At 62.2% G+C, this 54,799-nt stretch carries 59 protein-coding genes and 1 riboswitch (1 of these 60 cut by a window edge); of the genes, 21 read left to right on the top strand and 38 right to left on the bottom strand.

What is annotated here, in order from left to right:
• A protein-coding gene (locus VFO93_RS15510) for a PD-(D/E)XK nuclease family protein (RefSeq protein WP_198173001.1) crosses the window boundary here: on the top strand, positions 1-890 show its 3' portion. The gene continues 328 nt to the left of window position 1, outside the view; 890 of the gene's 1,218 nt are visible here — the last part of the coding sequence; its start codon lies off the left edge, out of view; it ends in the stop codon at positions 888-890.
• A 117-nt stretch (positions 891-1,007) separates the two neighbouring features.
• On the opposite strand, the gene VFO93_RS15505 is transcribed toward VFO93_RS15510, so the two are convergent.
• From VFO93_RS15505 to VFO93_RS15450, 12 genes are all read right to left on the bottom strand, one after another.
• Positions 1,008-2,891, bottom strand: a complete 1,884-nt coding sequence (locus VFO93_RS15505; RefSeq protein WP_325135276.1) for a cytochrome c oxidase subunit I — start codon at positions 2,889-2,891, stop codon at positions 1,008-1,010.
• Positions 2,892-3,099: 208 nt separating this feature from the next.
• Positions 3,100-3,837: a helix-turn-helix domain-containing protein gene (locus tag VFO93_RS15500; protein ID WP_325135275.1), complete on the bottom strand. Its 738-nt coding sequence runs from the start codon at positions 3,835-3,837 to the stop codon at positions 3,100-3,102.
• A 126-nt stretch (positions 3,838-3,963) separates the two neighbouring features.
• Entirely contained in the window at positions 3,964-5,166 is a 1,203-nt protein-coding gene (locus VFO93_RS15495) for a hypothetical protein (protein WP_325135274.1), read from the bottom strand.
• 61 nt (positions 5,167-5,227) lie between these two features.
• Positions 5,228-6,013: a substrate-binding domain-containing protein gene (locus VFO93_RS15490; protein WP_325135273.1), complete on the bottom strand. Its 786-nt coding sequence runs from the start codon at positions 6,011-6,013 to the stop codon at positions 5,228-5,230.
• A gap of 14 nt (positions 6,014-6,027) precedes the next feature.
• On the bottom strand, positions 6,028-6,990 hold the full coding sequence (locus VFO93_RS15485) for a substrate-binding domain-containing protein (RefSeq protein ID WP_325135272.1): 963 nt from the start codon (positions 6,988-6,990) through the stop codon (positions 6,028-6,030).
• Between the two features lie 27 nt (positions 6,991-7,017).
• Complete coding sequence (locus VFO93_RS15480; protein WP_325135271.1) at positions 7,018-7,497, bottom strand: DsrE family protein; 480 nt, start codon at positions 7,495-7,497, stop codon at positions 7,018-7,020.
• Between the two features lie 38 nt (positions 7,498-7,535).
• On the bottom strand, positions 7,536-8,627 hold the full coding sequence (locus VFO93_RS15475) for a c-type cytochrome (protein ID WP_325135270.1): 1,092 nt from the start codon (positions 8,625-8,627) through the stop codon (positions 7,536-7,538).
• Positions 8,628-8,721: 94 nt separating this feature from the next.
• Positions 8,722-9,819: a YeiH family protein gene (locus VFO93_RS15470; RefSeq protein ID WP_233636203.1), complete on the bottom strand. Its 1,098-nt coding sequence runs from the start codon at positions 9,817-9,819 to the stop codon at positions 8,722-8,724.
• A gap of 85 nt (positions 9,820-9,904) precedes the next feature.
• Positions 9,905-10,558, bottom strand: coding sequence for a LysR substrate-binding domain-containing protein (locus tag VFO93_RS15465; RefSeq protein WP_325135269.1), 654 nt, complete (start codon positions 10,556-10,558; stop codon positions 9,905-9,907).
• Positions 10,559-10,839: 281 nt separating this feature from the next.
• Positions 10,840-11,226 carry a hypothetical protein gene (locus tag VFO93_RS15460; RefSeq protein WP_325135268.1) on the bottom strand — a complete coding sequence of 129 codons (387 nt, stop codon included), beginning with the start codon at positions 11,224-11,226 and terminating at the stop codon, positions 10,840-10,842.
• A 278-nt stretch (positions 11,227-11,504) separates the two neighbouring features.
• Positions 11,505-11,885, bottom strand: a complete 381-nt coding sequence (locus VFO93_RS15455) for a hypothetical protein (protein ID WP_325135267.1) — start codon at positions 11,883-11,885, stop codon at positions 11,505-11,507.
• A 96-nt stretch (positions 11,886-11,981) separates the two neighbouring features.
• Positions 11,982-12,911: a LysR substrate-binding domain-containing protein gene (locus VFO93_RS15450; protein WP_305021204.1), complete on the bottom strand. Its 930-nt coding sequence runs from the start codon at positions 12,909-12,911 to the stop codon at positions 11,982-11,984.
• 86 nt (positions 12,912-12,997) lie between these two features.
• On the opposite strand from VFO93_RS15450, the gene VFO93_RS15445 reads away from it, so the two are divergent.
• Positions 12,998-14,041, top strand: coding sequence for a sodium:calcium antiporter (locus tag VFO93_RS15445; RefSeq protein WP_325135266.1), 1,044 nt, complete (start codon positions 12,998-13,000; stop codon positions 14,039-14,041).
• Between the two features lie 25 nt (positions 14,042-14,066).
• Complete coding sequence (gene gpmA / locus VFO93_RS15440) at positions 14,067-14,759, top strand: 2,3-diphosphoglycerate-dependent phosphoglycerate mutase (RefSeq protein WP_325135265.1); 693 nt, start codon at positions 14,067-14,069, stop codon at positions 14,757-14,759.
• Positions 14,760-14,761: 2 nt separating this feature from the next.
• Here gpmA and VFO93_RS15435 read toward each other — a convergent pair whose 3' ends face one another.
• Positions 14,762-15,763 (bottom strand): hypothetical protein, encoded by a 1,002-nt coding sequence (locus tag VFO93_RS15435; RefSeq protein WP_144853220.1) that lies wholly within the window; start codon positions 15,761-15,763, stop codon positions 14,762-14,764.
• Positions 15,764-15,875: 112 nt separating this feature from the next.
• Positions 15,876-15,949: riboswitch (Fluoride riboswitch) on the top strand.
• 126 nt (positions 15,950-16,075) lie between these two features.
• Between VFO93_RS15435 and VFO93_RS15430 the strand changes: the two genes are divergently transcribed.
• The 7 genes from VFO93_RS15430 to VFO93_RS15400 all read left to right on the top strand — a co-directional run bounded on the left by VFO93_RS15430 (position 16,076) and on the right by VFO93_RS15400 (position 20,981).
• A complete protein-coding gene (locus tag VFO93_RS15430; RefSeq protein ID WP_144853345.1) occupies positions 16,076-17,311 on the top strand; it encodes a voltage-gated chloride channel family protein in 1,236 nt (411 codons plus the stop codon).
• A gap of 155 nt (positions 17,312-17,466) precedes the next feature.
• Positions 17,467-17,955, top strand: a complete 489-nt coding sequence (locus VFO93_RS15425) for a phosphatase PAP2 family protein (RefSeq protein ID WP_305021208.1) — start codon at positions 17,467-17,469, stop codon at positions 17,953-17,955.
• On the top strand, positions 17,955-18,416 hold the full coding sequence (locus VFO93_RS15420; protein WP_157569750.1) for a hypothetical protein: 462 nt from the start codon (positions 17,955-17,957) through the stop codon (positions 18,414-18,416). The genes VFO93_RS15425 and VFO93_RS15420 overlap by 1 nt, the downstream gene beginning before the upstream one ends.
• 53 nt (positions 18,417-18,469) lie before the next feature.
• A complete protein-coding gene (gene eno, locus VFO93_RS15415) occupies positions 18,470-19,768 on the top strand; it encodes a phosphopyruvate hydratase (RefSeq protein ID WP_325135264.1) in 1,299 nt (432 codons plus the stop codon).
• A gap of 70 nt (positions 19,769-19,838) precedes the next feature.
• Positions 19,839-20,216 (top strand): fluoride efflux transporter CrcB, encoded by a 378-nt coding sequence (gene crcB, locus VFO93_RS15410; RefSeq protein ID WP_144853228.1) that lies wholly within the window; start codon positions 19,839-19,841, stop codon positions 20,214-20,216.
• Positions 20,217-20,242: 26 nt separating this feature from the next.
• The gene (locus VFO93_RS15405; protein ID WP_157569748.1) at positions 20,243-20,578 is read left to right on the top strand and encodes a DUF190 domain-containing protein; all 336 of its coding nucleotides are present in this window, start codon (positions 20,243-20,245) and stop codon (positions 20,576-20,578) included.
• A gap of 10 nt (positions 20,579-20,588) precedes the next feature.
• On the top strand, positions 20,589-20,981 hold the full coding sequence (locus VFO93_RS15400) for a DUF190 domain-containing protein (protein WP_144853233.1): 393 nt from the start codon (positions 20,589-20,591) through the stop codon (positions 20,979-20,981).
• Between the two features lie 120 nt (positions 20,982-21,101).
• On the opposite strand, the gene VFO93_RS15395 is transcribed toward VFO93_RS15400, so the two are convergent.
• The 16 genes from VFO93_RS15395 to VFO93_RS15320 form a co-directional block, all read right to left on the bottom strand.
• Positions 21,102-22,076 (bottom strand): nucleotidyl transferase AbiEii/AbiGii toxin family protein, encoded by a 975-nt coding sequence (locus VFO93_RS15395; RefSeq protein WP_325135263.1) that lies wholly within the window; start codon positions 22,074-22,076, stop codon positions 21,102-21,104.
• Entirely contained in the window at positions 22,073-22,783 is a 711-nt protein-coding gene (locus VFO93_RS15390) for a type IV toxin-antitoxin system AbiEi family antitoxin domain-containing protein (protein ID WP_305021212.1), read from the bottom strand. The genes VFO93_RS15395 and VFO93_RS15390 overlap by 4 nt, the downstream gene beginning before the upstream one ends.
• Before the next feature lie 331 nt (positions 22,784-23,114).
• Complete coding sequence (locus tag VFO93_RS15385) at positions 23,115-23,573, bottom strand: DUF305 domain-containing protein (RefSeq protein WP_144853241.1); 459 nt, start codon at positions 23,571-23,573, stop codon at positions 23,115-23,117.
• 65 nt (positions 23,574-23,638) lie between these two features.
• Positions 23,639-23,848, bottom strand: coding sequence for a heavy-metal-associated domain-containing protein (locus VFO93_RS15380; protein WP_144853242.1), 210 nt, complete (start codon positions 23,846-23,848; stop codon positions 23,639-23,641).
• Between the two features lie 140 nt (positions 23,849-23,988).
• Positions 23,989-24,324: a four-helix bundle copper-binding protein gene (locus tag VFO93_RS15375; protein WP_144853244.1), complete on the bottom strand. Its 336-nt coding sequence runs from the start codon at positions 24,322-24,324 to the stop codon at positions 23,989-23,991.
• 47 nt (positions 24,325-24,371) lie between these two features.
• The gene (locus tag VFO93_RS15370; RefSeq protein ID WP_198172997.1) at positions 24,372-25,040 is read right to left on the bottom strand and encodes a helix-turn-helix transcriptional regulator; all 669 of its coding nucleotides are present in this window, start codon (positions 25,038-25,040) and stop codon (positions 24,372-24,374) included.
• 13 nt (positions 25,041-25,053) lie between these two features.
• Positions 25,054-25,692: a class I SAM-dependent methyltransferase gene (locus tag VFO93_RS15365; RefSeq protein ID WP_157569745.1), complete on the bottom strand. Its 639-nt coding sequence runs from the start codon at positions 25,690-25,692 to the stop codon at positions 25,054-25,056.
• A gap of 30 nt (positions 25,693-25,722) precedes the next feature.
• A complete protein-coding gene (locus VFO93_RS15360; protein WP_157569744.1) occupies positions 25,723-28,944 on the bottom strand; it encodes an efflux RND transporter permease subunit in 3,222 nt (1,073 codons plus the stop codon).
• Positions 28,945-28,947: 3 nt separating this feature from the next.
• The gene (locus VFO93_RS15355; protein ID WP_144853253.1) at positions 28,948-30,093 is read right to left on the bottom strand and encodes an efflux RND transporter periplasmic adaptor subunit; all 1,146 of its coding nucleotides are present in this window, start codon (positions 30,091-30,093) and stop codon (positions 28,948-28,950) included.
• Positions 30,077-30,688 (bottom strand): hypothetical protein, encoded by a 612-nt coding sequence (locus VFO93_RS15350; protein ID WP_144853255.1) that lies wholly within the window; start codon positions 30,686-30,688, stop codon positions 30,077-30,079. Before VFO93_RS15350 ends, VFO93_RS15355 begins: the two co-directional genes overlap by 17 nt.
• Complete coding sequence (locus tag VFO93_RS15345) at positions 30,688-31,926, bottom strand: TolC family protein (RefSeq protein WP_198172996.1); 1,239 nt, start codon at positions 31,924-31,926, stop codon at positions 30,688-30,690. Before VFO93_RS15345 ends, VFO93_RS15350 begins: the two co-directional genes overlap by 1 nt.
• 92 nt (positions 31,927-32,018) lie before the next feature.
• Entirely contained in the window at positions 32,019-32,540 is a 522-nt protein-coding gene (locus VFO93_RS15340; RefSeq protein ID WP_157569740.1) for a heavy metal-binding domain-containing protein, read from the bottom strand.
• A gap of 35 nt (positions 32,541-32,575) precedes the next feature.
• Positions 32,576-33,397: a DUF305 domain-containing protein gene (locus VFO93_RS15335; protein ID WP_325135262.1), complete on the bottom strand. Its 822-nt coding sequence runs from the start codon at positions 33,395-33,397 to the stop codon at positions 32,576-32,578.
• A gap of 52 nt (positions 33,398-33,449) precedes the next feature.
• Complete coding sequence (locus VFO93_RS15330; RefSeq protein WP_157569736.1) at positions 33,450-34,397, bottom strand: heavy metal-binding domain-containing protein; 948 nt, start codon at positions 34,395-34,397, stop codon at positions 33,450-33,452.
• 49 nt (positions 34,398-34,446) lie between these two features.
• Positions 34,447-34,578, bottom strand: coding sequence for a hypothetical protein (locus VFO93_RS15325; RefSeq protein WP_262386163.1), 132 nt, complete (start codon positions 34,576-34,578; stop codon positions 34,447-34,449).
• Between the two features lie 128 nt (positions 34,579-34,706).
• Positions 34,707-35,180, bottom strand: a complete 474-nt coding sequence (locus VFO93_RS15320) for a hypothetical protein (protein WP_325135261.1) — start codon at positions 35,178-35,180, stop codon at positions 34,707-34,709.
• A gap of 388 nt (positions 35,181-35,568) precedes the next feature.
• On the opposite strand from VFO93_RS15320, the gene VFO93_RS15315 reads away from it, so the two are divergent.
• Positions 35,569-36,417, top strand: a complete 849-nt coding sequence (locus tag VFO93_RS15315) for a hypothetical protein (RefSeq protein ID WP_157569732.1) — start codon at positions 35,569-35,571, stop codon at positions 36,415-36,417.
• 80 nt (positions 36,418-36,497) lie between these two features.
• Here VFO93_RS15315 and arsB read toward each other — a convergent pair whose 3' ends face one another.
• From arsB to VFO93_RS15285, 6 genes are all read right to left on the bottom strand, one after another.
• Positions 36,498-37,577, bottom strand: coding sequence for an ACR3 family arsenite efflux transporter (gene arsB, locus VFO93_RS15310; RefSeq protein WP_157569861.1), 1,080 nt, complete (start codon positions 37,575-37,577; stop codon positions 36,498-36,500).
• 18 nt (positions 37,578-37,595) lie between these two features.
• On the bottom strand, positions 37,596-38,090 hold the full coding sequence (locus tag VFO93_RS15305) for a GNAT family N-acetyltransferase (protein WP_325135260.1): 495 nt from the start codon (positions 38,088-38,090) through the stop codon (positions 37,596-37,598).
• A gap of 27 nt (positions 38,091-38,117) precedes the next feature.
• Positions 38,118-38,561 carry a DMT family transporter gene (locus tag VFO93_RS15300; RefSeq protein WP_157569857.1) on the bottom strand — a complete coding sequence of 148 codons (444 nt, stop codon included), beginning with the start codon at positions 38,559-38,561 and terminating at the stop codon, positions 38,118-38,120.
• A gap of 8 nt (positions 38,562-38,569) precedes the next feature.
• Positions 38,570-39,343 (bottom strand): metallophosphoesterase family protein, encoded by a 774-nt coding sequence (locus VFO93_RS15295; RefSeq protein ID WP_157569855.1) that lies wholly within the window; start codon positions 39,341-39,343, stop codon positions 38,570-38,572.
• Between the two features lie 69 nt (positions 39,344-39,412).
• Positions 39,413-39,871, bottom strand: a complete 459-nt coding sequence (locus tag VFO93_RS15290) for a DUF6428 family protein (protein WP_157569853.1) — start codon at positions 39,869-39,871, stop codon at positions 39,413-39,415.
• Positions 39,872-39,899: 28 nt separating this feature from the next.
• Positions 39,900-40,253 carry an ArsR/SmtB family transcription factor gene (locus tag VFO93_RS15285; RefSeq protein ID WP_157569851.1) on the bottom strand — a complete coding sequence of 118 codons (354 nt, stop codon included), beginning with the start codon at positions 40,251-40,253 and terminating at the stop codon, positions 39,900-39,902.
• Positions 40,254-40,462: 209 nt separating this feature from the next.
• On the opposite strand from VFO93_RS15285, the gene VFO93_RS15280 reads away from it, so the two are divergent.
• The 9 genes from VFO93_RS15280 to VFO93_RS15240 all read left to right on the top strand — a co-directional run bounded on the left by VFO93_RS15280 (position 40,463) and on the right by VFO93_RS15240 (position 49,942).
• Positions 40,463-41,896 (top strand): hypothetical protein, encoded by a 1,434-nt coding sequence (locus tag VFO93_RS15280; RefSeq protein ID WP_157569849.1) that lies wholly within the window; start codon positions 40,463-40,465, stop codon positions 41,894-41,896.
• 153 nt (positions 41,897-42,049) lie between these two features.
• Complete coding sequence (locus tag VFO93_RS15275) at positions 42,050-44,317, top strand: heavy metal translocating P-type ATPase (RefSeq protein ID WP_325135259.1); 2,268 nt, start codon at positions 42,050-42,052, stop codon at positions 44,315-44,317.
• Positions 44,318-44,333: 16 nt separating this feature from the next.
• Complete coding sequence (locus VFO93_RS15270; RefSeq protein ID WP_144853272.1) at positions 44,334-44,711, top strand: cupredoxin domain-containing protein; 378 nt, start codon at positions 44,334-44,336, stop codon at positions 44,709-44,711.
• Between the two features lie 11 nt (positions 44,712-44,722).
• Positions 44,723-45,346 carry a helix-turn-helix domain-containing protein gene (locus tag VFO93_RS15265; protein ID WP_157569845.1) on the top strand — a complete coding sequence of 208 codons (624 nt, stop codon included), beginning with the start codon at positions 44,723-44,725 and terminating at the stop codon, positions 45,344-45,346.
• Between the two features lie 300 nt (positions 45,347-45,646).
• Entirely contained in the window at positions 45,647-46,339 is a 693-nt protein-coding gene (locus VFO93_RS15260) for a plasmid pRiA4b ORF-3 family protein (protein WP_325135281.1), read from the top strand.
• A 57-nt stretch (positions 46,340-46,396) separates the two neighbouring features.
• Positions 46,397-47,014: a recombinase family protein gene (locus VFO93_RS15255; protein WP_325135258.1), complete on the top strand. Its 618-nt coding sequence runs from the start codon at positions 46,397-46,399 to the stop codon at positions 47,012-47,014.
• A gap of 19 nt (positions 47,015-47,033) precedes the next feature.
• Positions 47,034-48,425 carry an ISKra4 family transposase gene (locus VFO93_RS15250; protein WP_325135257.1) on the top strand — a complete coding sequence of 464 codons (1,392 nt, stop codon included), beginning with the start codon at positions 47,034-47,036 and terminating at the stop codon, positions 48,423-48,425.
• Positions 48,426-48,729: 304 nt separating this feature from the next.
• Entirely contained in the window at positions 48,730-49,413 is a 684-nt protein-coding gene (locus VFO93_RS15245; protein WP_325135256.1) for a SprT family zinc-dependent metalloprotease, read from the top strand.
• Positions 49,414-49,420: 7 nt separating this feature from the next.
• Complete coding sequence (locus tag VFO93_RS15240) at positions 49,421-49,942, top strand: hypothetical protein (protein ID WP_325135255.1); 522 nt, start codon at positions 49,421-49,423, stop codon at positions 49,940-49,942.
• Positions 49,943-50,315: 373 nt separating this feature from the next.
• Here the strand turns inward: VFO93_RS15240 and VFO93_RS15235 are convergent, their stop codons facing one another.
• Positions 50,316-50,972 (bottom strand): recombinase family protein, encoded by a 657-nt coding sequence (locus tag VFO93_RS15235; RefSeq protein ID WP_325135254.1) that lies wholly within the window; start codon positions 50,970-50,972, stop codon positions 50,316-50,318.
• Positions 50,973-51,096: 124 nt separating this feature from the next.
• Between VFO93_RS15235 and VFO93_RS15230 the strand changes: the two genes are divergently transcribed.
• Positions 51,097-51,792: a recombinase family protein gene (locus VFO93_RS15230; protein WP_325135253.1), complete on the top strand. Its 696-nt coding sequence runs from the start codon at positions 51,097-51,099 to the stop codon at positions 51,790-51,792.
• Positions 51,793-52,053: 261 nt separating this feature from the next.
• Here VFO93_RS15230 and VFO93_RS15225 read toward each other — a convergent pair whose 3' ends face one another.
• A complete protein-coding gene (locus tag VFO93_RS15225; protein WP_325135252.1) occupies positions 52,054-53,202 on the bottom strand; it encodes an FG-GAP-like repeat-containing protein in 1,149 nt (382 codons plus the stop codon).
• A 923-nt stretch (positions 53,203-54,125) separates the two neighbouring features.
• The coding region (locus VFO93_RS15220; RefSeq protein WP_325135251.1) for a hypothetical protein at positions 54,126-54,799 on the bottom strand (674 nt) is incomplete at its 5' end.

Below are 54,799 nucleotides of genomic sequence, written 5' to 3'. Positions count from 1 at the left end.
GGCTGGTGGTCGAGTATGACATAGGCCGGATTACTTCCGACTATCAGCAAGGGGGGCGAATCGACATTTATTTGGAATCGGCCGGGCAGTACATCTTTATCGAGAACAAGATTTACGCCAACGACCAGCAGAATCAGCTCGGGCGTTATCATACCTACCGCAAACAAGCTCGGCTGCTCTACCTTACGCTTGACGGGGCCAAGCCTTCCGATGGGGGCGCTGGTAACTTGCGGCCAGACCAGTACGAGTTAATTTCATACAAAGAGGGCATCGCGAACTGGCTGGAAAAGTGCCGTCAGGCCGCCGCTGCCTATCCGCTCGTGCGGGAAACCATCGTGCAGTACCAACACCTCATTAACTATCTCACCGGCAGAACTTCTAACGACTACATCAGGATGGAAATGCAGCAAATTGTCGCACAAAGTGAGGAAAATTTTGTGAGCGCCGCCGCTTTGGGGCAAGCCTTTTCTGAGCGGCAAGCACTTTACGTCGAAGATTTGATTGAGAAGTTTGAAGCAGTATGGTATGCGAGGTTTAGCGAGAATCTATCCCCTCTGCCTGAGTACACTATTTATTTCCAGTTGCATGAGGTCAGTTATGGATTCCGGGCGCTAAAGGATGGGCAGGAGGTGCTTGCAAGTCAAGAAGTTGCTTTGCAACCGTTGGTTGCGCTAGCCCTCACTATCCCCAAACTGAAGTCTGATAGTAATTGGCTGGCTTGGCGATATATGAACCATCGTTATTTTGACAACATTCAACCAGCAGAACTCTACCAAGCCGCAACGAATGAAACTGTCCGGCAACATCGCTTTGATGATATGCTAAGAGAGGGGCAATATTATTTTGACCAGTTCAAGGCACTGATGGCAGACTACGTTCCAAGTGTATGAGCCTACGAAACGAAACAACCCCGGCCGGCGCGTAGCCAGCCGGGGCTGCGGGTACCAGGGTAGCTTACGATGCAGCGCTGCGGTAGCTTCAAGCTGGGGCAAACATAGCTTCTAAACTTACTCGCCGCTGGCCTGGCCCAGCTGCACTTCCTCCCCGAGCAGGTTCGACTCGGGCGTGGCCGAGTAGGGCACGGTTTGGGGGATGAAGTCGGCGTCGGAACCGGGCTTGCTGTAGTCGTAGGGCCAGCGGTACACGGTGGGCACCTCGCCGGGCCAGTTGCCGTGCGGCACGTCGATGGGCGTGGTCCACTCCAGGGTGTTGGAATTCCAGGGGTTTTGGGTGGCGCGGCGGCCCCGCCAGATGCTGTAAAAGAAGTTGAAGAGGAAAACAAATTGCGCGAAGAACACGGCGATGGCCGCCAGCGAAATCAGCCGGTTGAGGTCGGCAAACTGCGAAAAGGCGTCGAAGCCCGTCCAGGAGTAGTAGCGGCGCGGGAAGCCGGCAATGCCCAGGTAGTGCATGGGCATGAAAATGAGGTAGACGCCCACGAAGGTGAGCCAGAAGTGCACGTAGCCCAGCTTCTCGTCCATCATCCGCCCAAACAGCTTCGGAAACCAGTGGTACACCCCGGCAAACATGCCGAAGAACGCTGCCGAGCCCATCACCAGGTGAAAGTGGGCGATGACGAAGTACGTGTTGTGCAGCTGAATATCGAGCGCCGCGTTGCCCAGCACGATGCCCGTGAGGCCGCCCGCGATGAAGAGCGACACGAACCCGATGCTGAAAAGCATGGCCGTCGTAAACCGGATGTTGCCGCGCCAGAGGGTCGCAATCCAGTTGAAGCTTTTCACGGCCGAGGGCACGGCGATGACCAGGGTCAGAAACATGAACACCGACCCCAGGAAGGGATTCATGCCCGTCACGAACATGTGGTGGCCCCACACCGCGAACGATAAAATGAGGATAGCGAAGAGCGAGCCAATCATGGCCCGGTAGCCGAAAATGGGCTTGCGGGCGTTGGTAGCCAGGATTTCGGACACGATGCCCATGCCCGGCATAATGACGATGTAGACCTCGGGGTGGCCCAAAAACCAGAACAAGTGCTGAAACAGCACGGGCGAGCCGCCCTGGTTGTGCAGCGCCTGCCCGGCAATGTAGATATCAGAGAGGTAGAACGAGGTGCCAAACGAGCGGTCGAACACCAGCAGCAGCAGACCCGCAAACAGCACCGGAAACGTGAGAATGCCCAGAATAGCCGTGATAAAGAGCGCCCACACCGTGAGCGGCAGCTTGGTCATGCTCATGCCTTTGGTGCGCAGGTTGAGCACGGTGGTCACGTAGTTGACGCCGCCCAGCAGCGTGCTCACCACGAACAGCACCATGCTCACCAGCCACAGGGTCATGCCCAGGCCCGAGCCGTCGATGGCCTGCGGCAGGGCCGAGAGCGGCGGGTACACCGTCCAGCCCGAGGCGGCGGGGCCGGTTTCGATAAAGAGCGAGGTAAACATGACGACCCCCGACAGGAAAAAGAACCAGTACGAGAGCATGTTCATAAAGCCCGACGCCATATCGCGGGCCCCAATCTGCAAGGGAATGAGCAGGTTGGCAAACGTGCCGCTGAGCCCTGCCGTGAGCACGAAAAACAGCATGATGGTGCCGTGCATCGTCACCAGGGCCAGGTAAAACTCGGGGTTGAGCTTACCGCCCTCAATCCACTTGCCCAGCAGCGGCTTAAGCCACTCCAAGGTGGCCTCGGGCCAGCCCAATTGCAGCCGGAAAAGCGTGGAGAGCACCCCGCCCACCAGCGCCCAAAACATGCCCGTGAGCAAAAACTGCCGGGCAATCATCTTGTGGTCCTGGCTGAACACGTACTTGAACAGCCAGTGCTGCGCCTCGTGGTGGTCGGGCCCGGCCAGGTGGTCGGCGTGGGTAGTGGCCGAGGCGGCGGCCGTGCCGATGCCCCCCTGCGCCTGCGAGGAGGCCGTGAACTCAGTAGCCATAGCGTAGTGCAAATTGCCCCCGGCCGGCCAGCGGCCCGCGCCAGGGAGTAGAAATAAAAGGGCGCCCTAGGGAGGGGTAGCGTGGGCTTGGTAGTCCGAGCGCTCGCGCAGCGAGCAGTTGCGGGCGAACGATGTTCGATGCCGGCTGCTCGCTGCGCGAGCGCTCGGACTACCAAGCCCACGCTACAGCAACTGGCCCAGGGCAAACTTACCCGCCCGGCCTACCGGGCAACTGGTCGTTTTCCAGGTTTTTCTGGTATAAAGCCGGGTTTTGACGGTAGGCCCGGGGCGAGCAGCCCGCGTGCTGGCGGAAGAAGCGCCCGAAATGCGAGGCCTCCTCGAAGCCCAGGGCATAGCCCACCTCGGCCACCGACAGGCCCGTGGTGCCCAGCAGGTGCCGGGCCTCGGCCAGCACCCGCGCCCCAATGAGCTGGCGGGCGGGGCGGCCCAGGTGCTGGCGGCAGCAGGCGCAGAGGTGGTCGGGGCTCAGGTGCAGGCGGGCGGCGTAGTCGCGCACCGCGTGCAGGGTGCGAAAGTGCGCTTCCAGCAGCTGCGCAAACTGCCGGGCCACCGCCGCCCCCCTACCCCCCTGCGGGGCCGGCGCGGCCGGAAAAGCCAGCGCCAGCAGCAGGTGCAGGTAGGCGCGGGCCTGGGCGGGGTCGGCGGCCGGCTCGGCCAGGGTGCGGGCCAGGCCGCGCAGCAGGGCCGGCACTTCGGCCCGCTCGGCCGGGGGCAATACCAGCGCCCACGGCCCCGGCCCGACCGGCAGCCCCGGCGCGGGAAAGCTGGTCAGGTAGTAGTCGGCCAAAAAGCACACCACCTCGCCCCGGCAGCCCGCCGCCAGCGCCCAGCCCAGCACCGGCCCCGGCGGCAGCAGCACCAGTTGCCCCGGTTGCAGCGCCAGCGCCTGCCCCGGCAGGTGTAGCACGCCCGCACCCCGCGCCACGTGCAGCAGCCAGAAGTGGTGGGTGTGGGCTACGCCCGGTGGGGCACACCCGCCAGTCGAGCAGGGGAAAGGATGTGGGGTTCATGGGGAGGGGAGTTGGTGGAATAGCGCGCCAGTGCCTACCCCTTATGGGGCGGGCGTCAGCAGCTGGCCGTTGGCCACGGGGCTGATTTGCAGCACCTGGGTGGCGCTGCCGGTCTTGCCCGCGTTGTCCACCACGGCGGCCTTTACCGTGACGCTGGTTTTGCCGGCCGGCAGCTGCAGGGTGCCGCCCACCGTCCAGCCGAAGGTGGTGCGCACGAAGCCGCTGGGGTCCACCTCGCTGCCGGCCGTGTTGAAGACGGGCGCGAGGTTGCCGCCGGCCGCGATGACGTTGCCGTTGGGTTGCAGCAGCGGCACGTCGAAGGTCACGACCAGGCCCGGCGCGTAGCGGTTGGGGCCCTTCGACGACTGGGTGCCGTCCACGATGGTGCCGCGGTCGGCATCGGCCTTGCCCAGGGCGTTCTCGTTCACCCCAATGCCGTTCTTCGACTTATCGAGGGCCGACACCTGCACGAAAAACAGCGCCCCCTGGCTGGGCGGCGTGGGCAGCACGCCCGCCGTCTGAATGCCGGGGCTGATGCTGCTGCCCGCGCGCGGGGCCAGTAGCGTTACCGTGGGGCCGGCCGGGTCGTCGGCGCCGGGCGTGAGGGTAGTAGTGAGCGGGGCCGGCGTGAGGGCCTGGCCGCTGGCGGCCCCGCCGGGGCCGGTGCCCACGCTCACTTTTTGGGTGGTCGTGGTAGTGCGCCCCGAGCGGTCCTTGATGGCGGCCGTGAGGTTGAAGCTGGTGGTGCCGGCGGGCAGCGACTCCAGCACGTGCCAGCTCACCCAGGTCGTGACGCCAGGGCCGGGCGTGTCGTCGGTGCCGGCGATGTTGAAGAGCGAGGCCAGGTTGGTGCCCTTGGCGATGACCACGCCCGCCGGGTTGGTCAAATCCACGTCGAGGCTCACCGTCAAGCCGGGCAGGTTCACGTTGGGGCTGCCCACGGCGGCGGCGTTGCGGATGTTGAGGCCTTCCTTGGTGGGAATGGTCACCGTGTCCTGGGTCACGATTTCCAGGTTCACCAGGAAACCCGCCCCGTCGAAGCTGCCCGCGCCGGTGCGGCCCACGCCGGGGGCCACCACGGCCCCGGCCACGGGCGACACGATGTGCAGCAGCGGCGAGGTATCGGCGGCCTGGGTATCGTCTTTTTTGCACCCAGCCAGCAGGGTAGCGCTGCCCAGCAGGGCCGTGGCCAGCCCCAGGGCCAACCGGCGCGGGGCGCGGGTAGAAATGGAGAGAATGGTCATGTTAGGAAAGGAGTGAATGGGTGAGCGGGAAGAAAAAACGATGCTGTTGGGGGCCTACCCCCTATTCCCACCCATTGCGCCGAAAAATGGCGTGGCCCTCGGCCGACTTCAGAAAGGCCACGAACTGCCGGGCCGTGGCCGCCTGGGTGGTGCGCTGGGTGAGGGCGATGGGCGTGCCCCGGCTCACGCGCTGGGCGCGGGGCAGGCGCACCAGGGCCGAGCCGGGCAGGCGCGGCTGCCACGAGGCGTAGGTTATCCAGGCGTCGTAGGCCTGGGGCTGCTGCTGCCAGAGGGCCACCGCCTCAGCGCTGGTCTTGACGGAGGTACGGGTGTTGTGCTGGAGGTTGGCGATGAGGGCCGGGGTGCGGGCCATGTCCTCAGTCATACCCATCTGGCCGGCCCCGTTCACGTCGAGCAGACGCACGCCTTCCTTCGTCAGGTCTTCGAGGCGCTTGATGTGCAGCGGGTTGCCCGTGCGCACCAGCACCGCCGATTCGCGGGCGTAGAGGCTGGTGCGGCTGGCCTCGTCCACCAGGCCGGGGTGGGCCAACGCCGTTTGGGTGAGCATATATTCGGCCCCGCCGTACACCAGGTCGGCATCCTGCGCGGCCTGGGCTAGCCACTGCGGCTCGGGGCCGGCGGTTACTTCCACGGCCAGGCCGGTTTGCTTGGTAAAAGCGGCGGCGCACTCCTTCATAGCCGTGGCCGGGCCGCCGGGGCCGTACACGCGTAGCGGGGGAGCCGAAAGCGGCGGGGCCGACTGGGCCAGGGCCGGCGCGGCTAATAACGTAGTGAGCATAAGGCAGCGGGCAACCCGGCCGAGCCGGGTGCGAAACAGGGTTTGCATGACGAAAAAAGCGGTTAGTTGGCCGGGGGCAGGAAGCCGTACTTGCGGTACACGGCCTGCCCGGCGGGGCTAGTGAGGAAGGCCACAAAGTCCTGGGCGGCCTGGGCGTGGGGGGCGGCCTTCATCACCCCGGCCACGTAGTTGGCCGTGATGTTTTCCTTAGCCGGAATCTCGATATTCTCTACCGGGTGGCCCAGCATTTTCTGGTAAAACGCCTCCGTGTACCACACCGGAGCGGCATCCGACTGGTCGTAGAGCACGCGCATGGGCGACTGCCGGTGGTGAATTTGGGTCAAAAACGTGCTACCCGCCTGCACCTTCGTGGTCATCACGGCCGTTTTGAGGGCCGCGCCGCCGGCCTTTTCATACGATTCCTCGATGCGCTTGCCGATGCCTTCCCACTCGGGGTTGGGCATGCTTACCCGCACCTCGGGGCGGCCCAGGCCGCGCAGGCTCTGTACCTTTTTGGGGTTGCCCTGGCGCACCAGGATGGCCAGCCGGTTTTGGGCGTAGCTGCTGGTGCGGGCAAACCACTCGGGGGTCATGTCCATCCGGCTTTTGCCGGCCGCGTACACGTCGGGCTTGAGGGCGATGCGTAGGTTGCCCACCACCAGGGCCCCGCCCTGCGCAATCTGCCTGGCCAGGATACCGGGGGGTAGGGTTTCGACGAAAATGCGCTGGTACTGGGGGTAGGCCTTACGAAATTCGCGCAGTAAGTCATCGAGCACCATAAACTGGTTGCCGCCGAAAAACACCACCAGCTGCGGGTCCACCACGTCGCCGTAGAGGTCGGGCACGTTGTCGATGCCGGGCACCGTGAAGGCCTCGCCGGCTTGAAACGGTGCGTTCCAGGGCGGGTCGAAGCGGTGGGCCGCGTCGGGCGGGGCGGGCTTTTGAATGGGCATGGCTTGGGCGAACGCGGCGGCCGGGGCCAGCGCGAGCGCGGCCAGGGCGAGCAGATGAGAAAGGCGTTTCATGGGCGTGGCTAGGGGCGAATGAGCGCTTTAGGGGTGCACCAGCGACCAGCCCTGGGCCTGCCGGATTATCAGCTCCCCGTTGCCGCTGGGCACGTAGGCAATGAGCGGCAGCAGCTCGTCCTTGCTTATCTTCTTCTCCTTGAGCGTATTGAGGCACTGCGCCAGGATAACGCCCTGCTGCTTGAGGGCCGTGAGCTGCGCCTCGTAGGGCTGGTCCTTGCGGTAGAGCGTGGTGCCATTGCCAAAGGCAATCAGCTCGATGGTCACCTTGCCCTTCAAGCGGGTATCGGCCAGCGCGTTGCTGATGTTGCGCAACGTCTGCTGAATCAGCTTGGGGTCGTCGCTGTCGAGCTGATAGATGGCGTTGTAGTGCGCCAGGTCGGCGGTGGCCCCGGCGAAGGTACCTTTCTGAAAAGCTTCGGCGTCGTGCATGGCAGCGGGAGTTTGGGCGTGGCTGGAAAAGGCGAAGCCGGCGGCGAGCGCGGCGGTCAGCAGCAGGGTTTTCATGGGCAGGAATTTGTGCTAAAATGTTTGCTACGACGCGGTTACTCCGCGCCCTTCTTGCCCTGGCTCATGGCCGCGTAGGGCCCAAACTGGTGCTGGTGCTGGGTAAACTGGTCGGCGTAAGGGGGGTAGGGGCAATCGACGGGCTTCTTGCTCAGGTCGGGGTAGTCCTTTTCAAGGTGGGCCATGCGGGGCCGGGGCATCGAGTTGATGAAGGCCGCGATGTCGTAAGCATCGGCATCGGAGAGGATGGTGTGCTCGGCGGTGGCCCCGAAGGGCATGTTGGCCTTGATAAAGCGGGCCGCCGTTTGCAGGCGGTGCATGCCGGCCCCGTCGTTGTAGCTGTCGGGGCCCCACAAGGGCGGGTACTGGTACTGCGCGTCGGAGTTGGCGCGCTGGCCCTGGCCGCCCGCCCCGTGGCAGCTGGCGCACTGCTGGGCATACAGGGCTTTGCCCTGCCCTAGGTCGGCTGCCCGGTTCGGAAACGTGACTTTTACGAAGCTCTGGCCCTGCACCTTCTCCCCCACCGGCACCTGGCGGCCCAGCCACTTCATGTAGGTCACCAGGGCCTTCATCTCCTTACCGTCGAGGGGCAGCGGGCGGCCGTTGAGGCTGCGGGTCATGCAGCCGTTGATGCGGTCTTCGAGGGTGCTGATGGCATTCTCGCGGCCTTTGTAGGTGGGGTAAATGCCCCAGATGCCCACGTAGGGGGCCGCAAAGGCCTTCTGGCCAGCTTGCAGGTGGCAGTTCTGGCAGGCCAGGTTGCTGCCCGCCAGGCGCAGCAGCGGGTCTTTCACTTGAGGCCCCAGGTACTGCGGGGTGTGGGCAATCAACTCGTGACCGTAGCGAATCAGCTCGCCCTCGGGGTTGTGTTTTACGCTGTCGAGCAGGAACCGGGCCGGGGCGAAGAAATTGGCGGACTGCTTCGGGGCCGAGCCAGCCCCCGCAACCGGCGCGGCCGTCGTAGCGGCCAGCGGCGCGGCGGGCCGGGGCGGAAACACCAGCAGGTAGGCCGTCACGGCCACTACCAGCACCAGCAGGCCGGTGAGCCAGGTCAGCAGGCCGGCCACTTTCACAAACACCTGCTTGTCTTCGGGTTGCAGACGGGGAGTAGGGTCAGGAGGCGTGGCCATGGCGGAGAGGATTGCTAAAAGAGCCTGTTTATCAGCGGGCTGGCACCCGTATTGGCCGAGCCGGCAGCATTTGCCACCGGCCCGGCGCACCAGCCTAGACGGCGTGCAGAATGACGTAGAGCGAGGCGGTCGAAATCACTACCCACAGCAGCACGCCCAGCACGTAGGGCTTGATGCCTACCGACTTTACGACCTTAGCCGACAGCCCCGCGCCGATGAAGAACAGCGTGACCGTGAGGCCGATTTTGGCCAGGTTCACCATCACCGGCCCCAGGGGCTTGGCGGCGGGCACGAACGTGTTGACCAGCATGGCCAGGATGAAGCCGAAAATGAAGTAGGGAATCTTGATTTTAACGCCCTTCTGCTTGAAAATCATGGCCGTGCCGATGGCCACCGGGATAATCCAGAGCGCTCGCGCCAGCTTCACCGTAGTGGCTACTTCCAGGGCCTGGTTGCCGTAAGCGGCCGCCGCGCCCACCACCGAGCTGGTATCGTGGATGGCGATGGCGCACCACAGGCCAAACTGGTTCTGGCTCATGTGCAGGGCGTGGCCGATGGGCGGGAAGGCGAACAGCGCAATGGCATTGAGCACGAACACCGTGCCCAGACCCACCGACATCTCCTCGTCTTTGGCCCGCAGCACCGGCCCGATGGCCGCGATGGCCGAGCCGCCGCAGATAGCAGTGCCGCACGAAATCAGGTGCACCACGTGCTTACCCAGACCCAGCCACTTCCCGACGAAGTAGCCTAGAAACAGCGTGCCGAAGATGGAGACGACCGTGAACAGGATACCTTCCTTGCCGGCCTGCACCGCCGCGTGGGCGTTCATGCCAAAGCCCAGGCCAATCACCGAGAATTGCAGCAGCTTGTGCGTAAAGGCTTTGGTGTGGCTGGTGAAGGGGTTGCCCACCGTTTGGGCCAGCACCAGCCCTAGGGCCAGCGCGATGGGCGGCGAGGCCCAGGGCGTGAGGCAAAACACCAGAAACAGCCCGAACACCACCTGCCGCAAGGTAAAATCCTGCCCAAAAGCCACGCGGGGCGTGTGCAGGTGCCGGAAGATGCCGGTGGTATTTACCCCTTCATCAAGGGCGGCGGCGGCGTGGTCCTGCTCGGCCGGCGAGGCGAAGAGCATCGGCTCGGCGCTGTGCTCGGGCTGCGGTGTGGGGGGCGCGGGAGTGGTGAGGTGGCTCATGGGGAAGTGGTTGTTATCTGGAGCAAATTTACGGCGCTTGCCCCTTGCTAGTTTATCTTAAAATGTTATGCGTAATAACCATTGGTTATGACAGGGAGCCGTAGCGTTCCCGGCACAGGGTAAGCAGCCGCGCGGCGGCCGGGGGCAGCGGCTGGTCGGGGCGGCGCACGCTCACCAGCGGGCGCGTCAGGCGCAGCCCCAGCACCCACACTTCTTCCAGTGCGCCGGCCAGCAGCTCGTGGGCCACCGCCCGGCGCGGCAGCAGCCCGATGGTACCCGGCGCGGCCAACAGGCGCTCCTTGATGGCCGCCAGCTGCGGCAGGTAGCGCACCTGCGGCAGCGCGGCCAGCTCCACGCCGTGCGCCTGCCGCAAGTGCTGCTCGATGCAGGCCAGCGTACCCGACCCCGGCTCGCGCAGCGCCAGCGGCCCGGCCAGCACCTGGGCCAGCGGCAACGGGCGCGGCGGGGGGCCGCCCGGGGTAGCCTGGCGCACGGCCACCAGCTCGTCGTGCAGCAGGTGCTCGTAGTGCAGGCGGGGGCAGCGCTCCAGGCCTTCCACAAAGCCCAAATCCAGCTCGCCCCGGCGCAGGCAGTCGGCCACCTGGCCGGTGGGCAGGTGACGCAGCTGCACCTGCAGGCCGGGCAAATGCCGTTGCAGGCTGGCCAGCAAAACGGGCAGCACGTAGCCGCTCAGCGTGGCGCTGGCGCCCAGGCGCAGCACTAGGGAATCGGATGACATCGGGGCGGGTGGTAAAAAGTAGCCGGGCGGCCTGTTCCGCCCCGGCCAATCAACTGCCAACTAGCCCGCTAGTACCAGGCGACCGGCGCTGATTGTGCGTCAAAATTACCTGGCTACCCCGCACCTTGTGTATTCCAAATGCTTATTCAGCATAACCAGAAATTATGAAGAGGCGCATGCCAGCCGCTCGCTCCCAGTCCCTAAATGCCGCCTGCCCGGCTGCCAGCTGGCCAAACCAGCGGCAACCGGGCAGGGGCCTAGGGCACGCGGCCAGCCGGGCGCTACAAGCTCGTCTGCTCGTTTTTCAGGTCGTACACGTCGCCGCCGGCGTAGCGGGGGTCGTCGAGGGCGTAGGCGGCGCGCTCCATGTCGTCATCGGCCCCGTGGGCGGCGATGATGGCGGCGGTAGCCTGGTTTTGCGCCACGTGGCCGCGCTGCTGGGCGGGGTCGGCCTGGGCATCGCTCATGCAGTAGTGCTCGGTAGCCGCCGCGTGCTTGCCCCGAAACGCGCTGAACTCGTCGGGGTTATCGTTGGAGCCGTCGTAGCTGGTTTCGCGGTAGGTGCGGGGCGCGTGGGGGTCGGCGGGGTGGCCGAAGTCGCCGTAATGGGGCGTGCCGGCGTGGGCTTCGTCGGCGGGGGTAGCGGGGTTTTCGGGGTGCTGGCTCATGCGTGAAAAGAGCAAAAGAGGTGATTGGGAAAAGTGAGTAGCCACGTTGTAGCCGCGCCGCCGAATCGCCCAGCGGGCACTGACAGGGGCTGACGAACTCAAAAGTAGCGGACGAACTACGTGGTCAGGTTATTCAAAATAGTTATCGTGAATAACCATTTTGAATAACCTCTTGACAGCTCAGCGCCTAGAAACCAGTCGTCCCCCGCCTCCGGTTTTGCGCGTAGGCAAACGGGAAAAGGGGGACGGCTGGTGTCTATGCGTAGCGTAGTCTTGCCCTAAAAGCCCGTCTGCTCGTCCTGTAAGTCGAATTTGTCGCCGCCCGCATAGCGCGGGTCGTCCTCGGCAAAGGCGGCGCGCTCCACGTCTTCGTCCTTGCCCTGGGCGGCCCGCACGGCATCAGTAGCTTGGTTCTGGTCAGCGTGGCCGCGCTGCTGGGTGGGGGCGTAGGGGCCGGTTTCGCAGCCGCCGTGGGTGCCTTCGGGGTCCATGTAGCCGCCTACGTAGGGGCGGTTGGGGTGATGCTCCGGGGTAGCGGATACATTGGCCGGGTCGCCGAAGGTCCCGTAGTGCGGGGTGCCGGCGTGGGCACTGTCGGCGGCGGGGTGGGCGGTTTGCGGCGTGGGCTGGTCGGCGTCGGGGGCAGGTTGGTTTTGCATGGTGAAAGGGGAAATAGCGGGCTTTGCCGCTGATAAGTAGCTGCTACGTAACCCTTCCACCTACGCCGGTTGTTCGCCCGGCGTTCAGTTGATTAGTTATCGCTTATTCCCTTTGGTTATGGAAACGCTGCCCTGGGCCTGCGCAAAGAGCCAGAACCGCTGGGCCGGGCGGGGCAGCGGCTGGCCCTGCACCCACACGGCCTCAAACTGCCGGGGCAGGGCCAGCCCGGCAATGGGCACCACTTCGAGCAGGCCCGCCGCCAGCTCGCGCGTCAGTGCCTGCCGCGACACAAACCCTAGGGCCGTGGGGGCCGCCTCTAGGTAGCTTTTGATGGCCTCCGTACTGTCTAGGTAAATAGCCACTTGCAGGTCGGAAAGCTTGATTTTGCGCTCACGCAAAGCCATTTCCAGCACTTCCAGCGTGCCGGAGCCGCGCTCGCGCAGCACCAGCGGGCTGGCCAGGGCCTCGGCCAGGGGTAGGGGCTTGGTGGGCGACCCGGCGGGCGTGGCCCGGCGCACGGCTACCAGCTCGTCGGGCAAGAGCAATTCGTAGTGCAGGTCGCGGCTTTTGGTGCGGCCCTCCACGAAGCCCAAATCCAGCTCGCCGCGCAGTAGCGCGTCGGCAATGCGCTCGGAATTAGCATTAAATAAGGTAAGCTGCACCTGCGGGTAGCGGGCCTGAAAGGCCGGTAGCCAGCCCGGCAGCACGTACTGGCTCAGGGTGGTGCTGGCCCCCAGGCGCAGGCGGCCGGCGGCTTCTTCGGGGTCGCGCAGGCCGGCCAGCTGCTCGTCGAGCTGCTGGGCCGAGGCGGCCACGGCTTCGGCGTGGGCGTGCAGCAGGCGGCCGGCCTCGGTGAGGCTTACGCGGTTGCCGCGCCGCTCCAGCAGGCGCTGACCGTACTGGGCCTCCAGCTCCCGAATGTGCTTGGTGACGGCAGGCTGGCTCACGAACAGCTCCTGGCCGGCCTTGGTGAAGCTCAGGTGCCGCGCCACGGCGGCAAATACGCGCAAGCGAAAATCGGACATGGGCGCGAAGGTCGGGGCCGTAGCGCGGATTTTCCGGCAAAAAGGGCGAGTGGGCCGTATGGGCCTCCTACTTTACCTGCTCCCGCATGTTCGCACACTTATCCACTCCCCTGTTGCTGCTGGCCTTTGCGGCGGCCGGGGCGGCCGTCTGGGTGGCCGGCATTTACCTGGCCAACGCCACCTCGGTGCTGGCCAAGCGCTTCGGACTGGGGCAGGCGCTGGGCGGCCTGCTGCTGCTGGCCGTAGTTACCAACCTGCCCGAGCTGGCCATCACGGTCAGCGCCGCCCTGAGCCAGCATCTGGAATTGGCCATTGGTAACATCTTGGGTGGCATTGCGATGCAAACGCTGGTGCTGGTGGTGCTCGACGTGTTTGGCCTGGGCAAAAAAGCGGCCCTCACTTACCGGGCTGCCTCGCTGGCACTGGCGCTGGAAGGCGTGCTGGTGCTGGCGGCCGTGCTGGTGGGCAGCCAGCTGCCGGCCGCCGTTATCGTGGCCCGCACGACCCCGGCGGGCCTGCTCATCCTGGTGCTCTGGGTAGTGGGCCTGTGGCTGATTGGCAAAGCGCAAAAGGGGCTACCCTGGCAGGCGCACGACGCGGCCCCAACTGGCAGCCCGCCGCCTAAGCCCCCGGCCCCGGCCCAACCACAGCCCCCGGCCAGCACCGGGCGCACGGGGCTCGTATTCCTGGCTTCGGCCGTGGTGACACTGGTGGCCGGCGTGGTGCTGGAGCGCAGCGGCGACGCCTTGGCCACCCACTGGGGTTTGAGCGGCCTGCTGTTTGGGGCCACGGTGCTGGCGGCGGCTACCTCGCTGCCCGAGGTATCGACTGGCCTGGCCTCGATGAAAGCGGGCGCGTATGAGCTGGCCGTCAGCGATATTTTTGGGGGCAACGCCTTTTTGCCGGTGCTGTTTGTGGTGGCCAGCGCGCTCTCGGGCCAGGCCGCGCTGCCCCACGCCGGCAAGGCTGACCTCTACCTCACAGGCCTGGGCATGCTGCTCACCTGCGTGTACGTCTATGGGCTGGTTTTCCGGCCGCAGCGGCAGGTGGCCCGCATGGGCCTCGACTCGCTGGCAGTGCTCGCGCTATATGCGCTGGGTATGCTGGGGCTGCTGGCTATCAGTCACTAACAACCCTACTACTTTTCCCTACCCCATGCCCGACATCGTTTTGCTTCGCCACGGCGAGAGCACCACCAATTTGGCCAACGTCTTCACCGGCTGGACCGACGTGGACCTCACGCCCCAGGGCGTGGCCGAGGCCCACCGCGCCGGCCAGCTGCTGCACAAGCACGGTTTCCGCTTCGACGTGGGCTACACTTCCTACCTCAAGCGCACCATCAAAACGATGGACATCGTGCTGGAAGAGCTGGACCTGCTCTGGATTCCGGTGCAGAAGACCTGGCGGCTCAATGAGCGCTTCTACGGGGCGCTGCAGGGCCAGAACAAGGCCGCCGCCGAAGCCCAGTACGGGGCCGGGCAGGTACTGCTGTGGCGGCGCGACCCCTACGCGCACCCGCCTGCCATCACGCCCGCCGACCCGCGCTACCCCGGCCACGACCCGCGCTACCAGCACCTCACCGACCGCGAGCTGCCCCTGACCGAGAACCTGAGCGAAACGCTGGCCCGTGTCCTGCCCTTCTGGACCGAGACGGTGATGCCCGCCCTGCGCCAGCAGCAAAAAGTCATCGTCTGCGCCCACGGCAACAGCCTGCGCGCCCTGGTGCAGTACATCGACAAGCTCACCGACGAGCAGGTGACCCAGCTCGACATCGTCACCGGCGTGCCAATGGTGTACCAGCTCAATGACAACCTGGAGCGGATAAACCATTATTTGCTAACGGAATAGGGCTACGGCAGCGCCGCCACCTGCGCGGCCAGCTGGGTTAGCTCCTGCTTTAGCAGCGCCACGCTGGATTCGAGCTGGTCGTAGAAGTTGGCCCGCATTTGCAGCTCGCTGGCCGCGTAGGTGCCGCCGCGGCCGAAGAGCAGGTGCAGCAGGCGCTGCCGGTCAGCGGAACTTCTAGCCCCTAGCTCGCCGGTGGTTTGCCAGCGGTGCAGCAGGGCTTCGCGCCGCGAAAGCGCGCCCGTCGCGCCAGCGGGGGCCGTGAGGTAGGCCCACACCGGCGCGGCCAGGGTGCGCGGCTGCGTAGTCACCGGCCCTAGGTCCACTAAGCCAATGTTGGCCAGCGCGTTGCGGCGGTGTGCGTAGGAAATGCGCGCATCGGGGGCGTAGAGACTGAGCAACCCCAGCGCCGCCCCGGCCAGGCCAAACGCGATGCCAACCGGGCGGTAAATTGATTTGCGCACTTCCAGCAGCGCCAGCCCGCCGGTGACGACCGTGCCCAGGGCCCCGAGCACGATGGCCAGCAGCGTGTAGCGCCGGATGCGGCGAGCGGCCTGGTCGAGCAGGTAATCGGCCACCTGGTCGGCGCGCTCCTCCTCGCAGTCCAGCTCGGCGGTGGTGCTGCCCACCAGCAGGGCTAGGGCCGCCAGCTGCTCGCCCACGCGCTGCCGGGCGCTCAGGCGGGCCAGCGAGCCAAGTGGGGCCGCCACCAGCTGATGCAGGGCCGGCGCCAGGCCGTAGCGGTTGGCAGCGGCCAGCGTGGGGGCCGTGAAGTGGCGGCGCAGCAGGGTATCGGCCGCTAGCTGCGGGGCCGTCAGCACCGGGCCGGGGAGCGCGTAAGGCAGCTCGGCGGGGGCACACGCCACGGCAGCCGCCGGCGCGTCCAGCGCCCGCGAAGCGCCTACCTGCGCTACCACGCAGCCGCTCAGCCAGGCCAGCAGGGCAAAGCCGGCCCCGGCCGCCGCACGCCACCGCCGGGCCGCAGACAAGAAAGGGAAACTGGTCATGGCAGCAGGCAAAGAAGCCTCCTTAACGGCCGGGCCCGCCACAGGTTTTTAGCAATAATAGCCGGCAGGCTGCCCAATTATCACAACCCGCCCGTCGTCGCCTCGTATAAGGGCGCAGTACGGTGATGGATTTCCACCGCGAACCGCCGGCGCCTGGTGCGCTGCGCTGATGATTCCTACGAGACGGCTGGCCCTGGTGGCTACGCCGAGTAGTTCATCTTAGCGTTCGCTCCCGTGGCTTATCACCCCCTTTACTCCCGCTTAGTACCCGCCCGTTTACGGGCCCTCTCGCCTACCCCCACGGCTTGGTTTGTGGGGCGCTGGCTGCTGCTCTCCAGCTTGGTCGGCGCGCTGGCCGGCACTGCCTCGGCCGGCTTCTTAGTGAGTTTGGAATGGGTGACGCGCTGGCGCGAAACCCACCCCTGGGCCCTGGCGCTGCTGCCGGTGGGCGGCCTGCTGGTGGGGCTGGCCTACCACCGCTTTGGCAACCGGGTGGTGAAGGGCAACAACTTGATTTTGGACGAAATACACGCCCCGAGCGAAGTAATTCCGCTGCGGCTGGTGCCGCTGGTGCTGGGCGGCACGCTGCTCACGCACCTGTTTGGCGGCTCGGCGGGCCGCGAGGGCACGGCCGTGCAGATGGGCGGGGCGCTGGCCGACCAGCTTTCGCGCTGGCTGCCCCGGCGCGAGCGGCAGCTGCTACTCATCGCGGGCATGAGCGCGGGCTTCGCCTCCGTGTTTGGCACGCCGCTAGCCGGGGCCGTGTTCGGGCTGGAGGTGTTTCTGCTCGGCTCGATGCGCTACGAGGCCATTTTGCCCAGCTTTTTGGCCGCTATGGTGGCCGATGCCGTCACGCGGGCCTGGGGCGTGGGCCACACCGCCTACCCCGCGCTAGCGGCCCTGCCGCTCACGGCCCCAGGACTGGGCTGCACCCTGCTGGTGGGGGCCTTGTTTGGCCTCACGGCCCGCAGCTTCGCTACCCTCACCCACTGGATAAGTAAGCAGTTTGCCCGCATCGCCTACGCGCCGCTGCGGCCGGTGGTGGGCGGCGTGCTGGTAGCGGGCATCATGTGGGCGCTGGGCACCATGCGCTACGCTGGCCTGGGCGTGCCGGTCATCGTGGAGGCGTTTCAGCACCCGCTGCCGCCCCAGGATTTTGCCTGGAAGCTGGCCCTGACGGCCCTCACGCTGGGGGCGGGCTTCAAGGGCGGGGAGGTCACGCCGCTGTTTTTCATCGGGGCGGCGCTGGGCTCGGCGCTGGCCGTAGTGCTGCCGCTGCCGGTGGCGCTGCTGGCGGCGATGGGTTTCGTGGGCGTGTTTGCGGGTGCGGCCAATACGCCACTGGCCTGCCTGTTCATGGGCCTGGAGCTATTTGGTACCCACGCGGGCATCTACCTGGGGCTGAGCTGCGTGGTGGCCTACCTGTTTTCGGGCCACAGCGGCATCTACTCCTCTCAGCAGGTGGGCCAGCCTAAGCACCCGCTGTTGGGCCGCCACCGGGGCCGCCGCCTGGGGGCGCTGCACCAGCCGGCCGACCGGCGGCCCTAGGGCAGGCCGCGGCCTTTTTCTTCACCACCCTCCTTTTCCTCGCCATACTCGACCAGCTGCAAACCCTGGACACACGCCTGCTTCTGCTGGTCAACGGCCACCACACGCCCTTCTGGGACGGCCTGCTGTGGTGGGCAAGCCAGACGTTTACCTGGGTGCCGTTCTACGCCGCGCTGCTGGCCGTGCTGGTGGGCAGCTTCGGCCGGCGGGCCTGGGTGCTGGTGCCGCTGATTGCGGTGCTTATTCTGGCCAGCGACCAGCTGGCATCCGGGCTGCTCAAGCCCTGGGCGCACCGGCTGCGGCCCAGCCACGAGCCCGGTCTGGTGGGGCAGCTGCACCTGCTGCACGGCTACCGGGGCGGCCCCTACGGCTTCGTGTCGTCGCACGCAGGCAATGTGTTTGCGCTGGCGTTTTACTTGTTTTTCACGGCCCGGCACCGGCTGCCGGGGCTAGCCTGGGTGCTATTCCCCTGGGCGGCACTGGTGGCCTACAGCCGGGTGTACCTGGGTGTGCACTACCCTTCCGACGTGCTGGTGCCCGCGCTGCTGAGCCTGCCCCTGGCCTACGGCGTGAGTTGGCTCTATACCTGGATTATCGCGCGCTATGTGCCACTTTCCCCCGCTTCTTCCCCACCAGTTGTCTGATGCCTAGTCCTTTGCCCACCCCGCCGGCCGGGTTCCCGCTCTCGGCCACGCACCAGCGGGTGCTCAGCTCGCTGATGCTCCTGCTCGAAGACCGCCTGGCCAGCCTGCGGGCGGTGCTGGGGCCGCCCGCGCCCGGCATTGCCCAGCGCTGGGCTGCCGACTTGCCCGCGGCCGACCGCGCCGCCCTGGCCGCCACGGCCGAGGCGTTTCACGCCGAGCTGGCCGCCTTGCACGCCGCCTACCGCCTCGACACGCAGACCCGCTCGCCCCGCCACGAGGTAGCCTTCCGCGCCGCCCAGCTCTGGGAAATCCTGGGCGACGCGCCGGCCGCCAAGTTCAGCAGCTATGGGGCCCTACCCCCGGCCCTGGCTCCCGACTGGGATGCCCGTGTGCTGCGCCTCACCGAGTTAGCCAACCAGCTGCTGGCGCAAGCCAACGCCCCCGATTCACCCCCCGCCTAGCCCTGACCAAGTTGGTCCGGCCATTTTATCCTACTTCATTTTTTCAATCCCCTATGAAAATCACCTCCCTAACCGCCCTCGAAGTGCTCGACTCGCGCGGTAACCCCACCGTCGAAGCCGACATTACCCTTGAAGGCGGGGCCACCGGCCGCGCCCTGGTGCCCGCCGGGGCCAGCACCGGCGAGAAAGAAGCCGTGGAGCTGCGCGACCGCGACCCCAAACGCTACGGCGGCCTGGGCGTGCAAAAGGCCGTGGCCAACGTGCAGGGTGAAATCAGCCAGGCTATTCTCAACCAAGACCTTACCGACCAGGCCGACCTCGACCACCGCCTCATCGCCCTCGACGGTACCCCCAACAAGAGCCGCCTCGGGGCCAACGCCATCCTGGCCGTGTCGATGGCCTACGCCCGCGCCCTGGCCGCCGCTAACGGAAAACCGCTCTACCGGCAGCTGGCCGACCAGGCCAGCTACGTGCTGCCTGTGCCCTGCCTGAACGTGCTCAACGGCGGCCGCCACGCCGATAACAACGTGGATTTTCAGGAATTCATGATTGCCTCGCACAACGCGCCCACCTTTGCCGAGTCGATTCGCATGAGCGTGGAAACGTTTCACGCCCTCAAGGCCCTGCTCAAGCAGAAGGGCTACTACACGGGGGTAGGCGATGAGGGCGGCTTTGCCCCCAATCTGAAGTCGAACGAGGAGGCCGTGGAGCTGCTGCTCGAAGCCATCACGAAGGCTGGCTACCGGCCGGGCACCGACATCTCGCTCTGCCTCGACCCCGCGTCGAGCGAGCTGTGGGAGAAGGGCAAGGATGGCCAGCCGGGCCAGTACCGCTTGTTCAAATCGACCCAAAAAACCTTCACTTCCGCGCAGTTCAACGACCTGTGGGTGAGCTGGGTAAGCCAGTACCCCATCATCCTGCTCGAAGACGGCATGGGCGAGGACGACTGGGCCGGCTGGCAGCTGCACACCCAGGCCCTAGGGAGTAAAATCGAGCTGGTGGGCGACGATATTTTCTGCACTAACCCCGCCATCCTGCAAGCCGGTATTGACCAGCACATCGCCAACTCGGTGCTCATCAAGCTCAACCAAATCGGCACCGTCACCGAAACGCTCGCCACCGTGCGCCTGGCGCAGGCCAACGGCTACAACCAGTTCGTCTCGCACCGCTCGGGCGAAACCGAGGACACCTTCGTGGCCGACCTGACGGTAGCCACCGGCGCGGGCCACCTCAAAACCGGCAGCGGCTCGCGCTCCGAGCGCATCGCCAAGTTCAACCAGCTGCTGCGCATCGAGCGCGAGCTGGGCGGCGCGGGGCGCTTTGCGGGCATCAAGGCCTTTAAGAATCAATAAATGACGGCGGTCGCCTCGGTGGGCTACTGGCGCCAGTAGTCCGCCGGGGCTGACTTCTCACGTGCACCTTATGTCTCGATTGCTAGCCATCATCGCCGTGGGCGGGGCCCTGGGCAGCGTGGGCCGCTATTTGTTGCAGCTGCTGGTGGCGCGGCACTTCGTGCACCCTTTTCCGCTGGGCACGCTACTGGTCAACGTGCTGGGCTGCCTGCTCATCGGCTTCTTCTACGCGGCGGCCGAGCGGGGCACCATCGGCTCGCCCGAGCTGCGACTGTTGCTCACCACGGGCTTTTGCGGGGGCTTCACCACGTTTTCGACCTTCTCCTACGAAACCATCGCCCTGCTCACCGACGGCGAATACGCCTACGGGGCGCTCTACGTGGCCGGCAGCGTGCTGCTGGGGCTGGGGGCCACGTTTGCGGGCGTGGTGGCGGTGCGCTTTTTATAAACTTCTCTTCTTAACCCTTTTATCGCATGGCTACTTTGCAACCGGCGCAGCTGCTACGCCTCTACGTGAGCGAGCAGGACAAGCACCAGCACCAGCCGCTCTACGAGGCGCTGGTATACGCGGCGCGGCAGGCGGGCCTGGCCGGGGCCACCGTCACCAAGGGCGTGCTGGGCTTCGGGGCGCAGGGCCAGGTGGAATCGGCCAAGCTGCTGACCCTGGCCGAAAACCTGCCCCTGGTGCTGGACTTCGTGGACAGCCCGGCTGCCATCGCCCGCTTCCTGCCCGAAGTCGAGCGCCTGTTTAGCGAGGCCGGCAGCGGCGGGCTACTCACGCTGACCGAAGTACAAGCCGCGCATTATTAAGTATTGACTAATGGCCCCTACCCCACCCCCGTTGCCCGCCGTGCGCGAGCTGGGCGAATTGCGCATCTACCTCACCCAGGCCGACAAGCACGCCGCGCCGGGCCTGCGCGGCCGCCTCTTCCCTGACCCGCTGGCCCACGCGCTGGTCGACAAGGCGCACGCCTTCGGCATTTTACAAGCTACTACCCACACCAGCGGCTACGGCTACGCGCTGGGCGGGGCCGTGCGTGCCCGCCACCTCGAAGTAGAAGCGGGCCAGCTGGCCCTATGCGTGGAACTGCTCGACGAGCGCACGCGCCTACTCGCCTTCTGCCAGCAGCAACAGGAGCTACTGCGGGGCAAAGTCGTGGTGTTCCGGCCGGTGGAGCAGTGGGAAGTCGCCCGCAGCTTGCCGGAACAATAGCGGGACAATCCGCGCCAAAAAAACCTTAGTAGGCGACCAATCTGCTGGCCGTGCCGATGCAGGTGGCTGATGCGCAGGTGGCCCGAGCCGTAAAAGGCGCTGGGTCTGTTTTGCGACAGCTTATAGCCCGTCGTAGCTGCGCAGCAGCTGAGCTATCCGCCGCATGGTGAGCAGCACCTGGTCAAAGGCGGGGAGTTGACTGTGCAGCAGCCTTGGTAAATCCCGCTCGTAAGGCTGTTGAAGCTGGCGTAGGTTCGCCGCCTGCTCGGTGTAGGCCCAGCAGGCCGTCAGGGGTCGGGTTTTCCATTCCCGGGTGGGGCCAATGACACCGGCTCGCGCATCGTCGCGCTGTACGGCCGCCAGCTGCTGGGCCAGGCCGGGGCCAGCTAGCAGGGCTACTATTTCGGGGTGACTGACCAGCTGCTGCAGGTCGTAGAGGTGGCGCACCTTGCGGCCGGCCGCCGCGACCGGGTCTGTTTCGTAGGAAACTCGCACCAGGGCCATTATTTTCTCGGCAAACGTGCGTGCGAGGCTCAGCACGTTGAAATCGAATGCTTCCAGGCCGTATTCCCGCACGGCTTCCGGTTGCCCCTGGTCGAGCAGGTATTGCCCCAGGTAAGATAGCAGCGGGCGCTTGCTATGCGGCTCGGGCTCGCCGAAGGCCGTTATTTCCAGCAAGATGTGCTCCGTAGTGGTCGGCACCGGGTCGGTGAACAGGTGCGGGTACTGGTGGTACACCAGCCGGTTGTGGCCGCGTTTGCTGGTCAAGCCGGCTAGTTCTACTTCCGGTAGGTCGCCGGCTGCGGTTTTATGAATTTCTCGGATGAGTTTCTTCAGCGCGCCGTCACTTTGCTGCTCCTGTAGGATAACCGCCAGGTCCACATCCTCTGAAAAGCGCTCGATGAGCCCGTAGCCTTTGGAAAGCGATGTGCCGCCCTTGAACACGACCTGCTCGGCAACGGTCGAATCGGCGAGGTTGCGCAGCACCCACGTCACCCAGTAGTCTTTCTCAATAAAGCTTTGCCGCATGCCCCGCGCCGTCGCGGTAATGGTAATCAGGTTGCGAAAGTCCTGCTCTTGGGTATGCAGGGTCATTGGATTCGCCATGGCGCACGGTTAGGTAATACCTGCTCAGACAGGCCAAGCTTGTAGGAGGTTAGGGGATTTAAACCAGCTTTTAGCTTGGTGGCCAGCTTGTTTTCGCCCAGCCCTTCCAGCAGCGCGCCCAGTATGGCTCGAGTGGCGGGGTTATAGCCCTGCGCCAGGCGAACCACCTTGGTTTTGTCAGCTGGGGGCAGCTGGTTTACCTGCTCGCGCAGGCGTAGCAGGGCCGTCGCCGGCGAGGTGTCGGGTAGGCGTTTGAGCTGCCGCAGGGCGTCGAGCAGCTGGCGCAGCGTCACTTCCTCCAGCTTCACCTCGCCCCGACTCTGCACAAAGCGCACGCGCACGTTCCCGACTTTTTTGGGTCGGCCCGGCCGGGAAGTAGCGATTTCGATTTCCTGGGTCACCTGCGTAGTCAAGCCCAATCGATTAAAGGCGGCTACCCCGGTCGGGTAGCCCCGTAGTTTCTTGTTGGACGCTTGCAGGAGTACTTGCAGCACCTGCTGCTCGGAAACCGGCACCGGTCCGAACCGGCTTTGCAGGGGTAGGCGATAGGTACCCTTAGTAACCTGTTGCACCACCCCTTGCTGGCGCAGCCGGCTCAGATTCACGGCGACGGTGCCCGGCGCAATACCCAGGCCGGCAAAGTCACTATAGCGCACGAGCGAGCCCGGCGCAAGCTGTTGCAAGCGGTTGAGCATCTTCTGGCGGGCAGTTGTCGGTCTGGTTGGCTCTGGCATTGGTCGCGGCCGGTAAAGATAGCAAAGGTGTAAAGTTTTTTTACTGCAAAACATTACAAATCGCTCGCTCTACTTCTCGGCGACTCATCGTCTGTAATCAGTAGCTAGCCCCCTCAAACGGCGGGCTGGCGCTCGGTGATAGGCGGCGTGGCTACCTGGCAGCCCACCTCGTTTGGCAAAACCTACGCCGTGTACGGGGAGCTGTTCATCTCTTCTCCATGGCCTGGGCCTGGTAGCTCGACGGGTTCCGGCCCGACTGCTTCGATGTTATTGGGGGCTTACCTGCACGATGCTACTGCTTGTGCTTTAACCGGGCCAACATACGCTTCATTTGGCCAATTTCGCGTTGCTGGGCGCTGATGATGCTGTCGGCCAGCGTACGTACTTCGGGGTCTTGGATGGTAGCGCGCTTACTGACCAGGATGGCAATGGAATGGTGCGGAATCATGGATTCCATAAAGCGCGTGTCATTGACCAGCGCTTGACTGCGCAGCAGGGCCAGCGTACCCAGGAATACGGCCACGCAGCCAGCGGCAATGAGCCGATTTTTGCCCGGTTCCAGGTACATGTGCCGCATAAAGCCCAGCATTAGCAGCCCCATTGCCGACACCATGAGTGTGGTCATGTAGAAGCGGTTGATACTGGGGTAGATATGGTCCCACTCGTAGGTGTTCAGGTACGTGATGACGTGCATGACCACGAAGGAGGCGGCCAGCATCAGGAAAAAGGTGGTATAGCTGCTTTTCTTCATCGGTGCTGGAAATAAAAGCGCCCGGCAAAATGCTGCCGGGCGCGGTAATGAACTAGGTGCCAAGCTTACGCAGCTTGAATCCGGAAACCGGCCTGCTCGACGGCGTGCACTACTTCCTCTGGCGTGAGCGTAGCCGAGGTAATGGTTAGAATCTTACTGGGGTTAGCCGTATCGACCTGCCAGTTGCCGGTTCCGACCTGCTGGTTAAGAGCCGGCGTAACGGCCTTGAGGCAGCCGCCGCAATTGATATTGGTGGTGAAGCGCAGGGTTTTCATGACGAAGTGGGGTGAGGGTACCCGAACCGGGCCCATGGCAATACAACACGCAAAGCGGTGGCCAAAGTGGCCCTCAAAGGGTGTAGAATTGCGCTCCTGGCTTGCATGATTTCCGGCGGCCGTTCGCCACTATCACCAGCCTAGGCCGCTTGCAGCCCCTGGCGGCAGGCTTCTTCGCAGCGGCGGCAGGCTTCGGCGCACGCCTGGCAGTGCGGCATGTGGGTGTGCTGGGCGCACTCGTCGCCGCAGGCCTTGCACACTTCGGCGCACTCGCGCAGCAAATGAGCAGCGTGCTCCGAACCGCGGGCCACTAGCCGGGCCGTCAGGGCGCACACGTCGGCGCAGTCACGGTCGAGGCTGATACAGCGGGCCATCATCTTTACATCGTCTTCCTGCAGGCAAGCGGTAGCGCAGTGCTCGCAGGCGGCAATGCAAGCGTTGAGGGCGTCGAGGAGAGATTGGTTTTGAGCGTGCATGAGTAAAAACGTTAAAGTGGAGCAGGGTAAGCCGCAGCTATTCTTGCTTATACCCGCCGTGCTTGGCCTGGTTTTATATCAATTGCCTCAAGGCTTGCATCATTTAGCGCTGGGGCTTCGGTTTCGGGCTGGAGGCCGACTGCCACCTGCTGGCGGTAGGCTGACGGAGCACACTGCGCAAACCGCCGGAACTGCCCGGAAAAGTGCGCCAGGCTGCCGTAGCCCAGCTGCCGGGCTATGCGCCCGATGTCGAGCCGGGAAGTCGCCAGCAATTCCTGGGCATAGGCCAGCCGTTGGCAGGTGATGTAGCTGAGGAGGCTTTCGTGGCCGGGCAGCTGGGCAAAGGCCGTATGCAGGCGGCGGCGGCTGAGGCCTATTTCCAGGGCCAGGGCGGGAATGAACTCGCGGTGCCGCAGCGTGTTGCCGGATTGCCGCAGCAGCTGGGCCACGGCCAGCTTCACCCGGTCAACCAGCGCCTGCGTGGGGCTTTCCAGCAGGGCAAAGCCAGCCGTGGCCAGCGCCTGGCGAATGCGGGCCCAGTCGAGCTGCTCGGCTGGGCCCATAACCATTGCGGCGCCCAGCCGCACCTCCACTACCTGCAGCCCCAGGCTTTCCAGCTCCCGCCGTACTACCCGAATACCCCGCGCGCAGACCATGTGCTTGATGTAGAGCACACAGCCGGCATCTTCAGGAAGGGTGGATAAGGGAAGCCGCATAGTATCGGATGGGCTAAGCTGCCAGGCGCGATACAAGCCGCCGGAAGGAGCAGAAAAGGAAGTTTTGGGTCGTTTCAAAAGGCGTAACATGGTCCTCGGTCCGGCATCGGATTTTCGTAAATCCGCGTGCTAGCGTCGCTGCCAGCTCCTGCTCGTCGTATTGGTGCACCTCCAGGCCGCTGCACTTCGTGGGGCCCGCCGTCGAGAAAGTGCCAATGGTCAGGTAGCCATTCGGCCGGATAGCCGCCTGAGCCAGGGAGAGGTAACGGGCGATTTGGTCGGCCGTCGTCAGAAAATGGAACGTCGCCCGGTCGTGCCACACATCGAACGGCACGCTGGGGGTAAAGGCCAGCACATCCGATACCACCCACGTTACCTGCTGGGCGCGGGCCCCTAGGCGTCGGCGCGCTTTGGCCAGGGCCGTGGCTGAGATGTCCAGCACGGTAATATTCTGGTAGCCCTCCGCTACTAAAAAGTCCACCAAGCAACTGTCGCCACCGCCCACGTCAATAATCCGGGCCTGCTTGTCAAGTGGGAACGAGTGAATGAATTCCAACGAGGTAGCCGGCACGGGTTGGGTCCAGCTAACCTGGTCGGGCTGTTTAGTGGCATACACCGTTTCCCAGTGCTGCTGCGCATTCGACGTGGACATAGTAGTGAGCGTGAAGGGTTGGCTAATAGCTTAATAAGTCCGGCCTACTGGGCTCAGGTCGGCGGGCGGCGTCAGGGGCTGGGCATCCAGCTCCGGCGGGTGGGCCTCGAGGCTGACCTCGTGGTGGCCGCGCTGGTACTGGGCCAGGGCCCTAGCGCCGAAAAGCCAGAACACGACCGGCGTCACCACGATGTCGAGGAAAGTGGAGCTGAGCAGGCCGCCGAGGATGACGGTGGCCACCGGGTAGAGGATTTCCTTGCCCGGCGCGTCTTTGGCCAGCGTGAGCGGCACCAGGGCTAGGGCCGCCACCAGGGCCGTCATCAGCACCGGCACCAGCCGTTCGAGCGAGCCCCGGATAATCATTTCCTTGCTGAACTGCTCCCCTTCGTGCTCTACTAAGTGAATGTAGTGCGAAATCATCATGATGCCGTTGCGCGAGGCAATGCCGGTGAGCGTGATGAAGCCCACCAGCGAGGCAATGCTGAACGTGCCGCCCGTGAGCAGGACCGCCACCACCGAGCCGATGAGGGCCAGCGGAATGTTGAGCATAATCTGGCCCACCAGCAGCCCCGACTTGAAGTGCGCGTACAGCACCAGGAAGATGCCGGCCAGCGAGAATAGGCTCAGCCAAAGTATCTTCTGCGAGGCCGACTGCTGGCTTTCGAACTGCCCGCCGTAGGTCAAGTAGTAGCCCGCCGGCAGCTTCACCTGCTGGTTGATGCGGGCCTGTACTTCCTTCACCGTACTGCCCAGGTCGCGCCCGGCCACGTTCATCGAGATGGTAATGCGGCGCTGGGTGTTTTCGTGGTTGACGGTGTTTGGGCCGGGCTCGTAGCTCACGTCAGCGACCTGACTTACCGGAATCAGGGCCCCCGAGGGCGTTTCGATGCGGGTCTGGGCGATGGTGGCGATGTCGTTGCGCTGGGCTTCGGGCAGCTTTACGATGAGGTCGAAGCGCTTCTGGCCGTCGAGCATCTGCGACACCACGTCGCCCTGAAACAGCGTTTCCAGCGTGGCCACCACCTGGCCGCGCTCCAGACCGTAGGCCCGCAGGGCGGCGTCGCGGGGACGCACCAGCAGCTGCGGAATCTGGACCTGCTTTTCGACCTGCAGGTCTACTACACCAGGCACCGCGCCGGCGGCCGTGCGGATTTCGTTGGCGTAGCGGCGCAATTCCAGCAAATCGTTACCAAATACTTTAATCGCTACCTGCGCCCGCACGCCGCTCAGCAGGTGGTCGAGGCGGTGGCTGATGGGCTGGCCGATATTGACGTTAACGCCCGTAATCAGGGCCAGGCGCTGGCGCAGGTCGGAGAGGATTTCCTCCCGGCTGCGCATCTTTTTTCCCACTTGTTTCAACTCAGCCTCCGTTTTGAAGGCCACCTCGATTTCGGAGTTGTTCACCGACTCAGCGTGCTCGTCCAGCTCGGCGCGGCCGGTGCGGCGGGCCGTGTAGGCCACTTCCGGCAGCTGCAAAATCTGCTCCTCTCCCAGGGTGCTCAGCTTATTGGACTCGGTGAGCGAGGTGCCGGCCGGGGCTGAGAAATTGACCGTGAGCGAGCCCTCGTTGAAGGGCGGCAGAAACTCAGTGCCGAAGAAGGGCACCAGCGAGGCCGCCAGCGCAAACAGCAGCCCGGTGACCGTGAGCACTACTTTCGGGTGGGTCAGGCCCCAGTTGAGCAGGCCCGTGTCCTTGCGCTTGAGCCAGCGCACGAGGCCACCCTCCTGCTCGGCGGCCCGAATCTGCTTCATCTTGGGCAGCAGGTAGTAGCACAGTACCGGCGTCACGGTGAGCGACACGAACAGCGAGGCCACGATGCTGGTGATGTAGGCGATGCCCAGCGGCGCGAAAATGCGCCCCTCCATGCCTTCGAGCGCGAACAGCGGCAGAAAGACCAGCACGACAATAATCGTGGCGTACACAATCGAGTTGCGCACTTCCGAAGAGGCGGCGTAAATCACCTGCAAGGCTGGCTTAGGGTTCGGGGAGTGCTGATTTTCACGCAGTCGTCGGAACACGTTTTCCACGTCCACAATGGCGTCATCGACCAGCTCGCCGATGGCGATGGCTAGCCCCCCTAGGGTCATAGTATTGATGGAAATGCCCGCGAAGCGGAACACCAGCGCCGTGACCAGTAGCGATAGTGGGATGGCCACCAGCGAAATAAAGGTGGTACGCACGTTCAGCAGAAAGGCAAACAGCACGATGACCACCAGGATGGCCCCGTCGCGCAGGGCCTCTTCGACGTTGGTAATCGACGACTCGATGAAGTCGGCCTGCTTGAACAGGCGGGTGTTCACCTGCACATCCTTGGGCAGCGAGGGCTTCAACTCGACCAGTGCTTTTTCCACGGCCTGGGTCAGGCCCACGGTGGCGGTGCCGGGCTGCTTTTCGATGCTCAGAATGACGGCGGGCTTGCCGTTTACGCTACCGTCGCCGCGCTTGAAGCGGGCCCCGAAGGCCACGTTGGCTACCTGCTTGACGCTGATGGGCGAGCCCTCGCGGTAGCCGACGATGATGTTCTCGATGTCAGCCACCGAGCGCAGGCGGCCCAGGTTGCGAATGAGTACCTCCGAGCCGTTGCGGTCGAAGAAGTTGCCGGTGGTGTTGAGGTTGGAGCGGCGCAGCGCCTCCTCTACCTGCGTCACCGTCAGGCCCGTGGCGTTCAGCCGGGGCATGTCCAGCAGCACCTGGTACTGTAGGTTATCACCGCCGATGGGAATGACCTGCGCCACGCCGGGAATGCTGAGCAGGCGCTGGCGCACGGTGTAATTGGCCAGCGTGCGCAGGTCGGCCGCGTTGGTCTGGCTGCCCCCCGAGAGGCCCACCAGCATTATCTGGCCCATGACCGAGGAAATTGGCCCCAGCACGGGCGTGATGCCGGTGGGCAGCTGCCCGCTGACGGTTTGCAGCTTTTCGGCCACAATCTGGCGGGCGGTGAAGATGTCGGTACCGTAGTCGAACTCCACGAATACCATGCCCAGGCCGATGGCCGAGTTGGAGCGCACGGCCGCCACGCCGGTGGCCCCGTTCAGGGCCGTTTCCACGGGCAGCGTCACCAGGGCTTCCACTTCTTCGGGGGCCATGCCGGCGGCCTCCAGGAACACGGTCACGCGGGGTCGGTCCAGGTCGGGCAGCACGTCCACGGGCAGCTGGCGCGCCGTGTAGGTGCCGGCGATGAGCAGGCCCACGGCAAAGGCCAGCATGAGCAGGCGGTTTTGCAGGGCAAAACGAATGATTTTATCGAGCATCCGCTATTGGTTGAGGTAGATGGATTTGAGCTGGTAGGTGCCCACGCTCACCACCCGGTCGTTCTCGTTCACGTCGCCACCCAGCAGCACCGTCTGCTCGCCGTTGGCCGAACCCGGCTGCACGTAGTGGATTTTAAAGGTTTCGGGGTCGGTGTGCACGAAGACCACCGGCTTGCCATTCAAATCGGTCAGGGCCGAGGTAGGAATGACCAGCTGCTTCTTGCCGCCGCTGCGGCCCAGCACCTGCACGTTCACGGCCTGACCGGCGCGGAACAGGTTGGTGCCCGTGTTGTCGAGTTCAAGTACTAATTGGCGGGCCTGGTTCACCGGGTTCACCACGTTGCTGAATACCACCAGCCGGGCCGGGGCGCTGCCGGTCTGCCCCTGCAGGCCTTCGACCTGAAACTGGGCCCCGGCCGGAATCTTGTCCAAATCCTGGGCGAACACCTGGGCTTCGACCCGCAGCTTGCCGGGGTTGAGCACCCGGAATAGCTCGTCGCCCTGGCTCACCTGCTGGCCCACGGCGAGGGTAAACACGTCCACCGTGCCGCTGATGGGCGAGGTAATCGTGACGCGGCGGGTGCGGGCCTGCCCGTTGAGAATGCCGGCGTTCTGACGGGCCTGGCGTAGGCGCAGCTCGGCGGCCACTACGTCCTTGCGGGCGGCGATGTCGGCGATGGTTTGCAGGCGGGCGTAGTCCTGCTGGGCGGCGCGCAGCTCGGCCTGGGCGTTGGCCCGCTCGGTGCTGAGGCCAATCTGCTGGGTGGCGTCGAGCGTCTGGTCGATGACGGCCAGGGCCTGCCCGGCGCGCACCACTTGGCCCACTTTGGCCGCCAGACTCACGATGCGCCCGGTCTGGGGCACTACTACCCGGCCCTCACCGCCCGCCGCCGCCGATACGGTACCGTAGAGCGTGAGGCGGTTGTAGGTGTCGGAGTAGCCGGCCAGGGCCGTGCGCACCCCAAACAGGAACTGGCTTTCCTTGGGCAGAGCTACGGCATCGGTCAGGGCCACACCGGTCGAAGCCGGTGCGGCTCCGCCGTGGTCTTCGCCGCCGTGGGCCCACAGCGCGGCGGGCGGGGGCAGCAGCACGGAAAAGGATAGGCTGAGGGCGGCCGTGGCGGCGAGAAACTTATGCGTGGTTTTCATAAACAGCGGGCGTTGAAGTGGGGACGGCCGCTACTGGGCGACGGCGGCGCATAACCAAAGCGGTGGCGGCGATGCCCAGCGCGAAGGCTCCGAAGAGGAGCAGCACGGTTTTCCAGGAGCTGATGAGGGCGGGAGCCGAGGCGGCCGGGGCCGCCGCCACGGGCAGCAGCTTGCCGACTTCGATGCCCGAGAGCAGCATCAAATCGGCCTTGTCGCCGGCCACGATGTTCACGGCCAGGCTGTATTTCTTATTGGCCGGAAACACGCCCTCGACCAGGTAGGCCCCCGGCGACTTTTCGCTGACGGCAAACTTCAGGTCGGCCGCTTCCGGGCAGGTCACGGTCAGCTTAGCCCCCTTGATGGGCGCGTTAGTAGCGTAGTCCGAGATAAAAAGGCGCATGTCCGCGTCTTTGCCCTTGGTCAGGGGCTCGAAGCGCAGCAGCAGCTCAAAGCTCTCGGAGAGCGCGGCCACCGAAAACGTGGTAGCTACCGCCCCGGCCGAGGGCTTGGCCGCGTCGCCGTGGTCTTCGCCGCCGTGGGCGCGGGCTCCGGTGGCCAGCAGCAGGGCCAGCAAAAGCAGGAGAAGGTTCTTCATTATTGTCCCCGCAGGTAGTTAAGTGCCACGATGGCCTGACGGTAGTCGCGGATGGTCGTCAGGTAGGTATTCTGAATGGTAAAGGCCTGGTTGAGGCTCTGAATCAGCACCAGGTAGCTGATTTCACCGGCCTTGAACAGGCGCTGCGACTGGCTGATAATGGCCCGCGACTGGGGAAGGCCCGTCTGCTCGTAGTAGGTGAGCGAGGCGGCAAACTTGCGCGTGTCGGCCAGGGCCTGCTGGTACTGGGTGCCCAGGTCGAGGCGCTGCACTTGCAGCTGGGCCTGGGCGGCCTTGCTGCGCGCCGTGGCCGCTTGCAGCTGGGCGCGGTAGGTCCAGAACCAGATGGGTATCGACGCGCCAAACTGGAAGCGGTACCGGGTGGGCGAGTCGCCGTAAGCCTGGTTCTGGTAGCCTACCGTCAGGGCCGGGGTGCGCCGGGCGCGCACCAGGCTAATGCCCGACTGGCTCAGGGCCACGCTCTGGCCGTAGTAGGCCAGGGTGGGGCTCAGGGCCACGGCGGCGCTGTCCTGGGTGGGCAGCGTGCCCAGCAGCTCCGCACCAGCGCGGGCCAGCTCGGGGCCAGTCTGGCGCAGGTCGGTGTCGGCCGTCAGGTTGGCCTCGGGCGCTCCTACTAAGAGCCCCAGCCGCCGCTGGGCCGAGCGCTGGTCTACCACGGCCTGGTCGAGCTGGTTGCGCACCTGCCGGGCTTCGGCCTCGGTGCTCACCCGCTGCAAGGCCGTTACCTCGCCGGCCTTAAACAGGCGGTCGGTAGCCACTTGCAGCGTCTGAAACAAGCTGTCCTGGTAGGTGAGCTGCCGCACCTGCGCTTCCGCAAATTGCAGGCTCAAAAAGGCCTGGCGCACATCGCGGCGCACGGTGGCCCGGTTCACGTCGAGGCCCCGCTCGGCCAGGGTGATGCCGGCCTGCGCGGCCTGCGCCTGCCGGCGGTACACGGTGGGGAAGTCGATGGTTTGCACCACGCCCGGCGCCCACCGCTCGCCCGTGGGCGCGGAAAACAGAAAGTCTGGGTTGGTGGGCGAAAAGCTGCCGCGCTTCAGGGCGCGCTGCTCCGCGATTTCCTGCGCCGACTGGCGCAGGCGCGGGTGCCGGCGCAGGGCCTGCTGCTCGGCGCTATCCAGGCGCACCACGACCTGCTGCGCGCCCGCCGGCCCGGCCGCCAGCAACAGCAGCAGCAAGAGCCCGGGCAGGCGATGGAAAATGGGAAGGTGATTCATAGGCATTGGTTAGGCCGCTTGTCCCCTCCGCCGGCAGCGGCCAGCGGAGGGGAGCGGTACACAGGGGCGGCCCGAACGCGGACCACCAGCAGCTAGGATTTCTTGACCAGCGCCATGCCGCACTGCGGGCATTTGCCGGGCTCGGTGGCGGCTACTGCCGGGTGCATGGGGCAGGCGAAGGCTGCGCCCACCGTCTTGTGGGGATGGGCCTCGTCCAGTTTGTCGAAGCGCACGGTCAGGGCTTTGCCGTCGGCCGTGTTCAGCGTCACGATGGCCGTGCGCACCTTGGCCCCGGCGGGCAGCTTGGCCGTGAGGTGGTCCTCACCGGCCGGGGCGAGCGGCACGGTTACGGTCGCGTTGGTAGTCAGCTGCACCAGCACCGAGCCACTCATGCCCTTGTTGGGCACGGCGCTCATCTTGGCTCCAAGCAGGTAGAAAGCCAGCTCGGTGGGCTGGGCGACCAGTTCGAGGTGGTAGGGGCTGGCCGAGCGCACCACGCCGCCGTGGGGGGCGACGTGGGCGTGGGTTTCACCCGCCGCCATCTCAGCGTGCTGGGCGTGGGCAAGGGGCGCGGCGGCCAGCAGGGCCAGCGCGGCGAGGAAGGTGCGAAGCATTGGGAAGGGCTGAGCTAGAGGGGGTAGGAGCAGGATTAAGCCTTTTTCAGGTCCATGCCGCACTTCGGGCACTTGCCGGGCGCGTCGCCCTGGCCCCCGTCGTTCATCGGGCACACGTAGGCGGCGGCGGTCGTCTTCATTTTGCCCTCGTTCTTGGCGTGCCAGTCCTTGAACTGCTGGATTTCCTGCTGCTGGGCATCAATCATCATTTTGGCCATCTCCTTGAGCTTGGTATCCTTGCCGTGGGCCAGCTCCACTTTGGCCATGTCCACGGCGCTCTGGTGGTGCACCGTCATCATCATATTGAAGTTCATGTCCGGGTCGGCCACCAGCTGGGGCATGTTTTTCATCATGCCATCCATCGAGGCCTTCATCTGGGCAGTGAAAGGGTCGGCCGGGTCCTGGGGCTTGTAGTTGGTCGGGGCCGAGTCCAGGCGCTCGGCGATGGGCTCCATCTCGCCGATTTCCTTCTGCTGGTCGGCCTTGATTTTTTCGGCCATCTGACGCATGGTGGCGTCCTTGCCGTCGCGCAGCTCGATGTCGGCCATGGCCACTGCCCCCTTGTGGTGCTCCAGCATCATGTGGGCAAAGTCGTGGTCGGTGTTGCCCTTCATCTTCATGGCGTTCATCTTGGCCATCATGTCGTTCATGGACGCCATCAGGGGCGAGGTGCCGGCCGCGCCATCTGCCATTTTCGAGTGGTCCATGCCGGCCATGTCACCAGCGGCAGCAGTGGTATCGGCCGTAGCCGAGTTCGTTTCGGTAGCCGTGGTATCAGCTGATTTGTCAGCGTTGCAGCTGCCTAGCAGCAGGGTGCCCGAGCACAGGGCGGCGAGGAAAAAAGCGGACTTGTTCATGGGGTTTGGGTAAGAGGTGGTGGTGAAAAAGGGGGGGGGGTGACGATGCCGGTTAGGCCTGCACGTTAATGGTGAAGTCGCTGGTGTGAATCTGCCCGCCGTGGTTGAATTGCAGGAACACGCGGTAGAGGCCGGGCTTTTCGAAGTTGGTATTGAAGCCGATGACGGGGCCCTTGTCGGCTTGGTCGTTGGGGTGCACGTGCAGGTAGCGCTCGGTGTCCTCGCTGATGACCACGACGTGGCCCAGCGCCCCTAGGTACTTGTCGAGGTCCGTCACGGGCTGGCCGTTCTTGCTAAGGCTGATTTTCATGCCCAGCAGCTGCCCGACTTTCAGCGCCTTGTCAAAGGAGAGGGTGGCCTGGTAGCCATCCTGGCGCCACTGCATCTGGTCTTTGCTGAACTTGACGGGTGTGTACTTGGGGCCCTGCACGCTCACCACCTGGCGGCCGAGCTGGTGGCCGCTGCCAGCGGGCGTGTAGTCCTGAAACAGCACGTAGTCGCCGCCCTTGGGGAAAGTGAAGGCGGCCTTGTAGTTGCCAGCGGCCGTGAACTCGGGGTGCTCGTGGTCGAACACCGAGAGGTCCTTGCGGACGATGATGAGGTGGATTTTCTTCTCGTGCACCACGGCCAGCGGTACCGGAGCCTTTTCATTGCCGAGTTCCTGCGGGGTGTAGGTGAGCGTCGCCGGCTGGCCGGCCACCAGCTGCATAGGCTGGGGCTCGAACTTCATCTGGTAGCTTTTGCCATTGCTTACCTGGTCGTTGTGGACTAGCTCCATGCCGCACTTGGGGCACTTCTCGCCGGGCTTGGTACTGGTCACCTCTGGGTGCATGGGGCAGGCGTAGGTGTGGCCCCCGGCGTGGGCAGCGGTGCTGTCGGGCGCGGTGCCGGTGGGCGTGGTAACGGTGTTGGTGGCGCTGCTGCTGGACGAATCCGAGGAGCAGCCGGCAACGGCGAAAATGCTGGCAGCGGCCAGCAGCGGAACAAGAATGCGATGCATGAAAACGGGTATGGGATGGGAAATGCGGGGCCGAAAAGGCCGTTGGGGCCTACGCCTGCCACTGCTGCCAGAGCACGAAGCCCAGCGCGGCAGCCAGCCCGGCGTAGAGCAGGTAGGACAGCCAGCGACGGCCCGGCCCACGGGGGGGCGGCGCGCCGGCCTCCTGACAGCAACTCTTCATTGCGGAGGAGGAAAAACCAGGAAAATGGGGGGAGGGGGCGCGGCCTAGCCACGCGGACGAGCAAACGAAAAGGCCCGCCCCGGACATAGCATAGCTATGCCGGCGCGAGCCTTAGCGCGTCGGAAGAATCAGACAGTCAGCGACTGGATGAAAATGCGGATGTCGGGTATTTTGGGCTTGAGCTGCCGGGGCGAAACCAGGACAACGGTAGCCGTGCGGTCCCACTTGCCAGCCAGGGGCCGAAAATGAAACTCGATTGCCGCCGGCAGCACAGCCGGGGCAGGGATAAGCAGGTGCTTCTGAGCGGGCGTGGTCAGCGACGAAAGCAGCGAAGCCGACTTATCCTTGCAGCAGTCGTGGCTGCGGGGCGACTTGGCCGGGTGGCCATCGTGCTTGACCTGGTGCTCGGCTACCGCGCCGTGCCCGTGGCAGCCGGGGTGCGCCGGCTTCTGGGCTTCGTGGTGGCGCATGGCCGCCATCGGCGGTGCCAGCAAGGTAGGATTTACCGTCGCGCACCAGCACTGCCCCACGAACACGTTGACGAAGACGAGCAGGAAGCTCGTCGCCAGCAAACGGCGGAAAGGGTACAGGCTACGGAACATAACGGGCGCTAAGCAGCCGCAAAATTAGGTTTTCTCCCGAGAGGAAATGGGCTGCTTCCTTACCCGCGAAGCCGCAAAAGGGTTCCGGCAGCTAGGTCAGGCTTATGGAGATGCAGGAGTAAAAAGGCCTCCGTGAGTGCCCTAGGGCGTTTTGCTGAGGCAGCCGCCAAGCGTCGGGTGAGTACTTAGTGCAAAATTATGCAAGTATGTGACGTGATTTTATAAGCATGTCGCTGGTAACTGCCTGATAATGCCGCAGGGCTTCGAAAATAAATTTTAGCCTTTTTCCAAGCGGTGGGGTGGATTTCGTATTCATTGGTGAGCGGGGTTATCAGGACCTGATTCTTGGTGCCCCAATCAATAACTTTATTTTTTACCCCTTTTACCTATGGCAACTACGCCAAAAATGCTGGGGCTTTTACAAGAGAAAGCCCAAAGACTTGGTATCGCTACCGATGCGATACTGCAATCAACCATCCAGTTCTACTGGTACAACGCCGACGACCAGTTTGAGGCGCTCGGCAGCGGCGTGCTGCTGACTGTTGAGAGCCGCTACTTCGTGGCCACGGCCGCCCACGTCATGAAGGGTGCTACCGCCAACACCTACGTGGTGCTGGGTGGCTACGAAATGAAACTGGCTGGCCGGTGGTGCTCCACAAGCACCATCGTCAATGACCTAGCCGTGCTGGAGCTGAGCGACGCGCCGCAAATAGCGGAGTTGCAGCAGGCCTACCGATTCCTGACGCTGGATGACCTGACCCTGAAGCTGGAAAGCCTTACCGGCAACTACCTGCTGGTGGGCTATCCGGCCACCAAGACTAGGGTCTACGGCGGCGGGGTGCATCCGAAGCCCTATTTTCTGCAAGCGCCGGAGGCAACCGACTTCAACCTTGCTAGCAAAAGTCTGCAACGCGCTGCCCACCTCGTGCTCAACGCTACGGGCCTGGTAGTGTCCGCTACCAACCCCAACCCTCACAAAACCCCGGAACTGGAAGGCGTCAGCGGCGGCGGCGTGTGGGATACCTGCAACTACCTGCTGCGCGACCCGGCCCAGGAGAAAAAGCTGGCGGGCATCATCACCGAGGAAGTGAAGAGTAGCCGTGGCCGCCTGCGTCACTTATTAGTTACGCGGACGGCCGTACTACTGGAAGTCATGCGGCGGGGCTTTGACTTGAACCTACCGGCATCTACGACCATAAAGACCAAGGCCAAACCTGATTATTTGGCTGTTCCGTAGCTGGTGGCGTCTAAAACGCAGATACTATGGGGCCCGACAGGAAGCGTAAACTTCTGCTGTCGGGCCCCGGCGCGTTGAAGCTACTGGCTAGTGTACCAGCGGCGGCGGAACCAGAAGGCGACGTTTACTAGGGCAATCAGGGCTGGCACCTCAATCAACGGACCGATGACGCCGGCAAAGGCTTGCCCTGAGTTCAACCCAAAGACCCCAATGGCTACGGCAATGGCCAACTCAAAATTGTTGCCGGTGGCCGTGAAGGCGATGCTGGCGTTTTCAGCGTAGTCAGCCCCCAGGTACTTGCCGGCCGCGAAGCTGAGCACGAACATAATACCGAAATAGAGGGCCAGCGGAAGGGCAATGCGCAGCACGTCGAGGGGAATCCGCACGATGGTTTCGCCTTTCAAGCTGAACATGACCACGATGGTTAATAGCAAGGCAACCAAGGTAATTGGGCTAATGGCCGGGATATACACCCGCTCATACCACTCGTTGCCTTTGAGACGGCGCAGCACTAGGCGCGAGAGAAACCCGGCCGCGAAGGGGATGCCCAGGTAAATCAGCACGCTCGGGGCAATGTCACCCATGCTGATGTTCACGGCGTAGCCTCTCAGGCCGAAGTGCGGGGGTAGGACCGTGATAAAGAGCCAGGCCAGCACGGCGTAAAACAGCACCTGAAAGATAGAATTGAGGGCCACCAGGCCGGCCGCGTACTCGCGGCTGCCGTCGGCCAGGTCGTTCCAGACGAGTACCATCGCAATGCAGCGGGCAATGCCAATGAGAATCAGCCCCATCATGTACTCGGGCTTGTCGGGCAGCAGCCAGATAGCCAGGAAAAACATGAGCAGCGGCCCCACTAGCCAGTTCAGCACCAGCGACAGCCCGATAATGCGCGTGTTTTTAAAGACCGTGGGCAGTTGCTCGTACTTGACCTTAGCCAGCGGCGGGTACATCATCAGAATCAGGCCCAGGGCCAGCGGCACGTTCACCGTGCCCACCGAAAAGTAACTTACGGCGTCGTTGATGCCGGGCACGAAATAGCCCAGGCCTACTCCCAGGGCCATGGCCAGAAAAATCCAGAGCGTCAGCCCCCGGTCGAGGCCCGAGAGCTTCTTCTGGGCGATAGCCGTTGGGAGCGGCGCGGAAAGTGATTGGGGAAGCATAGTCATGAAAAAAAGAGGTTAAGCGACGCCCACGCTCGGGCTGCGGCGCTCCATTTGCACCGTATTGCGCCACACGCCGTGGTGCTGGCCGATGCGTTCGCGGTGCCCGATGACGCGGAACCCCACTTGGGTATGCAGGCCAATGCTGGCCGCATTTTCCTCGAAGGTGCCGGCTTGCAGCGTCCAGATGCCATTGGCTTCGGATTCCTGAATCAACGCCTGGAGGAGCTGCCGCCCCACACCTTGCCCCCGCGCCTCGGCGGCGATGTACACACTGATTTCAGCCACACCGCCGTACACGCAGCGGCCCGAAACAGGCGAGAGCGCCGCCCACCCCAGCACGGTCCCGTCAGCGGCCAGCGCTACTAGGCGACTATGCGCCAGGTGACCCTTATCCCAGGCTTCCCACATCGGGGCTTGGGTTTCAAAGGTGGCATTGCCTGTCGCGATGCCGGCCTCGTAGATGGCCCGTACGGCTGGCCAGTGGGCAGGGGTAAGAGAAGCTATTTTCATAATAAAAAAGGCAGGTGAAGCGGCTAATCATTTGCGGTTGAGTAGATAAGCTCCGGCTGCTAGCAGGACGACGCCGACCAGCTTGGTCAGGGAGAAGCTGCTGCGGGGCAGACCCAGCAGGCCAAACTGGTCGTAACACAGGGCCGTGAGCAACTGTCCGGTCACGACTAGGGCGAAGAGACTAGCCGCGCCGACCCGTTGCAGCGAGAAGGTGATGGCCGCCAGGTAGACCATGCCCAGGGCGCCCCCGGTCCACTGATACCACTTCAGCGCGCCGAAGGTGGCCAGGCTCGGCATGGGTTCCTGGCCAGCCACCAGCACGGCTGCCGCCGCCAGGCTCCCCACCAGATAGGAAGTGAGCACTGCCCACGTCACGCCGTGCAGGGCACCGCGCAATTGGCTGTTTACCACGGATTGCGTAGTCAGGGCCGCTCCTGCGAGCACGAGCACCAGCAACGAAAAGACTTTCATGGAGCAGGCTAGTAGGCCTTGCGCAGCATGTCGGCGTACTCGTTGGGTAGCGGCGAGGCTTCGACCGCTTGCGCGGCTTGCTCCACATCGTAGGTCACCCGCACGAACTCCGAGCGTAGGCTGCTAGCGTCGGTAAGGGTAGTATGCTGGTCGAGGTGCAGCAGCAGGTAGGCGGCGCGGGCGTCACCATCCTTGGGCTTGCCCACGGAGCCGATATTGAGCGCGTGCCGGTAACGGGTTTTGCCCTCGTGCTGGTAGGGAATGGCCCGGTGGTAGGGCTTGTGGGTGTGCCCGAAGAGCAGAATATCAGCCCCGGCCCCTTCCAGCAGGCGCGCAAAGCTGCCTTCCGGGAAGTCTTCGAACAAATACTGGTTGATGCGGCGCGGCGAGCCGTGGACCATGAGCAGGCTGAGCGTGCAGGGCTCGTCCTGAAAATCCAGGCGCATGTGCTTGGGCAGCAGGCGCAGGTAGCGCCGCTCGTCGTCGCCCACGACCGAGTTCGTATAAGCGATGCTTTGCGCGCCCAGGCTCTTATCAATGTCCGTCTGGTAAGCGCAGCCGCAATCGGAGCTGGCCAGGCCAATGCCCTGGTCGTAGTTGCCGGCCAGCGTAGGGATGCCCCGCCGCCGCACCTCGTTCACCACTTCATTGGGCCAGGGCGCATAGCCCACCAGGTCGCCCAGGCAAAACACCATGTCCGGCCGGCGCTGGTCCAGGTCAGCCAGCACCGCTTGCAGGGCCGGCAGGTTGCCGTGCACGTCGGAAAAGAAGGCAATTGTCATCGAAAATAATTAAGCAGAGGGGATAGAAAGCAAAACGGCGCAACCCGAGGGGCTGCGCCGTGGGAGGCCTTAGCAGCACCCGCCGCCCGGCGTGCAGCACGCCGATTGCAGCTGGGGCAAGGCAAAGGCAGCGTTGGGGATGCCACAGGCGTCTTGGGCTAGGCAAGCGGTCTGTTTGGGCGTCAGCATGAAGTCGATACCGTCGAAGTCAAGGCCAAACTTGCCGATAGTGGCTTGTTGATATTCAACCTCAATGGGCAAATCCTCGCTGCCTAGAATCTTCTCCGACAGGTTCAGGATGTGCAGAAATTTTTGCGGGGCCAGGCGGTGGTCGTAGTCGCCAGCTTCCCAGAGTTGAAAGTTGGCTACGGTTTCCTTCCGCTCCACGCCGCCACAGTCGATGAAATGCTTGCTCACCAAACCGACTTCCGTGACGTGGAAGTGCGCGGGTAGGTATTCGCCCGAGGGCAGGCGAAAATTCACGGCCTCCAGCCCCGCCAGGGACTGCTTCATTTCGGAGATATTCATAAAAACGCTTTAGGTGAAGTTGGTAAGATTAGCAGGCGCAGGCGTCTTCTGGCCCGCACACCGGCCCTGTCGCGGTGGCCTCGATGAAAAAGGCCGTGAACTGTTGGTGTACTTGGTGCAGCAATTCAGTATTGAGGCAGTAGCAGACCGTGAGCCCGTCGATTTCGCCACGAATCAGGTCCAGTGCCTTCAGCTCCTGCAAGTGCTGCGATACGGTGGTGCGCGAGAGGGGCAGCTCAGCGGCAATGTCGCCCGAGATGCAGGTTTTCTTGCTGGCCAGAAACTGAATGATGGCTACTCGCGCCGGATGGGCCAGGGCTTTGGCTACGCGGGCGAGCTGCTGCTGGTCGGTAGTGAAGGCGGCGGTTTTGGCGTAAGTCATGGCTAACTATAAAGTATGTCGCAAATATACGACAAACAATGACGCAAGTATACGACATAGCGAAATATTCTCTTTTACAGTAAATAGGCGATATGTCCTTAGCGTAAGTTTCTGGCCTAGCTCTGGTGCTATTCCTAACTGACTGCTTCCTTACCCAAACTGCATGGCGAGGGTGTTCGTGGTTTACCTTCCAGCATATTTGAGCAGTCATGCCGCTAGTACCGAAAAACCCGGGGGGTACGTTGGCCGAGCAGTACCTTGCTGAACTCGGTGAGCGCTCTTTTTTAACGCTATGGAGCTACGTCAGCCCTTTTCGCAACCAAAGCTTCAGCGCGCAGGGTAGCGAAGGAAAAGAGCTGTGTGATATGCTGGTGGTGTTCGATGAGCACGTCATCATCTTTTCGAGCAAGCACTGCGATTATCCCACTACCTCCAACCCGGTATTGAACTGGAGCCGTTGGTACAGGCGAGCCGTGGCGGCGGCGGCTGACCAACTCTACGGGGCCGAGCGGTGGTTGAAGCAGCATCCTGACCGGGTATACCTAGACAAGGCCTGCCAGCATCCTTTCCCGGTGCCCTTGCCAGCTCCGGCCGCCATGAAAGTCCACCGTATAGTCGTGGCGCATGGTGCTTCGCAGGACTGCCAAGCGGAGTTTGGCGGGACAGGAAGCTTAATGCTGGACAACCGGGTGCAGGGCACGGCCCACTACGACACCCAGCGCTTCACGCCCGAGCCGTTCACCCTTGGCTTGGTGGACCCGACTAAAGCCTACGTGCACGTCTTCGATGATGCCTCATTGGCGGCCGTGATGCACCTGCTGGATACGATAACGGATTTCGTGGCCTACCTAGAGAAAAAGGAAGCCCTATTATCCCAGCGTGGACTAAAAGTGTGGGCGGCTGGCGAGGACGATTTATTGGCCTACTACCTGCGTAACACGGACCACGACGAAGCTAGTCCTACGTTTGGTCGCCACATCTTCCCCGTTGCGGCGGGCTACCAAGGTTTGCGCATTTCAGAGGGATTTTGGAGCGACTTCATAACCAGTCCGCAGTACCAAGCGCGTCGCAAAGCTGACCAGGGCAGTTATGCCTGGGACGGCTTGATAAAATTCATCTATGAACACACAGACGCTGGCAAAGCCTACGCCCTGCGTCTCGACACCTCCTTTACCAACCGAGAAGCAGCCTTGCGCATCATGGCGCGCGAGTCACGGCTGAGCCGCCGAATGCTGGCCAAGTCCTTCCGGGAAATGATAGCGATGTCAGAGCCGGACGAGTACCGCGTGCGGCACACCGGTGCGCTGGAAGATAGCGGCGTGCAATACGTATTCCTGCTCTTGCCCCGACGCAAAGGAGAAACGGTGGCTGAATACCGGGTGCGGCGCTTTGAGGCGCTACAGGGGTACTGTCTAGCTATCAAGTTTCAGCAGTTTGGCCAAACGCAAAAGTTCTTCGGCATTGCAACTGAAGCCGGGGGGTTCGACGCGTTGAGCAGCTACGATTTGATGTATTTCGAAGGCGACGTGTGGGAAGATAACGAGCGGGAATTAGCTGAGCAGGCTAGTTTGCATTTGTTTCGGAACCCCGTAGCCTCAACCGCTCATGAAGACGAATACCCAGAGGGCAACGAAGGTGAGTAGCGCTGGTAATCCCATATTGCCTGTCAAATTATGCAAGTCTGCGACAGTATTTAGTACCAACTTTGGGGAGTAGGAGCCGTTGCTTTGTAGGGTAGTTGTAGGCCTAAGCCGTGAGGCTAGCGGGCTCAGCAACCTGCTACAAATCTACTAGCTATGGAACCTGCCACTAAAACCGAAACCCTCGATATCGAAGGCATGACTTGCGCCTCGTGCGCGTCCTTCGTCGAGAAGTCGCTCAGCCGCACGCCGGGGGTGCAGCGGGCGATGGTCAACTTTGCCACCGAGAAAGCTACCGTGGACTACGTGCCCACCCAGGCGTCCCCGGCTACGCTGAAAGAGGCAGTTGTCAATGCCGGCTACGGCGTAGCGGAGCGCGCCCCCGATACCAGCGCCGCCGAGCGCAGCGCCGAAATCGACCGCCAGAAGGCGCTGGCCTACCAGAAGCTCAAGCGCCGCTTCGGGGTCGCCGTGGGGCTAGCCGTCCTCATCATGCCCCTGAGTATGCTCATGCTCTGGCCGGCGATGATGCAGCGCGTGAACATGCAGTGGCTCAACTACGCCCTGCTACTGCTTACGCTGCCCGTGCTGCTCTACAGCGGGCGCGAGTTCTATGTGTCGGCCTGGAACGGCTTCAAGCACCGGGCCGCCAACATGGATACACTCATTGCCGTGGGCACCGGCGCGGCGTTTCTCTACAGCCTGGCCGCGACCGTCGTGCCCGGCTTCTTCACCAGCCGGGGCCTGATGCCCGAGGTATACTATGACACGACGGCCACCATCATTGCCCTGATTCTGCTGGGCAAGGTGCTGGAGCTGCGGGCCAAAACCCAGACCTCGGCGGCCATGCGCAGCCTCATCGGCCTGCAAGCCAAAACCGCCCGCGTGGTGCGGCCCGATGGGGCGGAAGTCGATGTGCCCATCGAGCAGGTGCAGCTGGGCGACCTCGTAGTGGTGCGCCCCGGCGAGAAGGTGGCCACCGATGGCCTTATCACCGAAGGTTCCTCTTCGCTCGATGAGGCCATGCTCACCGGCGAAAGCCTGCCGGTGCAGAAGCAGGCGGGCGACCCGGTATTCGGAGCTACCCTTAACAAGACCGGCTCCTTCCGCTTCCGCGTCACCAAAGTAGGGGCCGACACCATGCTCTCCCAGATTGTGAAGCTGGTAGAGGATGCTCAGGGCAGCCGCGCCCCCATTCAGCGGCTGGCCGATAAGGTGAGCGCCATCTTCGTGCCCACGGTCGTGGTCATTGCCATTCTCACCTTCGTGCTGTGGTTTGATTTTGCCCCGGCCGGTGCCCGCCTGCCGCTGGCAGTGGTCAACTTCGTGGCCGTGCTCATCATCGCCTGCCCCTGCGCGCTGGGGCTGGCCACGCCCACCGCCATTATGGTGAGCACGGGCAAGGGCGCGGAGCATGGCGTGCTCATCCGCAACGCCGAAGCCTTGGAAAAGGCCTATAAAGTCAACACCGTGCTCCTGGATAAAACCGGCACCATCACCCGCGGCGAGCCCGCCGTGACGGACTTCTGGACGCTGCCCGGCCAGGAGGCGAGCCAACTGCTGCAAGTGGTGGCCGCCGTGGAGCGCCAGAGCGAGCACCCGCTGGCTGAGGCCGTGGTGCGCCACGCCGACGCCCAGGGCGGGGCCAGTCTGAGCGCCACCGGCTTCCGCGCCGTGGAAGGTAAGGGGGCCGCCGCCACCGTCAACGGCCAGGCCGTGCTGATTGGCAACCGCCGGCTGCTGGCCGATGAAAGCGTAAGCCTCTCCCCTGCCGTGATTACCCAGGCCGAGCAGTTGCTGGCCCAGGCCAAAACCGTGCTGTACGTCGCCGTGGCCGGCCAGGCCGTGGGGCTGCTGGGCGTAGCCGATACCGTGCGCGACACGTCGGCCGCGGCCATCAAAAAGCTCCAGGAGCTGGGCATCGAGGTGGTGATGATGACGGGTGATAACACCGAAACGGCCGCCCAGGTGGCCGCGCAGGTGGGCATCACGCGCTACTTCGCCGAGGTGCTACCCGCCGATAAAGCCGGCAAGGTGAAGGCACTGCAAGCCGAGGGCCGCACCGTGGCCATGGTGGGCGACGGCATCAACGACGCGCCGGCGCTGGCCCAGGCCGACATTGGGCTGGCCATCGGCTCGGGCACCGACGTGGCGATGGAAGCGGCCGGTATCACGCTCATGCGCTCGGACCTGCATGGCGTGGTGACAGCCATCGAGCTGAGCCGCCAGACCATTCGCACCATCAAGCAGAACCTGTTTTTCGCCTTCATCTACAACACGCTGGGCATTCCCGTGGCGGCCGGGCTGCTCTACCCCTTCTTCGGTATTCTGCTCTCGCCCATGCTCGCGGCCGGGGCCATGGCCCTCAGCTCGGTATCGGTGCTCACCAACTCGTTGCGCCTGCGCGCGTTCGACAACCACTAGTCTTTACCTGTTAGTTATGGATACGCCCGCTATCATCGTGACCGTCGCCGGCCTGGCCCTCGCCGGGTTCGTGCTCTGGTACTTCTTCTTTTCGGCCCGCCAGACGGCCAGCGCCGTTTCCTCTTCCAGTGGCGTGCAGGAGGTGGCTATTACCGTGAAGGGCGGCTATTCGCCCGACGTGATTGAGGTGCAGCGCGGCCAGCCCGTGCAGCTGAGCTTCTACCGCGACGAGGAAAACAGCTGCTCGGAGGAGCTGCTGATGCCCGATTTCAGCGTCCGCCGCGACCTGCCGGCCTTCAAAACCACGCTGGTCGAGTTGCTGCCCCAAGAAGCCGGTACATTTCCGTTCACCTGCGGCATGGGTATGCTGCGGGGTAGCCTGGTCGTGAAATAATGACGCATCCCATGAAAGCTGACGTTAGCATTGCCCACGTGCTGCCCCCGCCCGATTCGCACCGGCTGCTGATTAAGAACATGGTGTGCCCGCAGTGCATCCGGGTGGTAGGCGAGGATATGGCGGCCCTGGGCCTGCGCGTGCACCGCGTGGCGCTGGGCGAGGCCGACGTGTCTACGCCCGATGGTACGGCCCCCGACTGGCCGGCCATCCGGGCCAGCTTGCGGGAAGCCGGCTTCGAGCTGCTGGAAGACCCCCGCGACCAGCTGGTGGACCGCATCAAGACGCTGCTGGTGGCCCTGATTCACTACCCGCCGCCCGGTCCGCGCCTGCTCAACTACTCGGATTACCTGGTCGAGCACCTGGGCAAGGACTACCATTACCTTTCCCACTTGTTCTCCGCTTCCGAAGGCCTCACGATTGAGAAGTTTATCATCCGCCAAAAGGTGGAGCGGGCCAAGGAGCTGATTGGCTACGGCGAGCTGCCCATTGCCGAAGTGGCCCAGCAACTGGGCTACAGCAGCCCGGCGCACCTCTCGCGGCAGTTCCGGCAGGTGACGGGCCTTACGCCCACCGAGTTTCAGCGGCTGGGGCCCGCCAGCCACGCCCGCCGCAGTCTGGACTCGCTGATTTAAAGGTTCGGTTGTGCTAGGGTAAAATAAGTGGCTTGTGGTCAGATGATAGGCAGGAGCTAGGCAAGGCCTTATTTAACGGGCTGCTGCTTTTTTGTGTTCTAGTCGGTAGCACAACGGCCCCAACTCCGGCGGCTCTTCCTCAGCCTATGAAACGACAGCTTCTCGTTGAATTTAATAACCTATTTAAGGGGCCGGCGCAGCCCATTGCCGACTACCTGAGCGGTATTGGAGAGCATCAAAAAGTGTGGGGCAGCTGGGGTCGGCAGCATCACCGACTAACTTGGGAAGCCGTACTTGTCGGTGCAGACCATGACCCCATCAACCTTTGCTTCACCTGTTGACCGCCTGGCGGTGGGCTACCAGCTCAAGATTCATCTGCTGGGCATCAGTCCGCAAATCAGTCGGCGCGTGCTGGTGCGGGGCGACACCACCCTGGCCGAGCTGCATCATGTCTTTCAGGTGGTGATGGGCTGGGAGAACTGGCATCTGCATAGCTTTCATCTCTGGGGCAAGGACTACGGTATTGGTTATGCGGGCGGCACGTGGTATGCCGAGGATGCCCGGCGGGTCCACCTGGGCGATTTCCCCTGGCGGGTCAACGATAAGTTCACCTACACCTACGACTTCGGCGATTACTGGCAGCACCAGATACGGGTCGAAAAAGTGCTGCCGCTGACGGCCGTGCCGACCTCTCCGGTTTGCGTGGGTGGCCGCCGGGCCTGCCCCCCGGAAGAAGTCGGTGGCCCCAGTGGCTACGACCAGCGCACACTCGACCAGTTCAGTTGGCGCTATGAATCCCTCGGCCGCTTGCTGGCCGGCGAGGACATCCGGGAGGACGACGTGCCCACCTGGTTCTGGACCTATCGGCCGGAACACTTCGACAAAGACTACGTCAATCGAAAACTGGCCAAAGTGTATCAACTTAAGGGTAATCCCGATTTTCTGCTTTCGCAGGGCGGCTACGACTATTTCTTCGCGGATGTGAAAGCCTGAAAACTGTATCATAAAAACCAGATGGTTTACTTGATACAGTCCGGGTAGCTTTGCCCTATGCAACAGGCTGTCATTTTCGTGCGCGTCTCCAAAAAGGAGCAGGACTACCAGCGACAGGTGGAAGACCTGCGCGCCGTGGCCCAGAGCCAGGCCGTGCAGGTCGTGGCCGAGATTGCGGAGAAAATTAGCGGAGCCAAGCGGAATCAGGACCGGGAGGGGATTCAGCAATTAATGGAACTGAGCCGCCGAGGCGCCATCCAGAAAGTATTGGTGAGTGAAGTCTCGCGCCTAGGCCGCTCCACCGTGGAAGTGCTACAGATAGTAGAGGAGCTGACCCAGTTGGGCGTCAGCATCTACGTCCAAAACTTCGGGATTGAGACCCTGAAAAACGGCAAACGCAATCCGGTGGCGCAGTTCATGTTCACGTTGCTGGCTGAGTTTGCCCGCCTGGAACGTGAAACCCTGCGCGAGCGCATTCTCTCGGGTATGGATGAGGCGCGCCGGCAAGGCATCACCATTGGCCGGCCGGTGGGCACCACGGAAGAGAAGGCCATCTTTCTGAAAAAGTATACGGCCGTCGCCCGGCAGCTGCGCGCGGGCCTGAGCGTACGTAACACGGCCAAGCTGTGCGACGTGGCCATTAACACGGTGCGTAAAGTAAAAGCCTTGCTGTAATCCTTAACTCCTCAGTTCCATGAACTTCAAACTACAACTAGTGGCTTGTCCCTCAGGAGGCGACGCGCCCATCTTCGAAGACGTGTTCACCTGGAGCCGGGAGGAGCTGAGCTTAGCCAGCGTAGGCCTGACGCTGGCCGAATCGAAAGAGCTGCTGCAACGCATTCAACAAAAGATGATTGCGCAGCAAGTGGCAACGCATTTGCAGGCGCAGCTGCCCGTCGGCTTGCGGAAGAAGGGTAGCTACCCGCTCCAGCTGAAAACCTTGTTCGGGAACGTCATGGTCAACAGCCCGCGCTACTATCTGCCGCCCACCGAGGCGGGACCTAAGACATTCAGCCCCCTGCAGCACCTGTTTCCGCAGCACGTGACGCCGGAGCGGCTATACCTGGAAACCAAGTGGGCCAGTCTAATTCCCTACCAGAAAACGGCCGATTTGCTCCACGACGTGCTGCCCCTGAGCGCGAAACTATCGGGCACGACCATCCAACAGCACCTGCACGCCGTGGTCGAGGCACAGGAAGAGCAGCTGCCGCAGGAAGTGGCTCCTTTTCACGGCGTTTGTCAGCGCGACCGCGAGGCCTTGCCATGTCCACCCCGCCCGCTGGTGGTCGGCCTCGACGGCGGCTACGTCCGTCACTGGCATAAAAAAGGCTGTTTCGAGGTGATTGCGGGCAAAAGCATTCCCGCAGAGGGTACCGCCAAATGCTTTGGCTTCGTGCAGGAAGTAGATGCCAAGCCGCGCCGACGGGTCTTCGAGGTGCTGCGTTCGCAGGGACTACAAGCGAATCAGGCCGTGGAATTCTTTACCGATGGCGCCGCGATTCTGCGGTCGCTGACCAGCTATCTGAGCGCGGAGTCCACCCACATTCTAGATTGGTTTCACCTAACCATGCGCCTGACTGTGCTGCAGCAGTACGCGCTGGGCTTCGCCCAGGTCGACGCGGCCGGAGGAAAAGCGCTGCAGGACGGCTTAACCCGCATCAAATGGCACCTCTGGCACGGCAACGCCGAGCGGGCCCTGGAGAAAATACTGGACCTGGAGGATGCGCTGGCCACGCACCAAGACGACCCGAGCATGGCCCGGAAATACAGCAAGTGTAAACCGTTGAGCAGACTAATTGCTGATTTTCACACCTATGTAGAGCAGAACAGCGGCTTCATCTTGGACTACTCGGAACGCCAGCGCTACGGCGAACGGGTGTCTACGGGCTTTGTAGAATCAGCCGTCAACCAGGTGCTGTCAAAACGCATGGTCAAGCGCCAGCAGATGCAGTGGACCAAAAAGGGCGCGCATCTGCTCGTACAGGCCCGCACCAAGGTGCTCAACGAGGAATGGGAAGACTGTTTTCGGCAGCAGTACCCCGGTTTCCGGTCAGTGCCAGCGGAACCTCTAGCAATGGCTGCTTAACCCCACTGCCCCACACTTTTTGATGCTCTCCACAAAGCCCTGATTTTATTAAATGACCAGTACGATGGTCCACCCTTGGACGTGCAGTACTGCTACGACCTATTGCTTAAAACCCCACTCGAAAAAGAAATTTCGCTGCCCGCGAAGTTCCGGGAGCATATTACTGACTACTTTTTAGTTACCAGTGTAACCCAACCGCAAGTCGAAGCAGCCTACCAGCGCACCCGCGACATTCTCTATCAATTGATGCGAGATAAGGGCCTAGTAAAGTAATAAGCAGTCAAGTCGCCAAATACCCCGCCGTATGTCATCGTTTGCCCCTGAAATTAAGTACTCCAACCGTCGCCGCACCATCGGCCTCACGGTGGAGCGCGACCGGCAGCTGGTAGTGCATGTTCCCGCCGGCACCAGTGATGACACTATCCAAGCCATTCTGCACCAAAAACGGCACTGGATTCAGGAAAAGCTAGACCACCCCCAAAAATATCCTGTGGCCCCCACCACACCCGTCATGCGGCCTGGCTCCAGTATCTATTTTCTCGGTCGCACCCACCTGCTCCAGACCGCCCCCGAGCTTGCCGCCCCTCTCTACTTCGACGGCCACACCTTCACTCTAGGGGCGGCCCTAATGCCCAAAGCTAGTGCCCTAGTCCAAACCTGGCTACGCCGGCAAGCCCAGACCGTTATGCTGCCCCGCGTCGAGCGTTTCGCCAAGTCCCTCGGCGTATCCTACCAGCGCATCCAACTCCTTGACCTCAAATACCGCTGGGGTTCCTGCACCGCCAATGCCGCCCTGCTATTCAACTGGCGTCTCATCCAGTCCCCCAGTACCGTCATCGACTATATCATCGTCCACGAACTGGCTCACCTGTTGATTAATGACCATTCCCCAGCCTTCTGGAATGTTGTTGCCGTGCAGCTTCCACTTTACGAGCGAGCCAAAACCTGGCTCCGCGAACATGGAGCTATTTTGGAAGAGCTAGGATAAGATTATAATGGCTAACTGGAAAAAAGAGCTGGAAATGATGCTGGAGGAAATCGACAGCAATCAAATTACCGTTGAACCTCATTGGGTATTGGAAACCACAATAGAAGATTTAGATGCAGCAGGCGTAGGCATCTTCCATCATTATGAAAATGATTCTTATACTCGGCAGCAGTGGTATTTTCTGCGTAAGGGAATGGTGTTAATAGCAGTAGATTTTTCTCGCTTACTCCCCGTGCTACACCCCGAGTATAGAAAAGAGTTAGAAGATGGAGAATTTATCAATTGGCAGGCTTTGCAGATTATAAAAGAGTGGCGTGGTGGCATGAAGCTTACCGCACCATTTTGTGCTTTAACACATGATCAGAATAAGATTCAAATTTTTGTAGGTAATCATCGTATTAATACTGCCTTGCGTATTGGAGCTAAGAGCATCTTTTTGTTGATACCAAAAGCACAGCTTTCCGTTTTTCAAAAACTACTCGGCACTTTTTCTGTATATGAGCAATCTGCTATAGTATTTGACAAATAACGAATAATAAATAAAATGCTGCATAATATTATGAAATAATGCTTATTCTTAGTTAATAAACTTTGCATCAATAGCACCGGGGTTTATGACTATGTCGCCAAATTTGGCATTATCAGTTAATGCTTATAATTGAACTTTCTGCATTCAGTCTCGACGTACTTAATTAATAATTGTGCTATGTTGAGAAAAAATTCCTATGCCACTGCTTGCCGGGATTTAAGGTCTAGCATGGCAGGCGGAGCCCGTCTGGTAATAGGTAACCTGAAGCGAGCATAAAGGACTAGTCAATAAAAGCTGGGCTATAGTCAGTTTAAGAACGTCCGTTTGAGGAAAGGTCCGACTGCTATTGCTCCCCAGAGGCAGTAGACATTACTCACCGCTTGAGCAGCCGCAGCACCGACATGGGCAAAAAGTGCTGCCCGCGCCGCGTGCGATACCCGCCGTCGTTGAGTTCTTGCGCAATCTGCTGCAACGTATGCCCCTGCGCCTGCAGCAGCTTCCCCAACCGCGCCGCTTGTTGATTCTGCTGATTGGTCCGGGCATTCTCCTGGCGAATAGCCAAACTCTTGGCGATGGCCGCCGGGGTCATATTAGCCGGCGTACCCAGCACCGCCCCCCGGGCCTTTTTAGCGGCGAGCGCATCCTTGGTGCGTTTGGAAATCATCTCCCGCTCGTGCTGGGCGATGACGGCAAACAGCCCCACGGTAAGCGTATTCGCATCCGGCATGTCGCAGCAGACGAAGGCTATGCCCGAGTCGCGCAGGGCAAAGATGAACCCAGCGTTCCTCGACAATCTATCCAACTTGGCAATCAACAACGTCGCCCCCGCTGCCCGGGCAGCCGCGATAGCGGCCAGCAACTGGGGCCGCTGATTCTTCTTGCCCGATTCAACTTCCACAAACTCCCCCAGCAACTGCGCCGGGTTCGCAACGAACGCTCGCACCGCGGCTTGCTGCGCTTCGAGTCCGAGGCCAGACTGCCCCTGGCGAGCGGTGCTTACTCTGTAATAAGGAATGTAGCGGGTAGTCAAAGCAGACGTATTAGAAGGAATAGGCTGCTAAGGTAGGGTGTTATAACGTTTATTAAACGAACGTTTATAACATGTAAAATGACCTAACTTGTGGGTGTTTTGTGCCAACCACCCGTTTTGTACTGTGTCCGCCCTGCTTCTCCCCGCTCGCACCTATACTCCTTATTATAGAGTCTCCACCCAAAAGCAGGGTAGCTCGGGCCTCGGCCTCGCCGCCCAGCGGGCGGCCGTCCTGGCGTTCGTGGCCGACCCGTCTCAGCTCGGCGGCGAGTTTGTCGAAATTGAGAGTGGCAAGAAGAACCAGCGCCCGCAGCTACTCGCCGCCATCGCGGAGGCCCGGCGCGCGGGGAGCACGCTGCTCATCGCCAAGCTCGACCGGCTGAGCCGGAACGCGGGCTTCATCTTTGCCCTGCGCGACTCGGGGGTGGAGTTCGTCTGCTGCGACATGCCCGACGCCAATACGCTTACCGTGGGGCTCTTCGCCGTCATCGCGCAGCACGAGCGGGAGATGATTTCCAAGCGTACGAAAGACGCCCTTACTGCCAAGAAGGCACGCGGAGCGCAGCTTGGCAGCCCGCAGAATTTGACACTCGACGCTATTGCCCAAGGGCGGGCCATCATGCAGCGCAACGCCCGCGAGCACCAGGCTAACCGGCAGGCGGCGCAGCTGGCCGAGTTGCTGCGGGCTAAGGGGGAGACGTTGTGGCAAATCGCGGTCAAGCTCAACGACGCCGGCTACCGGACCCGGCGTGGGAAAGCGTTTCAGGCCACTACCGTGCAGCGGTTGCTGCCTCCTGTTGCCGATATTGGGGTAGTCTAGTAAAAACGCATTGAGCATGGGCAGTGGAATATAAGACTTCACACCGCCTGTTTTTACTCGACCACCTCAGATTACGGTTGTCGGGCATGGGCAGTGGAAGGTAAGACTTCGCACTGTCTGTTTTAACTGCACCACCTCAAGGTCACTCATCCTTGATTCGGAGGATACTGTTATTCGCAAATAGGGCTGACGCAGGGACTGATTATAAACCAGTCCCTGCGCCAGCCCTATCGTCATTCTAAGATTACCGACTATGCGCCTCTAGCGTAGGGCGACTCGTGACACACTACTACCCATGCGGCTGGTGAGGCGCAAGAGATATAAACCACGCGGCAAATCGCCCGTTGCCAGCGTTAAATCGTTCGGCAGCAAAGTGACTTTACGCACTAGCCGACCCGTCATATCAAGCAACGCGACTTCAAGCGGCTCTTTCAGACCTTTGGCCTCCAGGTGTAGCTGGTCGGTGGCCGGGTTAGGGTAGGCAATAATGCCCGCCACTTGCGGAGTGGCAGTGGCCAGCGCGGTCAGGCTGCGGTTGAGGTAGACGCGCACGGTGTTGTCGCCTGAGCATCCCACGACAATATCCTTCACCTGGTCGCCGTCCATGTCGGCCACTTGCAGCAAGGTCGGGTCGGCCCCGGTGGCTAGGGTTTGGGGGGTGCCGTAGCGGCTGATGCCAGTAGCACCCGTGTGGCGAAATACCTGTAGCTTATTATCGGCTGTAATGGTGATGAGCTCGGGGTAGTTATCGCCGTTTAGGTCTTCGAGCAGCACGCGGCGTGGGGCCCCCGATAGGGCGTAGCCGGCCGCGGTACCAAACTGATACGTGCCCGTGTTCAGAAACACGGTAATCTCGTTGCTGCCGGCGTTGGCCACGGCAACATCGGGCTGGTAGTCGCGGTTTACGTCGCCCACGCCCACGTCGACGGGCTGGGTGCCGACGCTTGACAGCGTCAGCGAGGCGTTGGCCAGCAGCCAATTGGTCAGACCGACACTCTGGCTGGCGAATACTACCTGAAACTGATTGGTCGCCGGGTTGGGGAAGGTTACGTCCAGGTAGCCATCCCGGTCGAAGTCGGCCAGGGTGAAGCGGGGCGGCACAAAGCTGTTTGTCGCCACCGTGCTGCCCTGGTTGGGAAATGTACCGCCCCCGCCGTAGGCCTGCCACGAGATGCTATACTGCTGCGGCCCATCGTAGGTATAGGCAAAGTCAATGTAATTGTCGCGGTTGAGGTAAGCCGCTGCCAATTGCGGGTTAGTACTAACCGCAGCAGTACCGAAGCTCTTAGCGGCCGTAATTGGCGTAAAGGCTCCCTGCCCATTGTTTTGCAGCAGCGTCCATTTGCTGCTGGGGCCGCTCACGGCCACCAGGTCGTAGGCGGGGCGACTGTTGAGGTTGCTCAACGACACCGCCACTAGCCCGCTCGGAGCAGTGCCAGCAGCATAAGTACTGTTGGGGCTGCTAGGAAAGGTACCAGCGACCGTCTGCAAGTACACGCTAACAGAGTTTAGCCCACGCTGGCACACGGCGATATCGCCCCTATTGTCTGTGTTTAAGTCTGCTATTGCCAATGCGCTCAAACCTGCGCTAGTGGGCAAATTAATGACAGAAGCTGAAGACAAAGCAACACTTTGATTAGCCTGAGCATTTGCTACTGTATCGGATAGCAAGATTGATATTAGAGAAATTAGTATATTCTTCGTCATATGTCAAGCATTTAGTTAAAAAAGCTTTGCTACAATGATTTAACTTAATTGCAGATTTGCATCATGTATTTGCTTTATTAAAAATATAAAAGAACTTAATGTAATAAGTACATAAATTATAAAAAAATAATTTGCATACGCACTCGGCTTATATGATTCTAAGTATTTGTAATTATCCACGTCTTTAACTAATTTAAAATAGTTAAATAGCAAAATAGATGCATAAATAAGTATATAAAACAATGGGTTAATATGTTTTGGTGTCATCTTAGCAGCAATCATTACAAAATAGACAATTGTTGCTACATTCATGAACATCAAAAATGACGTATTAAGAAGAGCTGTCACATCTTGTGTATCTTTTACCTTAACTAAGAATACGAATCTTAACACTTGATAAAAAAGATGCTTGTGCATATTTTTTAAGCATTTATACATTAGAGACGTTATGAATTGTAATCAATACGTTTTAAATAATACTCATCATACTGAGCTTATTAAGCTATCTGCGTCATTTCATCAAATAACTTGATTGAAGCAATTAAGATATTTTAACGAACTCAGTACAATATTTAATCACTTGCTGTTAAGACTCGTTGCCTTCATTTTGAATGGCAGTTATTCTCTCAATCTTTCGGTCTCCCGTCCCATATGGCATCTTCAATCTGGTCACCATATTTCATTTCTACAAGGTCATAAGCGATACCTACTGCAGGTATAAATGTACCAACAATGCCCATTACAATATTAGCGGTTGCTCGGTATCCACTTATGTCACCATTGGCATACTGAGCAACTGATACAAGTGCACCGACAATTGCAAGCCCCTTACTAAGTGCCTTAACAGTGCCTAAATAAGTCTCTAGCCTTTTGACGTGGGCAATCTTGTCTATATACTGGTTTCCATAAAATTTCGGGCCATATATTTTGCCATGCGCAAGCCATTTTCCAGCATTACGCATAGTTTTAACAATATGTTCTTCGCGATCTAATGCTGCTCCAATAAAAGCAACGCCAGCGTCTGCTCCATTAAGGGCACCACTACTAAAGGGCTTATCATCTATCGTAACCGCAGTTTTACCAATTGGGTCATATGTGCTGATAGTCGGAGGAGCCCAAGCTTGCGTAACCCGCCAGAATTCACCCGAGCCTATTGTAATGGGCTTGTAGTTGCTATCATGTTTTCCTGTACTAAGCTGTGCTTCATAAGTAAACACAACTTGGAATCCTCCATGCCCGTCACTTTCCAATACACCCGGTCCGGTAAAGCCTCCGCTAACGCTCCAGCTAGCAAAGCCTC

Source organism: Hymenobacter sp. (assembly GCF_035709525.1).
In the GTDB taxonomy this organism is placed as follows: Bacteria; Bacteroidota; Bacteroidia; order Cytophagales; family Hymenobacteraceae; genus Hymenobacter.
This window is presented reverse-complemented; position numbering and strand designations above follow the sequence as displayed.

What these genes read in the sequence shown, in the direction of transcription:
- VFO93_RS15505 (WP_325135276.1), bottom strand. Translation starts at nt 2,891, where the DNA reads ATGGCTACTGAGTTCACGGCCTCCTCGCAGGCGCAGGGGGGCATCGGC.
- VFO93_RS15495 (WP_325135274.1), bottom strand. Translation starts at nt 5,166, where the DNA reads ATGACCATTCTCTCCATTTCTACCCGCGCCCCGCGCCGGTTGGCCCTG.
- VFO93_RS15490 (WP_325135273.1), bottom strand. Translation starts at nt 6,013, where the DNA reads ATGCAAACCCTGTTTCGCACCCGGCTCGGCCGGGTTGCCCGCTGCCTT.
- VFO93_RS15485 (WP_325135272.1), bottom strand. Translation starts at nt 6,990, where the DNA reads ATGAAACGCCTTTCTCATCTGCTCGCCCTGGCCGCGCTCGCGCTGGCC.
- VFO93_RS15480 (WP_325135271.1), bottom strand. Translation starts at nt 7,497, where the DNA reads ATGAAAACCCTGCTGCTGACCGCCGCGCTCGCCGCCGGCTTCGCCTTT.
- VFO93_RS15475 (WP_325135270.1), bottom strand. Translation starts at nt 8,627, where the DNA reads ATGGCCACGCCTCCTGACCCTACTCCCCGTCTGCAACCCGAAGACAAG.
- VFO93_RS15470 (WP_233636203.1), bottom strand. Translation starts at nt 9,819, where the DNA reads ATGAGCCACCTCACCACTCCCGCGCCCCCCACACCGCAGCCCGAGCAC.
- VFO93_RS15465 (WP_325135269.1), bottom strand. Translation starts at nt 10,558, where the DNA reads ATGTCATCCGATTCCCTAGTGCTGCGCCTGGGCGCCAGCGCCACGCTG.
- VFO93_RS15460 (WP_325135268.1), bottom strand. Translation starts at nt 11,226, where the DNA reads ATGAGCCAGCACCCCGAAAACCCCGCTACCCCCGCCGACGAAGCCCAC.
- VFO93_RS15455 (WP_325135267.1), bottom strand. Translation starts at nt 11,885, where the DNA reads ATGCAAAACCAACCTGCCCCCGACGCCGACCAGCCCACGCCGCAAACC.
- VFO93_RS15450 (WP_305021204.1), bottom strand. Translation starts at nt 12,911, where the DNA reads ATGTCCGATTTTCGCTTGCGCGTATTTGCCGCCGTGGCGCGGCACCTG.
- VFO93_RS15445 (WP_325135266.1), top strand. Translation starts at nt 12,998, where the DNA reads ATGTTCGCACACTTATCCACTCCCCTGTTGCTGCTGGCCTTTGCGGCG.
- gpmA (WP_325135265.1), top strand. Translation starts at nt 14,067, where the DNA reads ATGCCCGACATCGTTTTGCTTCGCCACGGCGAGAGCACCACCAATTTG.
- VFO93_RS15435 (WP_144853220.1), bottom strand. Translation starts at nt 15,763, where the DNA reads ATGACCAGTTTCCCTTTCTTGTCTGCGGCCCGGCGGTGGCGTGCGGCG.
- VFO93_RS15420 (WP_157569750.1), top strand. Translation starts at nt 17,955, where the DNA reads ATGCCTAGTCCTTTGCCCACCCCGCCGGCCGGGTTCCCGCTCTCGGCC.
- eno (WP_325135264.1), top strand. Translation starts at nt 18,470, where the DNA reads ATGAAAATCACCTCCCTAACCGCCCTCGAAGTGCTCGACTCGCGCGGT.
- crcB (WP_144853228.1), top strand. Translation starts at nt 19,839, where the DNA reads ATGTCTCGATTGCTAGCCATCATCGCCGTGGGCGGGGCCCTGGGCAGC.
- VFO93_RS15405 (WP_157569748.1), top strand. Translation starts at nt 20,243, where the DNA reads ATGGCTACTTTGCAACCGGCGCAGCTGCTACGCCTCTACGTGAGCGAG.
- VFO93_RS15400 (WP_144853233.1), top strand. Translation starts at nt 20,589, where the DNA reads ATGGCCCCTACCCCACCCCCGTTGCCCGCCGTGCGCGAGCTGGGCGAA.
- VFO93_RS15395 (WP_325135263.1), bottom strand. Translation starts at nt 22,076, where the DNA reads ATGACCCTGCATACCCAAGAGCAGGACTTTCGCAACCTGATTACCATT.
- VFO93_RS15390 (WP_305021212.1), bottom strand. Translation starts at nt 22,783, where the DNA reads ATGCTCAACCGCTTGCAACAGCTTGCGCCGGGCTCGCTCGTGCGCTAT.
- VFO93_RS15385 (WP_144853241.1), bottom strand. Translation starts at nt 23,573, where the DNA reads ATGAAGAAAAGCAGCTATACCACCTTTTTCCTGATGCTGGCCGCCTCC.
- VFO93_RS15380 (WP_144853242.1), bottom strand. Translation starts at nt 23,848, where the DNA reads ATGAAAACCCTGCGCTTCACCACCAATATCAATTGCGGCGGCTGCCTC.
- VFO93_RS15375 (WP_144853244.1), bottom strand. Translation starts at nt 24,324, where the DNA reads ATGCACGCTCAAAACCAATCTCTCCTCGACGCCCTCAACGCTTGCATT.
- VFO93_RS15370 (WP_198172997.1), bottom strand. Translation starts at nt 25,040, where the DNA reads ATGCGGCTTCCCTTATCCACCCTTCCTGAAGATGCCGGCTGTGTGCTC.
- VFO93_RS15365 (WP_157569745.1), bottom strand. Translation starts at nt 25,692, where the DNA reads ATGTCCACGTCGAATGCGCAGCAGCACTGGGAAACGGTGTATGCCACT.
- VFO93_RS15360 (WP_157569744.1), bottom strand. Translation starts at nt 28,944, where the DNA reads ATGCTCGATAAAATCATTCGTTTTGCCCTGCAAAACCGCCTGCTCATG.
- VFO93_RS15355 (WP_144853253.1), bottom strand. Translation starts at nt 30,093, where the DNA reads ATGAAAACCACGCATAAGTTTCTCGCCGCCACGGCCGCCCTCAGCCTA.
- VFO93_RS15350 (WP_144853255.1), bottom strand. Translation starts at nt 30,688, where the DNA reads ATGAAGAACCTTCTCCTGCTTTTGCTGGCCCTGCTGCTGGCCACCGGA.
- VFO93_RS15345 (WP_198172996.1), bottom strand. Translation starts at nt 31,926, where the DNA reads ATGAATCACCTTCCCATTTTCCATCGCCTGCCCGGGCTCTTGCTGCTG.
- VFO93_RS15340 (WP_157569740.1), bottom strand. Translation starts at nt 32,540, where the DNA reads ATGCTTCGCACCTTCCTCGCCGCGCTGGCCCTGCTGGCCGCCGCGCCC.
- VFO93_RS15335 (WP_325135262.1), bottom strand. Translation starts at nt 33,397, where the DNA reads ATGAACAAGTCCGCTTTTTTCCTCGCCGCCCTGTGCTCGGGCACCCTG.
- VFO93_RS15330 (WP_157569736.1), bottom strand. Translation starts at nt 34,397, where the DNA reads ATGCATCGCATTCTTGTTCCGCTGCTGGCCGCTGCCAGCATTTTCGCC.
- VFO93_RS15325 (WP_262386163.1), bottom strand. Translation starts at nt 34,578, where the DNA reads ATGAAGAGTTGCTGTCAGGAGGCCGGCGCGCCGCCCCCCCGTGGGCCG.
- VFO93_RS15320 (WP_325135261.1), bottom strand. Translation starts at nt 35,180, where the DNA reads ATGTTCCGTAGCCTGTACCCTTTCCGCCGTTTGCTGGCGACGAGCTTC.
- VFO93_RS15315 (WP_157569732.1), top strand. Translation starts at nt 35,569, where the DNA reads ATGGCAACTACGCCAAAAATGCTGGGGCTTTTACAAGAGAAAGCCCAA.
- arsB (WP_157569861.1), bottom strand. Translation starts at nt 37,577, where the DNA reads ATGCTTCCCCAATCACTTTCCGCGCCGCTCCCAACGGCTATCGCCCAG.
- VFO93_RS15305 (WP_325135260.1), bottom strand. Translation starts at nt 38,090, where the DNA reads ATGAAAATAGCTTCTCTTACCCCTGCCCACTGGCCAGCCGTACGGGCC.
- VFO93_RS15300 (WP_157569857.1), bottom strand. Translation starts at nt 38,561, where the DNA reads ATGAAAGTCTTTTCGTTGCTGGTGCTCGTGCTCGCAGGAGCGGCCCTG.
- VFO93_RS15295 (WP_157569855.1), bottom strand. Translation starts at nt 39,343, where the DNA reads ATGACAATTGCCTTCTTTTCCGACGTGCACGGCAACCTGCCGGCCCTG.
- VFO93_RS15290 (WP_157569853.1), bottom strand. Translation starts at nt 39,871, where the DNA reads ATGAATATCTCCGAAATGAAGCAGTCCCTGGCGGGGCTGGAGGCCGTG.
- VFO93_RS15285 (WP_157569851.1), bottom strand. Translation starts at nt 40,253, where the DNA reads ATGACTTACGCCAAAACCGCCGCCTTCACTACCGACCAGCAGCAGCTC.
- VFO93_RS15280 (WP_157569849.1), top strand. Translation starts at nt 40,463, where the DNA reads ATGCCGCTAGTACCGAAAAACCCGGGGGGTACGTTGGCCGAGCAGTAC.
- VFO93_RS15275 (WP_325135259.1), top strand. Translation starts at nt 42,050, where the DNA reads ATGGAACCTGCCACTAAAACCGAAACCCTCGATATCGAAGGCATGACT.
- VFO93_RS15270 (WP_144853272.1), top strand. Translation starts at nt 44,334, where the DNA reads ATGGATACGCCCGCTATCATCGTGACCGTCGCCGGCCTGGCCCTCGCC.
- VFO93_RS15265 (WP_157569845.1), top strand. Translation starts at nt 44,723, where the DNA reads ATGAAAGCTGACGTTAGCATTGCCCACGTGCTGCCCCCGCCCGATTCG.
- VFO93_RS15255 (WP_325135258.1), top strand. Translation starts at nt 46,397, where the DNA reads ATGCAACAGGCTGTCATTTTCGTGCGCGTCTCCAAAAAGGAGCAGGAC.
- VFO93_RS15250 (WP_325135257.1), top strand. Translation starts at nt 47,034, where the DNA reads ATGAACTTCAAACTACAACTAGTGGCTTGTCCCTCAGGAGGCGACGCG.
- VFO93_RS15245 (WP_325135256.1), top strand. Translation starts at nt 48,730, where the DNA reads ATGTCATCGTTTGCCCCTGAAATTAAGTACTCCAACCGTCGCCGCACC.
- VFO93_RS15240 (WP_325135255.1), top strand. Translation starts at nt 49,421, where the DNA reads ATGGCTAACTGGAAAAAAGAGCTGGAAATGATGCTGGAGGAAATCGAC.